Source organism: Bacillus sp. 3255 (genome assembly GCF_031456485.1).
Taxonomy (GTDB): domain Bacteria; phylum Bacillota; class Bacilli; order Paenibacillales; family NBRC-103111; genus Paenibacillus_E.
The window spans coordinates 403,699-461,369 of sequence record NZ_JAVDUS010000003.1; the positions used below are offsets into that span (position 1 = coordinate 403,699).

Here is a 57,671-nt window from a genome sequence, read left to right on the forward strand (position 1 = left end):
AGCCATTTTTAAGCTTAAGGGCAATGATTTGTATTTGTGGTAAAGTGATCGACGATTGCTGCACTTCATGAGGAGAATACTAAGGGATGATAAAAGGGTGCAGGTCAATAAGCGCCCCTCATATCTATGTACGGTGATTACATTAACGGGCAAAGCCGAGTGAAGTCAGGACGCTTTGCCGGACTATCCTTAGGGGAGCTGTGGAAGGAGCAGCCGGAATTGGAGGATACCAGTGATGCGGGATGTATTTGATGTGAAAGACTACGGGGCAAAAGGTGATGGCGATACTGTTGACACGATAGCCATTCAAAAAGCGATTGACGATTGTTTCGCAGCAGGCGGTGGATATGTTGTATTGGCGGGCGGCACGTATGTCTGTGGAACGATATTTTTGAAATCCAATGTTTACTTGCAGGTGAATCCGTCGGCAACGCTGTTAGCAAATCCAGATATCAATGATTATCCGGACGGGACGCACTATAACCGTTATGTCAATGAGAAAGACATGGATAAATGCTTTATTTATGCCGAAGATGCAACGAACATTGGCGTAATCGGAGATGGTGAAATTAACGGCAACGCCGAAAGCTTTCCGAATGAAGGCAGCATTTATCGCCCGATGATGATGAGGTTTTTACGCTGTAAGCATATTCGAGTCAAAGGCTTGCGTCTCTACAACTCGACCGCTTGGACGACGGCTTTTCTAGACAGCGAGAATATTTGGTGCGAGGACCTGGACATTCGCAATGACAGAAGGTACAACGGGGACGGGCTGGATTTTGACGGCTGCAAGAACGTCTTTGTCTCCAATTGCAAAATTCTCGGAACTGATGATAACCTTTGTTTGCAAGCAAGCAGCAAGGAATATCCAATGAAAAATGTGCACATTACGGGTTGCCACTTTACCTCCATTTGTGCAGGAATTCGTATCGGGCTTAAATCCGTAAGCGATATCTCGAATGTTACGATCCACAATTGTACGTTCGAGAACGTATGGCGTGAAGGAATTAAGATTGAATGTACAGAAGGCGGTAGCATTACCGATATCGTGGCCCAGGGCCTTGTCATGCGCAATGTTACACGGCCGATTTTTATCATTTTGAATAATCGGCTTGATGTTATCGGTTCTTCGATTGGTCTGGAAGTCATGCCCGAGATCGGTAAGATGGAGCGGATTACCCTGTCGGATGTGATTGCGACGGATGATGATGAGATGTTGAACACCCATTACCGTTTCACCGACGATATCATGGGCTGCCCTTCCTTTAACGGAATCAGGGTCGATGCCTGCGAAAGCTATCCGATTCGCGATTTAACCTTGAAGAATATAATCTATACCTTTGTTGGCGGTGTGAAAAAAGAAGACATTCCAGCAGAATATCCGAAGGTTTGGGATATGCGCTATGATCATCCGGAGAAAGTATCCGAAAATTATTACCCGACCTGGAGCCGGACGACTTTTATGGATGTCCGAAACGTGGAGCGGCTTACACTAGACGGGTTGAAGTTTCATGCCATGAAAGAAGATACGAGAGATCCGTATATCATTGAGAATTGTAAGATTGTTAAAGAAGATATTACGGTGTTTTAATAGAAGGATCAAAGAGGGACGCGATTCATGCAGCATCCCTCTTTTGGTATTTCGTAGGTTAACAGCCGGCCGACATCACGATACCCTCATGGGTCCGGGGACAGAATAGCTTTAACATGCAAAAAGTTTAGCCGCCTAATTGGGCTAAGGTTTGATCTTGCTTAGCGAACTCCTGTAATACGATAGCGTTGACTATCATAGGAACCAGTGCGATCTATAGCTACATGACCGTCACCGTTTACGGTTATGTTGATCCAATTGAATCGCCGGTATTCGTAAGTGATACCGTCATCCTTTGTTCCTTGTGTTGATTGTCTTTCATGGAAGAAAAACGTTCGAAATCTAAGAAAACAAGAGTATTTAAGAGCTAACTGATTCTCCATAGAGGGAGTTTAGTACAATCATAAGGTTCCAACAATTCTTAACTTGATGATAACGTCACGTTGGCAAGGAGATAAGATAAAAAGAGGAGGTTATTATAAAATGGATGAACAAAAGGAAACAGTCAGGTCAGTAGATCCCAAGACGGGAAAATCGACAGAAGTCAATGTTATCCTAGATCATGTTCGGAGCGGCGGAATGGCCTACACTGCAGAAGAAGTAGAAAGCAAGCATAGTGATAGCCAGAAGGACAAAAAGTGACTTATAAATAAAATGCGCATGCAATTATATTGCATGCGTTTTTTAGTGGCATCGATTGAAATCACCTACAACTAAAAAGTTATTGGTGATGCCTGATCTTATTAGCTTGGACACCGATGGAGCGACTTTTTACTGCATCGAAAAATTTCATGGACGAGGTTTTAGACCGGCATGAGTTGATAAGATTGTTATCTGTTTTGATCCCGAACTAGAGAATATATGATGGAAATCGACAAAACCATACAAATTAGACTCCTTCACGATGCATGTAAAAGCTTATATAATAATAGGAAATGAACGTTTTTGGCGAAACGAACCATTGAAAATGAAAGTTACAAGCAATGGAGGTGAACGTTCTGTATAAAATCGTAATCGTGGATGACGAAATTGAAGTTAGGGAAGGCATAAAAGAAATCATTGAATGGGAGAAGCACGGATTTGAGTGCATTGGTTGTTATCGGAATGGCAGTGAAGCCTTGGAAGGCATAGCGGAACAAAGGCCAGATCTTGTGTTGTCTGATATTTGCATGCCATTCGTAGATGGTATCGAGCTGACTAGACAGATTCATTTCAAATATCCTTATATAAAGGTCATTATCCTTACTGGTCATGATGATTTTGACTATGCGCAGAAAGCGCTTCGTCTGAAAGTACATGATTTCATTGTAAAACCGATTACGGCGAACGAGCTTCGCAGTCTGCTTGATAAAGTGAAAGAGGAGTTGGATCAGGAAGCGGAGAATCGAGAAAATCTTTCTCAGCTCAAGATGCAGCTCCATCAAAGCTTACCCTTACTAAGAGAACGCTTTCTTGAACAGTTAATCAACGGTACATTAAGAGACGTTCCCATTCACGCCAGGTTTGAATATTTCGGTATACCACTAATGCCTCCTCCTTATCTAGTGGCAGCCATTGAAATTGACGAGCTAGACGAGCTGAAAAAAGCGAAATGGCAGAACGACCCCGAGCTGTTCCGGTCCGCTGCCTATAATATTGTTCAAGAGGTGATGGAGGGAAAAGACGCGATTGTCTTTCGTACGAGAGAAGATCGGATCATCGTTGTCTTTGCTTGCGGAGCGGAAGGAGAGACCTATGAAACAGCGCTTAACTTCTCAGAGGTGATCCGCTTCTGTGTGGACAAATATTTGAAATCAACAGTTACTGTTGGTGTGGGGACGCTATGTCGAACATTCAATGAACTCCCGCATTCTTATAAATGTGCACTCTCCGCATTGGATTATCGCTTTTTGCTTGGTAAGAATAGAGTCATAAGCATTCTGGATATGGAAGGCGCAAAGAAGCCATTGCAGCTCATTGATGTCGAATGGAACCGCAAGTTCGTTACCCTGGTCAAAACGGGGACGACCACAGAGGCTCAAACACTCATTGAGCAATTAATCAGAGGCTTGAAGGCATCCTTAATGCCAATCGGCGGCTGTTATTTACAAATCCAATCCATTATTATTGCTATTGTTAATACGATTCACGAATTAGCGGGGGCTGACTTCGTTCATTTCAAAGGGCATGATATCGTTCTCCAAGATATGAACCGCTTCAAAACATTGGATGATATTGAAGCTTGGCTCAACACGATTTGTAATGAAGCCATCTCCTATATTGCAGAGCAAAGAAAAGATCAATCCAAAATGCAGGTGCTGAAAGTAGTCGAATACATTGAGAACCATTATGCGAATGAGAATCTGACGGTCGATGAGATTTGCCGCTATGTGCATTTAAGCAAAAGTTATTTCAGTACAGTATTTAAGCAGCATAAGGAATATTCCATTATGGAATTTGTCACAAGGGTTCGAATTGAAAGCGCCAAGAATTTGCTTCAACAAACCTCTCTAAAATCTTATGAAGTGGCATTAAAAGTAGGTTACAGCGATCCTCAATACTTCAGCGTGCTATTTAAAAAGCATACAGGAGCAACACCTACTGAGTTCCGGGATAAACTGCCGAGGGAGAGGGCCAAATGAGGAAGGAACGGGATGTGGGATTGTTTCTTTTTAAATTCAAAAGCATCCAATCCAGTATTTCTGTCGTCTTTTCTTGCTTAATTTTATTTTTAATTGTCATCACGAGTTTTATTTCCTATCGACTGTCTGCTGACGCGGTAGAAATGAATTCCCAGCACTACATATCGGAGATTATTCAACAAGTCAATATTAATATTCAATCCTACATAACCAATATGGAAGATATCTCTGTACTTGCCTCGACGAATAAAGATGTGAAATATTACATTACGGAGACGAGCTTTATTAGCGATGAAGAACGCAGGCCTTATGAGAAAAGAATATCTGATTTATTTCAATCAATATTAATTACCCGCAAAGATATCGCATCGATCATGGTTTTTGGTTATAACGACCGCTTTGTATCCGATCGAAGAATTACAAGCTTGAATGTAAACGCTAACATCGAGGAACAGTCTTGGTATCGACGTGCAAAGACGGAGGGCGGTAAATCGGTGATTTCGGCTCCGCATGTCCAAAATATTATTCAAAATGAGTACCGCTGGGTTGTTTCCTTAAGCCGGGAACTGAAGAGTGCGGACGGCATTACAGGCGAAGGTATTTTGTTGGTTGATCTAAATTTGAATGTGATCAATGAAATTTGTAATCATATCAATTTGGGCAAAAGAGGATATGTGTTCATTGTCGATCATGATGGTAATATCGTGTATCATCCGCAGCAGAAGCTGATTAACAGCAATCTCAAGGAGGAAATGGTTGACGAAGTCAGGCAATCCGGCAGCGGCAGCTTCATGACGGGTGAAGGGAATAAAAAACGGATCTATACGATACAGGAAACGCACTTTGGCTGGAAAATAGTCGGTGTTGCTTACGCAAGTGAGTTGATCGCCAACCAGCACAAAATCAATTTATCCTACTTCTTATGGACAATTCTAGCTTTAGTTATCGCGCTGTACCTCTCTTTCTTCCTCTCCCGCTATCTTTCACGCCCCATCAAGATGCTCCAAAGCAACATGAAGCAAGTTGAAAAAGGAGATTTTAGCATCCAATCCGAATTTCGAAGCGACAATGAGATTGGGCAATTAGGCCAAACGTTCAATGTCATGGTTAGTCGAATCAAAGAGTTGATGCATCAAATCATTCAGAACGAAGAAAGTAAACGAAAGAGTGAAATGAAGCTGCTTGAAGCGCAGATTAATCCCCATTTCTTGTATAATACATTGGATTCAATTATTTGGATGGCAGAACGTAAAAAGTACGATGAGGTGGTTCTCATGACTTCTTCGTTAGCCAAGCTGTTTCGCTCGATCATTAATAAAAATAATGAAACGGTTCCTGTCCGAGTAGAAATTGAACATATTACAAATTATTTATTGATTCAAAGATTGAGATATAAGGATAAGCTGGATTTCCAAATCGATGTTGATCCTCGAATCCTTGACGTTCATATTCCTAAGATCATTTTGCAGCCTATTGTAGAAAATGCCATTTACCATGGTATAAAAAACAAATTGGAAACAGGTCTGGTAAAGATCTCAGGTAAAGAAGATGGAGACACGATTGTCTTTGTTGTGGCGGATGATGGTGTAGGCATGGAACCGGATAAACTGAATCAGATTTTAAAGGCGAAGGATGGGATTAAGAGAGGGATTGGAGTAAGTAATGTAAATGAGCGGATCCAACTGCTGGGCAATGCGTTTGGCCTTCGTTTTCAAAGTGAGAAATGGGAAGGCACTGAAGTTACGATTGTATTGCCAAAATATGTTCAGAAAGGAGTTATAGATGGCTCTTAAAAAGCCAGTGTTTTTAGCCGTTTTTCTGGTTATTTTTTGTGGATTTTTCGTGGTATTCAGTGTAGAGATGCTGCATATTACAAATCAAAGGAAGTTTGAAATTGCTGTCGTTCTGAAAACGAACAATAGTCGCTCCGATTATTGGCAAATGGTTAGTGCAGGCGTGAAGGCGGCTGCAAAGGAATATGCCGTCAACGTGGACGTCTCAGGCCCGATTTCGGAAACGGATACAGCTGGACAAATCCGGTATTTGGAGGAAGCTCTGATGAACAAGCCTGATGCTATCGTCATTGCTGCAACCGATTACAACAAAATCGCGGGGGTTGCCCGGAAAATAAAGGAGTCTGGCGTCAAGCTTATCTTGATGGACTCACCTATTCACGGCACAGATGCGTTAAGTCTAATCGCCACCAATAATATCGAAGCGGGGAGAAAAGCCGGATTATTACTTGCTGGAGGGCAGAACGGCAATTTAATGAAAGTTATGTCGCTGAGCGGTAACGGATCTTTAGCCGAACAGGAACGCAATGAAGGATTTAAAGATGCAATTGCTAAATTTCCCGGAGTTGAATATGCAGGAAATTACGAGTTCGACGGGACCGAGGATGGCGCCTATGATCGGGTGAAAAATCTGCTAGAAGCATACCCGGATATCCAGGGCATTGCAGGGCTAAATGAAACGGCGGCTCTAGGGGCTGCTAGACTGGTGAAAGAAAAAAAGTGGCGAGATAAAATTAAAATAGTGGGGTTCGATAGTTCCATTTACGAAATTAAACTATTAGAAGAAGGATTACTACACGCGACGATTGTACAAAAGCCTTTTAACTTAGGGTATCTGGCTATTGAAACGACCGTACAGGCTCTGAACGGAATTAAAGTGAAGCCCAAGGTTGATATTGACGCCGTTGTTATTACCAAAGAAAACATGTATACCCAAGAAAATCAAGAATTGCTTTTTCCATTGGTAGAGAAGTAGCGCTTGGGCGAAAGGGGGTCTCCAATGAGAAAATTACATAAACTTAAAATGATAGCTTCAGTTACAGTCCTTCATCTCATACTTCTTGCTGGATGCACGTGGAAGGACGCGCCTCAGCCGGCTTCGGGTGTCGATGACGCGAACGCGCTAATTACCTTTGTTGCTCCTGAATATAGCTCGTCTACAAGACCCTTTTTTGAAAATCTGGTCAAAGAATTTGAGAACAAATACCCGCACATTAAGGTCGAGTTGCAAGTTATCAACTGGGATATTTTGGATAGCGCTTACAATACGATGATTAGCCGCAATCAGCCCCCGGATTTGCTTCTTACGAATATTTATGCACATTTTGCAAAAGATGGTTTGTTGAACAGTATGCAAGACATTCTTTCGCCCGAATTGCAGAAGAAGTTTTACCCTTTTCTCATAGATAGCACTAAAATGCAAGGGATTCAATATACGGCTCCTTATGCCACAACGATCAGAGAACTGTATTATAACAAAGATATTTTCAATGAAGCAGGCCTTACAGAACCGCCTAAAACATGGCGTGAACTGGAGCAAGTTGCCCGTATCATCAAGGAAACTAAACAAGTTGACGGTTTTGGGGTCGATTTGACAGATAATGAGATATGGGCATATCTCTCTTACTTTTTCTATGGCGCTGGGGGAGGGTGGATGAAGAATGGGGATTGGGCTATTAATTCTCCCGAAAATGTAGAAGGCATCACGTTTCTAAAGGAGCTCTATGAGAAAGGTTTGACGGACCCGGAGCCAGCAATTACCACACGTGATGAAAAGCAACGCATTCTCGGTAATGGCAAATTAGGTATGCTTATTTCAGGCAACTATTTTGAAGCTGTCGTCCCGCATGAATACCCTGGATTAAAATGGGCGAAAGGACCCATCCCGGTAAAAGAGGGACAGACGCCACTTATACTAGGTGTACAGGATGTATGGATATCATTTAAGACCGATCATACCAACAAGGCGGCATTGTCTAAATTCCTTGATTTTATCTATGAGGATGCTCGTTATGGAGAGTTTGTCATGAAGGAAGGGTTCCTTCCGACCATTCGCACGGTAGGCGATAAATTAGCGGCAACCGATATCTCCATGCAACAAAATCTGGAGTCGATCAAAGGTGCAAGGTTTTATCCGATCAACCATCCTGCCTGGTCAGCGGTTCTTAACGCAACCAGGAATATGGGGCAGACTGTGTTGCTTGGCCAAATGACTCCGAAGCAGGCGCTTGATCGGCTGCAGCAGATCGCCATTGATAAAAGTCACTAATCACTAATCATAGCTAGGGCAAAGGCCAGGAAATGTTTCCTGGTCTTTGTTTTGCGATGACCGAAGCGCGATAAAGACAGTATTTTTTTAACTGTTTTCAGTACTAAATTCAATGGTTGTATAGTGTGAAATTCAATAAGATAAAGGAGTGCAAACGATTAGCAATATGATCTGGCGGCAGCTTCTACACGAGTATGCTCCGCACTATTTCAGGGAGGTCATGATCATGAGGAAATCTAGAAAAGCAATGGCCATGGGTATGATGTTATCAACAGTGTTTCTCACACTAACGGGATGCGGCAGCAATACGGCAAGCAGGACGAACGGAACAGCAGCGCCGGCAGAAAGCATCAAACCAGTGGAAAGCGCTAAACCAGCTGCCAGTACAAAACCGGAGGGGACAACGCTAAAAGGTGACTTTGAAATTCAGTACTTTGTCGGCGGCTATGGCGATGCGTGGTGGAAACAAGCCATTGGCGATTTCCAAAAGCTAAACCCGGACTTGAAGATCAAAGAATCGGCCGGTCCTAAAATTAATGATCAAATGAAGCCTCGCTGGATTCAAGGTAACCCGCCTGATTTTGTTTATATTGACGGGGCCGGCTCTAATACAAGGCAAATGGTTACGGACGATCAACTGATGGATATCACAGACTGGTTGAAGGAGGCTAAGAATGCAGATGGGAAGAGGATACTGGATCTCCTGATTGCGCAACCGGAAGAGTACAAACCAGGCAAAGCTTACGCGGTTCCGCTCGTTTTCGGATCTTGGGGAACATTCTATGATAAAGCCCTATTCAAAAGTAAAGGGTGGGAAGCACCTGCTGATTTCGAAAGCTTCATGGCTTTAGGCGAAAAAATTAAGGCTGACGGAAAAATGAGCGATTATATCCATACGGGTGTTTATCCGTATTATATCAACGGTGGTTTGTTAGACCCGACAATTATTGCTATGAATAACTATGACACCTCCATCTTCAAGAAAATTAACGCCTTGGAAAAAGGGGTTTGGAAAAGTGAGCCCGTTATGAAATCGCTTGCAAAGATTGTGGAAATGAGAGATAAGGGGCTCATCGATAAAGGGTCACCTGCACTTAATCACACGGACTCTCAATCTCAATGGCTGCAGCACAAAGCCGCATTCATTCCGACGGGGATCTGGGTTGAAAGCGAGATGGCGAAGGATATTCCAGCAGGCTTTGAATTTGGTTTTTTACCTTCCATCGGCCAAGACAAAGGCGGAAAGTTCGTTGCAAACCCATACACATCTACTGTAGCCATCGCTAAGAAAGCTAAGAATCCTGAAGCGGCCAAAGCATTCATGCAATTTATTTTCACAGAAAAACAGAGCAAGGCATGGGCGGAGCTTTCCAAGGCTCCTTCGAACATCAAAGCAGATCTGGAAGGGACGAATGCACCGGCTCTGACGAAGGAAGCAGCTAAGTTCTATAACTCACCGAATACAGTCGTTGCTCCTGAAGTCGTTATCCCTGAGGAGCTGGTCACAGCAAGAAATAATGCGACGCTAGCGCTTACTAAAGGTGAAATTACACCACAGCAGTGGGCTGACCGCATGGAAGAAGCAACGGAGAAGATTCGTTCCAAAGAAAAGAAATAAGCAGCGATAAGGATTTGAATGATAATAAGGGAACTCGGCAGCCTCCCTTATTATCATTCAGAAATTTAGATTGGAGGAAAGTATGAAAGTGAGTAAGAACGTCGCAACTGGCATGAGCGATCAGAGACTAAGTGTTAAAACCGGTACTGCGAAGATCAAGCGTAATATCTTCATTCTCACCTTCACTCTCCCAACTTTGCTTCTTTATCTCGTGTTTACCGTATACCCGTTGTTCAAGGGAATCTATTTGAGTTTATTTGATTGGTCTGGCGGTTCCGAGACCTATAACTTTATTGGGTTTGGAAACTTCAAGGACATGATGCAGGACAATGTCATCTTGAAGACAGTTCGAAATGACTACATTTTACTTATCGGTAAGGTAATTGGATTCATGATTATGTCCATGTTTTTTGCCGTTGCGCTAACTCGCTTTAAAATCAGGGGTTCAGGTTTTTACCGCATTATCTTCTTTATCCCTAATGTGCTCTCGGTTGTAGTCGTCGGAGTTCTGTGGCGATATGTGTATAATCCGAACCTCGGATTCTTAAATTCCTTTATCTCTTTATTTACGGATAAACCGTATAGTTTCGCTTGGTTAGGTGATAAATGGTCGATATTTGCACTTTTGCCGCCATCCATTTGGGCAGGTATCGGTTTTACGATCATCTTGCTAATCGCCGGCATTCTGAGTATTCCATCATCGTTATTTGAATCGGCAGAGATTGACGGCGCGTCGCAGTGGCATCAATTTTGGTTGATTACCCTGCCCCTGTCATGGGAGCAAATCAAGACATCTGTGCTCTGGATTGTCATGACGACACTCAATGGATCTTTCGTTATCGTCACGATTATGACTTTCGAAGGCGGTGTGGATAATGCCACACAGGTTATGGGTTCCTATCTGTATTTGAACGCATTCAAGTTCGGCAAATTCAGTTATGCGTCAGCGATTGGCGTCCTCATTCTGGTGCTCTCTTTAATTACTACAGCAGGTCTTCAAAGGCTAATGAAGAGGGAGACCATTGAATTAACGTAGAGGAGTTTTCTTATGAATCAACGTGTAGTGAGTCCTGTCTTTCGGTGGTTTTTCAAGCTAAGTCTAATCGCTTGGTCCTTATGTGTCCTGTATCCATTGCTATGGACGATTTTCAGCTCCTTGAAGGATAATCAGCAGTTCTTCTTAGGCAAACCGTGGAGCCTGCCCAAACTTCCGCTGCTTTGGTCCAATTTCTCATTTGTTTGGGACAAATATAACTTTGGCCACAACTTCGTGAACTCACTTGTTGTAACGCTGACAAGCACGATATTTGGTGTCCTCTTATCCGCTACGACAGCCTATGTGATAGCCAGATTTACATTCCGTGGAAATGGACTGCTTTATTATTCTTATCTCTCCTATATGATGATTCCAACTTTCCTTGGCATTATTCCGTTATTCTTCTTGCTGAATGATCTTCATCTAACGAACAATTTATTTGGTCTCATGCTAGTTTATATGGTAACGGCTGTGCCTTTTGCCGTATTTGTTTTAGTAAGCTTTTTCAAATCACTGCCAAGTGAACTCGAAGAATCCGCTGCGATCGACGGCGCTTCCCATTATGGCGTTTTTTTCCGTATCATGCTTCCGCTGGCTAAGCCAGGCTTGATGTCCGTAGCTATTATTACCGTGCTTAATATTTGGAATGAATATGTTTTTGCGTTAGTGCTTATTAATGATCCAAGCAAATATACGATACCGGTTGCCATTGCAGTCATGCAAGGGGAAATGCAGTACCGAACAGAATGGGGACCTCTCTTCGCGGCTCTTCTCATTTCGATGGGTCCGACGGTTGTGTTTTATAGTGTTTTTCAAAGACAGATTACAGGAGGGATGACGGCTGGGGCATTAAAAGGGTAGAAGGTCCTCAATAGATGGATCATACGATGTAAAAAAATGAAAGAGGAGCGTGTAGAAAGTGAGAACGCTTAAAAATGCCATTGCTTTTGTTGGCGGCCTCATGGTTATGATAGCGATGCTATTCATTGCCGGCACAACGACTTATGCAGCATCGGTTGGCGACATCACGAATTTTGAGAAAACGGATGATAACACGTTTACGATCACATCCGGATCGGATCAAGTAAAAGTGATTTTTAACCGGAATGATATGGTTCGTATTTGGCTTGGGGTAGGCGGGAACTTCCAAACGCTCGCCGGCAAGAGCACAGCGACACCGAAAGAACCGATCGTGATTAAGGATGACTTCGGTCCGGTCACGACAGATTGGTCGGACGAGGGCGACTACTACAAAATCGCTACCGGCAAGTTTGTTCTGCGCGCCTATAAAAGCCCGCTCAAATTCGCGATGTATAAGAGCGATAATGCTACGGTCGTATGGCAAGAAGAGTCTCCGTTAAGCTACAGCTCATCCTCGACAACGCAGAAGCTTACAAGAGGAGTGGATGAGTATTATTACGGCGGAGGGATGCAGAACGGATTCTTCTCTCACCGCGATAAGACGATTAAGATCGCCAAAAACTTCGGCGACTGGGGAAGCGGCACGGTGTCTAATCCATCTCCGTTTTACCTCAGCACGGCTGGCTATGGTGTACTTCGCAATACATTCCAAGACGGAACCTATGATTTCGGCAGCCCTGCACAGCTGACACATAATGAAAATCGCTTTGATGCGTACTATTTCTATGGAGAGACAATGAAAGATATTTTGAACGGTTATACGGATTTAACCGGCAAACCTACGCTGATTCCAAGATGGGGAATGAGTATGGGGGATGCGGATTGTTACAACACTAGCAACACTGGCGCTAATAAACCTAATAAGCTGACGACACCGGATGTGTTGAAAGTGGCGCAAGGCTTCCGTGACAATGACATGCCGGGTGGTTGGCTGCTGCCGAACGACGGATATGGCTGCGGATATGTACAGCTTCCGGGCACGGTGGCACAGCTTCATGATTTAGGGTTTTACACCGGATTGTGGACACAAAACGGTCTCGCTAATATCGCGACAGAAGTAGGCGTAGCCGGTACTCGTTTGAATAAACTGGACGTTGCTTGGGTTGGACCTGGGTATGACTTTGCGCTAGATGCAACGAAGCAGGCACACCAAGGTGTTGAGAACAACTCGAACTCCCGCGGATTTGTTTGGTCAGTTGGCGGCTGGGCGGGAACACAGCGGTACTCGACCGTTTGGTCGGGCGATCAATCAGGGAACTGGGAATATATTCGTTTCCATATCCCATCCATGATTGGTGCCGGACTATCAGGTATGCCCTATGCAACGGGCGATGTAGACGGGATTTTTGGCGGGAGCGCAAAGACATACGTACGCGATTTGCAATGGAAAGCCTTTACGCCGATCTTAATGAGTATGTCCGGCTGGGCTTCCGTTGATAAACAGCCTTGGCGGTATGGAGAACCGTACACAAGCTATAATCGTGATATTCTGAAACTCAGACAGCGCTTAACTCCTTACTTCTACACCTATTTGAACGAGGCATATGAGTCGGGAGCACCATTCACGAGAGGGATGGTTTACGAATTTCCGAATGATCCCAATACGAAGAGCACATTGACACAGTATCAATTCATGTCAGGGGAATCGTTCTTGGTTGCGCCGGTTTACAAGGATGCCTCAGTCAGAAATGGGATCTACCTTCCGAAAGGTAAATGGATCGATTATTGGACAGGTACAGAACATTATGGGTCCAAGATGCTTGATGAGTACAATGCGCCATTGAACGTACTGCCGCTTCTCGTCAAAGCGGGTGCCATTATCCCTATGTACCCGGAATCGTTATATGACGGTCAACTGCCGCCTAATCCGATTACATACGACATCTATCCATACAAAACTTCCAGTTTCACGATGTACGAAGATGACGGTGTGACGAGAGAACATCGTTCTGGCAAGTTCGCCAAAACCATCATTACCTCAATTGCGCCTGAAACAGGAACAGGGGATCTGAAGGTGCAAGTAGATGCGAGCGTTGGGGATTACAACGGGAAATTGGCAGCACGTACAAATCAATTCCAAATTCATATGCATGCGAAACCAGCAGGTGTGACTATTGGTGGTACCGCTTACACGGAAGTAGCGACTAAAACGGAGTGGGCATCCTCGGCCAGCGGTTGGTATTTCGATGCTGCTGATAAAGGCGGCATCCTCTACATCAAAACTCCGGATATGCCAACCGATCAAGGATTCGAGTTAATCGTAACTGGTTATGAGGCAGATACGACGCCTCTTTCAGATGCGACGGTTATTACTTTGCCAGAACCGGATAATGATCCGACCAAAATCGTGCAAGCTGACATCGTGGCAACGGCTTCTAGTGCTGATACAACTGCGCCTGTTGCGAATGCACTGGATGGCAGTTTGGAGACGATCTGGAGCACCAAGCTGGATGGCAGTGCGCCACTGCCACAATCGATTACACTGAATCTCGGCACGAAGTATGCTGTGAATAAATTGAAGTATTTACCAAGGCAATACTTGGGTACGGACGGCATTATTACAGCTTATAACGTCTACACGAGCACTGATGGAACCAATTTCACGAAGGTAGCCACGGGCACATGGAGTGCGGATAAGCTGGAAAAAACAGTGACGTTCGCTACCGTGGAAGCGCAGTATGTAAAATTGGAAGCAACAGCCGGCGTGAACGGTCTGGCAGCTGCCGCTGAACTAAACGTATACCGTGACGGCTCGGTGCTTGTACCGCTGGCGATACCAAAAAATCAGATGAAAGCATCGGCATTAAGCTTCCAGTCAGGCAGTGAAGCTTCAAAAGCCATTGATGGCGATCCCAACTCTGTTTGGCATACCAAATGGGACGGTTCTGATAAGCTGCCGCAATCGATCATTATTGATCTAGGCAAAGTAAGAAACATTAGCCAATTCCGATACGCACCGCGTACGGATGCTGGCAATGGCACCATTACAGCATTTAATTTGTATGTAAGTACCGACGGAACGAATTATACGAAAATCAGTGACGGGACTTGGGTACGAAACAATGTGAAGAAATATGTGCAAATTGCGGCTGTCGACGCACGGTACGTGAAGCTGGAGGCAACAGCGGCAGTAGGAGGCTTTGTTTCCGCTTCTGAAATCGATGTATATGAAACTCCTCAAGCTCCGCCGACTTTAGGCGATATTCTTAAAGGCAAGCCTGCGGCGGCAGACAGCGTTGAGGCGGCATCCGCAGCAAGCAATGCCAACGACGGCAATATGGATACGATCTGGACGGCCAATGATACCAACACAGGTCACGTTTGGTCTGCTGATTTGGGTAAAATGTACGCGGTTCAGGGACTCGAAATTTCATTCGGACAAAGCGACCAAGTGTACAAATACAAGCTGGAAGTCCGTGAAGCGGGAAGCACCAACTGGGTTCAAGTATTGAACCGCATGAACAATACCGAAGCCGGCCAAGTGTTGAAAGATACATTCGGCAGCCAAGGGCGTTATGTGAGAATTACAATAACCGGCTTGCCTGACGCCGCTGCAAAGGCTAGCATCCGGGAAGTGAAGTTGATCGGATTGCCGATCATCGGGACAGCTCCCGTGACTGGCGTAACGCTGGATCGTTCAACGATTGCGCTGAATGTGTTCGATGCGCCGATTGCGCTGGAAGCGACGGTAATGCCGTTGAACGCGGCGAACACTTCGGTGACATGGAGTACGAGCAACCCGGCGATCGCCATGGTGGATGACAATGGCCTCGTAATACCAAAAGCAGCGGGAACGGCTACCATTACAGCGACTACAGCAGAGGGCGGATTCAAGGCAACTGTGGACGTTACGGTAACCGGACAGAGTGGGTTAGTACAGATACCGCAATCACAAATGACGGCGTCAGCTGCAAGTATCCAAGCCGGGAATGAGGCGGATAATGTGCTAGACGGAGATCTGGACACATGGTGGCACATCAAATGGTTCAACGTTGATCCCCTGCCGCAATCGATTATCTTGAATTTGGGCGGAACTTATAACATCAGCAAGCTGGATTACACGCCTCGCCAAGATGCCGGTAACGGAACAATTACAGCTTACAATGTATACGTAAGTGAAGATGGAGTCCAGTACACGAAAGTGGCGAACGGAGTATGGCAGCAAAATAAAGCGGTAAAAGAAGTGAACTTTGTTCCTGTCAATGCGGCTTTCATCAAGCTTGAAGCTACAGCAGGGGTAGGCAATTTTGCTTCTGCGTCCGAACTGAACGTGTATAAAACGGTTGAAGCTCCTTTCTTGCAAACCGTTTCGTTTGACGCAGCAAGCTATGTAGTGAATCAAGGGCAATTCACACCAGTGAAGGTGACGGCTCAATATTCAGACGGAACCGTTCAGGATGTGACCACGGCATCTTTACTGGAGTCAGGGAATACACACCTTGCTACGGTAGCTAATGGAATATTGACAGGAGTAACCCAAGGCGAGACAGTCTTAACGGCAACGTATGGCGGGAAGCAAGCAACTGCTGCCGTTGTCGTGAATGCTGTTTCTCCACAAGGCTCGTATACCACGTTAACAGGAGTCAATAGCGTACAGGGCGGACAGCCGCTGGAGATTACTTTTGGTTTGAACAGTATAACCCAGCAGGTGTACGCGGAGGACATTTCGCTGACCTACGATCCAAACAGGTTGGAATTCATTTCAGCAGAAGCGCTGATGCCGAACCTCAGCATCGTGAAAACGGTTAAAGATGTCCCAGGAGCACTTCGCTTGATTGCCGCTAGTTATGGGGCGGGTCACGCGATAACGGGCGATGCTCAGTTGATTAAGCTTATGTTTCATTCCAAGCTGACCGGTGCAGTGACTACGACGACAATCGCAGTAACGGATACAATGCTTGGGGATAATCAAGGTAATGAGTTCAAAGCATTAAATTCATCCATTAGCGTAATAGTAACACCGGTTCCTGTCGGAACTCCTGGCGATTTGAACCATGACGGGAAAGTATCGATTGGAGATCTGGGCATGATGGCTGCAAATTACGGTAAAAATACTGCAAGTTCAGATTGGGCGAGCATTAAACACTTCGATACCAACAATGACGGACAAATTGACATCATAGATCTGGCCTTTATTGCTTCGAAAATGATGGAGTAGGCAGAGAAAAAGAGACCCTTAAACGATTCGTTCAAGGGTCTCCTCTTAGGTTTTACCAAAACGATAGGGCGATATAACAAAGGAGCCGTGAACCATGCAATTTCTTAAAACGTTTAAACGCACTGTGTCTTTCGGTGTTGTTTCCCTTTTGGCTGCAAATGTGGTTAATTTCCCTTTCGGAAGCAGCAGTCATACAGCCCATGCGGCAGTCATCCCATCGCCATCGGCCATACCCTCGGTAATAAGTACCTATGTGGCAGCTGATAAATCGCAGATCTCGACCCTTGGCGAGCAAGTGCAGCTGAAGGTAATGGCGCATATGAGCAATGGAACGGAGGTAGAGCTGAAGAGGACTACCGCCTCCAATTCGACAGATCCCGAGCTCAGCAGCGTTCATTTTACTTCAACTGTTGAAGGTGTAACGATCGATGACGCAACAGGCATTTTGACGTACGATGGCTCTGCGGGTAATGTGCCTGTCGATGTAAAAGCCGATATCAAGTATTTGGATGTGAAATATTTTGAAGGCTTTGAGAACGGGAATATCGGCAGCTTTACCCACGACCCGAGTGCCACAACAACGACATCGACATCGGTAGTGGCCAAAACTGGGGCTGGCGTTCCAGCACATAGCGGCACGTATAGCGCTAATCGATCTGGACCAACGACGAATACCGTAAGAATTGATATGGGCACGGCCCTGAACGGTGTTGTTACAGCTTGGTTCTATAATGGGTCAGCCGGGGCTGCATCTCCATCAGACCAGTCTAGAAACAATATCTATGTAGGAACCAAAACCACATCTGGAGCCGTAAATGTATCGGCTGGCCTGCTACTGGGGGAACATTGGGATGGCAGCACGGGATCGGGGACGAATTTCATAACGAGACTGATGACTTCTACGTTTTCGGCTTCACCCGTCAAACGGGGTACAACGCCAGCCTGGCATGAGTTCAAATGGGATCTGACTTCGGGCACAGATGCCAAAATGTACATCGACGGAACATTGGTTGGCACGACAACGGCGGAAACGAAATACCAATACGTCGCTCTGCTCGGCAACTGGTTACCCAATAATGCGGTTACTTATTACGACGATATTAAAACTACACAGCTAAGAACGAGTCTCTCGACAACACTATCAATTCCCGTTACGACGGTTGATTTGCAAGGATTAACTGTATCTGGTGAAAGCGGATCAGCAGCCATTACAGCCGATGCAGGTACACTGCAAATGACAGCGGCCGTAAATCCTGCCGGCGCACCTCCTATGGTGGCGTGGAAAGTGGAAAATGCAGACGGTTCGCCAACGGACAACGCGGACATTTCGGCAACAGGATTATTATCTGCAAAGGGGAATGGTACTGTCAAAGTAACTGCTACTTCCACGGTTAAGCCGGAAATATCCAATAGCGCTTTAATCACGATTACTGGACAAACGATTAAAGCAACAGGCATCACGATTCAAGCGCCAGCGGGCGCTACAAGTTTTACGACCCTTGATCCTGTACCGCTTAGCGCTTCGGTCATACCGGTTGACACGGCAGATCCATCCGTTACGTGGGATGTTGTGCAAGGGGCGGATGTAGCGACGATTTCGAGCACAGGCGTTCTTACGCCAGTTAAAGCGGGCACAGTGCAAATTCAAGCCACATCGAATGATCCAAACGGCGTGAAGAGTAATACGTTGCAGCTGACATTCGATGTCAAGATGACCTCTCTAACTGTGACTGGTGCGGGCGGATCAGCAGCGATAACTTCGCGTTCGGGTCAGCTTCAAATGGGAGCGACCGCTGAGCCCGGCGGAGCGCCAACCACCAATGTAGCCTGGACGGTAGAAAATGGGACAGGAAGTGCTTCAATTAGCAGCACGGGTCTGCTGATAGCCCTTGAAAACGGTTCTGTGACCGTAAAAGCAACGGCGCAAGACGGCAGCGGTGTCGTCGGTCAAACGACTATCCACATTTCTGGTCAAGGAAGCCATACCTTCTATGTCAGCTCCTCTTCAGGCGATGACGCGAATGATGGATTAAGCGCAGCTGCACCATGGAAAACATTGAATAAAGTCAGCAGCACGACGTTTATTCCCGGCGATAAGATTTTGCTTCATGCAGGCGATTCATGGGACGGTCAATTATGGCCGAAAGGTTCAGGAGCAGAAGGCAACCCGATTATCATTGACCAATACGGCATAGGCAGCAGGCCGCTAATCAACGGGCAGGGGAATAATTTCGATCAGACGATTTACAATTCTACAACGACTTACAATACAGGGGCTGTTTTTCTGAAAAATCAGGAATACTGGGAGCTCAACAATCTGGAAGTCACGAATGATGACAATTTATTAGTCGAGAATAACGATTCTGCTGCGCTTAGAGCGGGCATCTTCTTTACCATCGATGCCAATGAAAGCGATCGGGTATACAATCACATTTATATCCGAAACTGTTATGTACACGACATTGACGGTAATAACAACGCGGGACCCAAAGAAAACGGCGGCATTATCGGTGTTGTGAAAGGAACGGCTCCAACGAGCCAGGCGACATTAGCCAGATTCAATGATGTAAAAATTGAAAATAATTCGATTCGCAAAGTCGATCGAGTGGCTATTCGCGTCGCAGCCCATACGAACTATGTAGGCGATGATTCATTCTCTACAACGGCTACATTTAAATATGGCAATTGGAACACAGGATTTTACCTTGCTCACAACACGATGGAAGATGTGGGTGGAGACGGCATTATTTTGCGTGATACCGATGGGGCTGTACTTGAATATAACTATTTAAATAAATTCGGCACGCGAGTGGCGGGCAGCAACGCCATCGCAGGAATTTGGCTGGCAGTCGCCAAGAACACGCTCATTCAGTATAACGAGGTTACGGGAGGTCCAGCTTACAACCAGGACGGGTGCGCCTTTGACTTCGACATGTACCTAATCAATACGGTGTACCAATACAACTACAGTCATGACAATCCAATGGGCTTTATGCTCCTCATGGGTACGAATGAGAACGATGTATTGCGATATAACATCAGCCAGAATGACGGCATTATTTTCAGGCATTTTTCATCTGATGAGAAGACAACAGGTTCCATTTATAACAACGTATTTTATTATGATGGCAGTAAAAGCCAAATTATGGGTTCAGGCAACACAGTGAAGCGCGGTTATAGCTTTTATAACAATATTTTCTATAACACAAGCACGGCAACACCTACAAATTGGCTAAACAACAGTTGGAGCAATGCTTTATTCAGCAATAATGTGTTCTTTGAGGCGGGAGGCGTCCATTCTGCAAATGAGCCTAGCGATGCCAATAAAGTGACAGCTGAACCAAAGTTTGTGAATCCAGGCGGCGCAGCATCAGGGTGGACAACAGCAAACGCTTACGAACTTCAACCGGATTCGCCGGCCATTAACGCAGGGTTATCGGTGAACAATAACGGCGGCAAAGATTATGCAGGTAATCCCTTGTATCAAGGATTCGCGGACATTGGAGCGTTTGAATACCAGGGAGATACAACGGGAGTTAATCATCGTCCATTGATCTCGAATGCGAAATACAGTGTAAAAATGGACCGCCCAGTAACAGGTAAACTCATTGCAAGCGACCCTGATGGGGATCAGATTCAATTCTCACTTGTGAGTAACGGATTGTTAGGCACAGTTCAACTATTAGATCGTGCTACAGGCGACTTCGTGTACACACCTAATCCGGGCGCGAAAGGGAACGATAGCTTTACTTTCCAAGCATCCGATGGTTTGCTCAGTTCTAATGTCGGAACAATAACTATAGCCATTGCGCAGTCGAACCTGCTTCAAAACGGCGGATTCGAAGAAGGCACATCCGCGCCTCCTCCTGGCTGGACTTCTTTCTATGGAACGGGAGCCACAATCGTTAGCGATCCGGCCAACGTGCATTCCGGCAGCAATGCAGTGAGGTTTATTAGTAACAATTCAGGCGCTGAACAAGTGGTAAGCGGTCTGACACCGAATACCTACTATGTGGCCAGAGGTTGGATTAAAGTAATGGATGCCGGAAATACACAAAGCATTGGCGTCAAAAATTATGGCGGCAGTCAGATTTCAAAATCCATAGACACACTGGACTACTCAGAAGGTAAAATTATTTTCAAAACTGGCGCTGCCAATACATCTGCCAACATTTATTCGTGGAAAAATACGAATGCGAGCAACGATGGAAAAGCGGCTTATCTCGACGATTTCTCTCTCTCGTTATATGAGAATCCTACAGCAGTAAGCGCAGCTGTAAACACAGTGAAAGATGCCGTGTATACAGGTAATTTATCGGTTAGCCGTTATGATGGGGATACGCTCGCGTATTCAATTGCCGTCAATGGCACAAAAGGAAGCGCAGTAATTACGAATCCGGAAACTGGAGCGTTCAGGTATACTCCGAACCCAGGCGCATCAGGAACAGATACGTTTACTTTCAAGGCAAATGACGGCATAGCTGATTCCAACACGGCAACCGTAACCATTAACATTGCGGCTTCCCCGAGGGTGCTCTCGACAGAGCTTACAGGGGGCAGTACCGTAGCGTCCGGCGAGTCTTTCAAAGTCACATTCGGGTTGAGAAACTTAGAGCAGGCGGCATTGGCGCAAGATGTCACCATAGATTATGATGGCAATGCGATGGAGTTTGTAGCTGCCAGGTCCGTGATTGAAGGCGTCTCCATCCTGGAGCCGATTACGCAATCAGCGGGCAAGCTGAGAATGATCATAGTGAGCCAAGGCACAGCCCATGCGGTTAGCGATAACGCGCAAGTTGTGGAGCTGACTTTCAAGTCCAAAGCTCTCACACAAAATACGACGGGAACCCTCTATGTGTCGAAGGCCGTACTGGGCGATGCACAAGGAGGAGAGGCGCAAGCGGCAGCTTCTGCTTACAGCGTAGCGATTATAGCTCCGATTCCTGGCATTCCTGGCGACCTCACGAACGATAGGAAAGTGACGATCGGGGATTTGGCCATCGTAGCAGCCCATTACGGCAAAGATGTTAGCAGCCCGGATTGGGAGCAGGCGAAGAAAGCAGACGTGACAGGCGATGGCATAATCGATATTAGCGACCTTGCGTTTGTTGCGGCAAAAATGACCCAATGAATAGGGAGGATAGCTTATTATGAGACATAAAATCATATTTACTGCATTAGTCAGCAATCTTTGTTGTTCCTTAGTATTGCTCAGTCCGGCTAACGCAGAGGTAGCTTCCCAATTTTCAATGAAGACCTCGGATAGCGAATCAACAGGCGAATTTACCGTTACCTTGCTAGGGGAAAATATTCAGGATTTGTATGCTTATGAAGCGAAACTTTCCTTTGATGCCAGCAAGCTCGAAGTTGTCAAAGCAAGTACCACGATAGAAGGTTTCTCCGTCTCTCCCATTGTGAAGAACAACGAAGTGACATTCGCGCATACAAAAGTGGGAAAAGCGGATGGCGAGAAGGGGAATGTCGACATCGGCTGTATTACCTTTAAAGCCAAAAAGGTGGGGTCTTCCCAAATTACATGGACCTCAATGAAAATCGTGGATCACAATTTGAAAAATCAATCCATTGCACTAAGTAAATCCACTCAATTCACTAAAATTTTCAGCGATCTTGCCGGCCACTGGGCCAAATCGGATATTATGCTGATGGTCAACAAACAGATTGTAGAAGGTATGGATGACGATCACTTCGCACCGGATACGAATGTTACAAGAGCGCAGTTTGCAACTTTAATTTCCAAAGCATTGAATCTTGAGGGAAGTGCGGGGCTCCATCCTTTTACTGATGTCGCAGCGGGTTCCTGGTATGAGGATACCGTGAAGAAGGCTTTGGCAGCAGGGTTAATCAACGGCGTTTCTGATGATGCTTTTGCCCCGGAGAAGAACATCACACGGGAAGAGATGACGGCCATGCTCTTAAGAGCAAAGGCTCATGCAACGGGCACGAAAGTGGAGGATATGACGGTAAATAACACGATCCCGTTCAGTGATGAGAGCTCAGTCAGTGAATGGGCAAAACACGTTGTTGAGCTAGCTGTCAGCACAGGCTTAATGAATGGTCGAACAGAGCAAGAATTCGCTCCGCAGGAACACGCCACTCGAGCAGAAGCAGTCGTTGTGCTTAAGCGGCTTCTAGCTGACATAAGCGTGAAATAGTCCTGTTTCTCAAAGAGATTGCGATCTACCCACCGTTCAGGTGGGGTGATTGGCAATCTTTTTTTCAATCACGACATGACGGCAGCTGACACTGATATGCTCCCCTTACGGTAGACAGGTGAAAAAATAAAACCTGTTTATTGTAAGGGGAGCTTTTTCATGGCTAAAGGAAAATATAATGCGCTAGAGAATAATCAGTGAAGTTGTAAGGAAAATAATATCCCTTATCATCCATATAAGCAGTTAGTTAAATGAAACCGATGTTACAAAAATGTAACAGCAATCTAAATAATGTTATTTGATTCGATGGTAGAGCATCTAATTTTCTTTTATTATGTTTTAAAAAGAGATTGGATGGTGCTGAGTTGGACATTTCAGAAATTAATTTATCATTGTTTAGGTTGGTTAATGACATAGGAAAAGAATATCCCTTTTTGAATCCCACATTTATTTTTATCGCTGAATATATGGTTTTTTTATTTGCAATAAGTGTTCTTATTATTTGGTTTACAAGAGACGAGGACAATAGAATTATGATTCTTTCTGCATCAATCGCTTTCATTTGTGCCTTTGCGGTAGGAAAGGTTTCAGGGGTATTTCACTCGAATTATCAACCTTTCGTTGAATTGAATGACGTTAATAAACTGATATATAAAGAAAAAGACAATTCTTTTCCAAGTGACCATACAATTTTATTCTTCTCATATTGTTTTACATTCTGGCTCTCTAAGAAAGGTTGGTCAATTTTATGGGTATTATTAGCTGTTCTAGTGGGAGTCTCCCGTATATGGGTTGGGGTTCATTATCCTTTAGATGTTTTAACAGGAATATTAATTAGCCTAACTGCTGCAACTTCTATATATTTAATATTCCCTAAACTTAATGCTACTCAGGCCACTATAAAAATTTATGAAAAATATGAAAACAAACTTCTTCTTCTGCTCAAAAGAACAATGAGAAAAAAGTCAAAAAACTTTTAGAACTCGGAGCTTGGACACAATTATGACAAGACGGCAGCTGGCATACGATCAGATACAGTTGTCCGTTGAAATAACGAGCAGAAGAATTTAATGTTAAAGTCTCGTGTTGTTGGTGATAATATCCATAACTTTAACGATCGAGGTTATGCCGATTTATGACAATGGAGAGGATCATTTTAATCGGTATATGGATATTAACGATTTTTCTGTTAATATTCACGACAAGCGAAACAAAATTAGGGAAGCATTTGTCATCTTTTCGTTTAAGCAAATGCTTACTTGGTTCTTGGGGTTTCTTGTTGTAGAGTACAAATTACTTGAATACCCTGTTCGCGAGTTTCCGTATGCGGCACGAAACAGTTTTACGTTTGAGTATTTTATCTATCCCGCAATTTGCTGTGTATTTAACTTGAAATTTCCAGAAGGTAAAGGCATGATCCGTAAACACTCTGGTATTTGTTTTTCCCAAGCTGGATGACGGCTTTGGAGGTATTGTTAGAAAAATACACTGAGCTCATTCGCTACATCACTTGGCATTGGTACTGGACTTGGGTTACGCTTTTGGTTACTTTTTTCGTGTCTCGGATGTTTTATCTAAGGTTTATCAAAAAAACAAACTAAAGAGACAAGGATCCCAATGCCCAATGCTAACGGAGTACGGTAGCAACATGAAGAACAATCAACCGCTAAATGTTCCGGCTTGCCCTTTGTTCGTTGAAGTAAGGGGATAGCTCAATTAACTGTACAGAATGCCGCGGGGATTGAGTAAATTTAAAAATCACAAATCGGACGACGAATACCAATAGAGAAGGGTAGACGTGAGAAAGAGATCCACAGAGTACGTGGCGATGACAATCAGAAGCAAAACAAACGAAGGAGCGATTGTTCAAGTGTGTTTGTGACGAAGCCCAAATAAGTGCGGAGAGTGTCTGTCATTATTCTATTGTTGGATTCTTGACACGGGGAACATTTTATTCTCTAAAGTCTTCTTCTAAAATCAAAAAAAGCGCCTGAACCATGGTGGTTTTGCGCGTTTTTTTGAGACGAATACTGTATCAGGACGGAATGTTCATAGCGGTCTGAATATTCTTTAGATCGAGTTGAATTTGCTCCGAAATATGGTAGGGATGGTATTGGCTCCGCTGCATCATGTAGTTTGTTATCTTTTCATGGGAGTCTATAGCTTCGTCGAGCTGTTTCATCAAAATTTGCTTTATTTCGGGAGTGACACATTCGGTTACGGCCATGGCATAGTTTCTGACTCCGCTCTTTGCGTTTATCAAAAAATCCATTGCAATCACGTCGTCGGTCACCGTATGAAGCCCAGTCATGTGTTCTAATAGGGTGTTCATGTTTCTATCTCCTTTAGGTTAGGTTCACTTTAGACAGCACTCCACCGAGCTCCTGAAGCTGCTGTTGTGATAATTGCACGTCTTGCTGCAAAATTTGCTTGAGCTCCGGGTCGGTTACCAGAGCTTGCATGGTTTTGGATTTGGTCATGCAAACGGTCTTAAACGCAGCCATTTCATGAACCTCCAGCAGCTCATGCAAAGCGTAATTGGAATTCATTCGGATTGTCCTCCCTGTGTTCACCCATATTCAGGGCTTTAAGATGACTTTGATGCAATTGTCCGTTTTCGTATCGAACACTTCATAGCCATGCTTGGCTTCGCTAAGCGGAATGACGTGCGTAACAATATCTCCAGGGTCTACCTGCCCCGACGTAACCAGCTCGTACATATACGGCATGTAGTGAATGACCGGGGCTTGTCCGGAACGGATATTCACGTTGCGTTGCATGATGTCGCCGAGCGGGAATCCGTTATAACGTCCGCCGTAAACCCCAGTGACTTGGATGGTCCCGCCTTTGCGAACAGCCTGAGACGCAATGATAAATGCGCTCATGGTGCCGCCTTGCAGTTTCAAACCGCTGGCTAGAAATTCGAGATCGCTCATCTTGCCGTCCATTCCTACTGCATCAATCACGACATCGGCGCCGCCTTTTGTCATTTCCTTGAGATTGTTGCCGATATTCATATCCTGTTCGAAGTTTACGATTTCAACATGGTTCGTTCGCTTCGCATGCTGTAAGCGGTAATCTACATAGTCAACGGCGATGACCCGCTTTGCTCCCTTCAGCCAGCAGAACTTCTGGGCCAGAAGTCCGACCGGACCGCAGCCGAGTACAATGACCGTATCTCCAATCTTGACACCGGCATTATCTACGCTCCAGAACGCCGTCGTCATGGCATCGGCGATCAAGCTTAGCTTTTCATCCGGTTGCTCGCAGTTTTCAGGAATCTTGAAGTGGGTGAAATTAGCAAACGGAACTCGTAAATACTCGGCTTGCCCGCCAGGATAACCACCGGTCGTTCCGGAGTAGCCGAAATATGCGCCCATATCCCCGTGTTCGTTTGAGTTGTCGCATTGGCTTTCCAACTGATTCTTACAATAAAAGCATTCTCCGCATGCAATGTTGAAAGGGATGATCACACGGTCGCCTTTCTTTACCTTTGTCACGCCAGGGCCTACTTCTTCTACGATCCCCATCGGTTCATGCCCAATGACATAGTTCTCCTGAAGGTTAGGGATCATCCCGTGAATCAGGTGAAGGTCCGAGCCGCAAATGGCGGAACTGGTGACCCTTACGATCATATCGTCCGGTTTCTCAATCTTCGGATCCGGCACCTCTTTGACCACGACATTTTTAATCCCTTGATAAGTTACCGCCTTCATGCTTTATTTCCTCCAATATGTTCATCTGGGGTCCGATCAAACATCCCTTTACGCGACGTATCATCCGGGAACAAATTCATCTGCCCGATCATCACCGTATTTTTCGCTGAAAGCTGGTCGAGTTGGTACTGTTCGTTAAGCTCGTAAGGATGGAACCATTTTTTACGAATCATGAGCTCCGTGATTTCTTGATGAAGTTCAATCCCCTGCATAAGATGATTGCGCAGCAGCGCTCTTACATCGGTAGAAGCCGTTTCGGTCAGTGCGATGGACAAATTTCGTACACCCTCTTTGGCACGAATAAGGAAGTCCATTGCAAATGTCATATCTGCCATTTCGGGCATATTTAACGAATTAATCGGGTCTAAATAATCGGTGTTCATTGGTGCTCCCCTTTAATGTGTGATAGGCGTCGGGCTATTCGGAACAGGCGCTTGGAAAGGAGCTCTTGCGTAGATTGCTTGCAGCTCAGCGATCTGTTGTGCGGATTGAATTACGTCTTTCTGCATTAACGCTTTTAGCTCTTGGTCAAAGACCAAGCCTTGCATAAGTTTTGACTTGGTGAGGCAGAGCGTTTTGAAGTTTAACGCTTCATGCAGTTCCATCGATTCGTGCGGTGCTAACGTTGGCTTATTCATTGAGAAATTATCCCCTCCTTTTTTCATCAAAGTTAGATTTTCCTACGCATCGGATCTTATACTAAAATAGATTGCCGGAAATGTGGGGTCTGGATATTCCCATGCAGTCGTAAGAATATAAACAAAAACTCAACCGCATACTTATTTCTGTAAAAGTTATTGATTTTTGATCAAGGAAGGAGGACTCACCTTGCCCAATGAAAACAAAATTGATCTAGCCACCGAGTATGCAAAAAAACCGGCAGAAGGTTCACTTAACTCGAGCGGCAATACGCTGGAGCAGCATGCATCTAACGCTGTTTCTGAGGCGCAAACGGCTTTAAATCAGGCGCTAAGATCGATAAGTGAATCTAATGCGGCAACAAATTCACAAGCTTTGGAGACGGCCCGGCAGCAATTGACCCAAGCAGAGGAATTTTTAGATCAAGCGCAAACTTCGGCAAACGCATTACGTCTGCCGGATCAACAATAAAACGGTAGCTTTGGAGTAGAAGAGAGTCTCCTTCTTTTTCGAATACACTTGGAATCAAGCTCACAATGCCATAGACACGGAGAGTCACCGATGAACGCGCTTGAGTTGCCGGATCAGAGCAGCGAATCATGATAAGCGAGAGGGAGGCCCTTAAGGGACCTCCCTCTTTCTTCTGCTTCCTAGCGGGCATAGCCCCACATTTAAGAACGTGTCGTACTAGCTGCGTTCTTTTGTTTTGCCTTTTCCACTCGTGTCATGTTTCGGAAGTAGATCACGCAGAACGCTCGAGTCATCAGGAATGTGAGGAAAATCGAAGCCCACGACCAAAACCAGTTCCAACGAACATACCGAATCAGATCGGTATATTGTACGAGCAGCACCTCACCTATCGTCAGTACAGTAGTGAATATCACGTAATAGCCGAATTGAATCCAGCCACTCCGATGGCTCGGATAATACGCGTTGAACACCGCGCATGTCATCGGATAGGCCATATATTCGTAGGTGAAGCTCGTCCGGCTAACGTCGGCAAGCTCCCTTACGGGATAGGCGAGAAGTTGGAGTTCGACCACGGCATGACCGAAAATACACGTAATATACTGTTTGAACAAAAAAGCGACCAACGCCAATCGACGCTTCTGCCGCGGGATAATGAGAATCAATAACAATGAAAGGATCCACACCGAAACGATAATGCCGTATTGCAGTAGCAAACTCATCGCTCGCTCGCCTCCTTCCTGAAAACTTTGCGGTTACTAAAGAACCAACTCGCTAGGCCGTGGATGGATAGGAAGATAATCGATAACACGATCGCCATCAAACTCCAGTGAAATTGTACATAATCCACCAAGTCGGTATATGCGGCTAGCAACCCGTCAATTAAGGTGAGCAGTGAAATCCAGACGGCAAAGTAAAAACACTTCATCAACTTATTCGAACGAGGTCTGTAGATATAATAAAGACCGCTCGCAACAGGCGTCCACACCAGTTTGAACGTGATATTCAAATCGGAAGCTTTGGGAAATTCACGCAACGGGTAGGCCACCAAATCAAAGTGAACAAGCAGCATTTCTACCGTCCATACCACAGCCTGACACGCAAGAAAGCACAACACAAATTCATGAGCTTTTGCTCTTGGAACAAGAAAATAGATGGTGATTATACACACAAACCAGACTAGCAGCAATAAATTTCGTTCGATGTCCATGGCCATAGCTTGTACATGGAAGGAGGCTCCTATGTAAGTGTATTTCTTTTAATTTATACTTTCGTGCGCGGTGATACTTAGGCAAAAAATACAACACCGTTTACTCTTTGTCCGTCCGTCATAGATACGAACTTGCGGGTTCCCGTAAAATTATTTTATTATCCAGTCAATTGAACCACATTCAGTCATATAAATAGGTGATAGCAGTTCGAACCTGTTGCTGTTGAGGAGGATTTTATACAAGTGATGTTACCGGGTGAAACGTATTTTGGTAAGCTTGAGTCGGTTTTTTTATTTTACGGAGCCATGCCTACAGGCGTGGCTGTTTCTGAAACCGGGCGTATCTTCATTTGTTTTCCGAAATGGGGAGACGACGTTAAATTTACGGTGGCTGAAATCGTTCACGACACATTACAGCCTTATCCTAGATTGGAAGCTAATGTGGTAAGCCCATCGAATATTACAACGTCCTTCATTAGTGTCCAAAGTGTCGTTGCTGATGGAAAGGGTACGCTTTGGGTACTGGATACGGGGGCTCCTAATTTCTCGGAACCCATCAAAGGGGGGGCGAAGTTAGTCGCTGTAGATTTAAATTCAAATACCATAAGAAGTGTATATACATTTACGGATGATGTTGTCCTGTCTAGCACATATCTGAATGATGTCCGATTTGATTTTCGTGTTGGTAAAGCAGGGTATGCTTATATAACGGATTCGTCTTCCCGAGGACCAGGTGCCATTATTGTCGTTGATTTAGAAACGGGCTATGCTTGGAGACGGTTAAACGGAGCAAACTCAACTTCGCCCGATCTCTTTTTCTTACCGAAAGTTGAAGGTAAAATCCTAATGAATCGAAACAAAAACGGATCTACTTCACCCTTTAGATTGGCATCCGATGGTATAGCGATTTCCCCGGACGGCAAGATGTTGTATTTTTGTCCTCTCTCCAGCCGTCATCTATACTCGATTTCAACGGAAGTCCTAAGAGATCGAACGATACCGGATATGAATTTACAATATCACGTTATGTATTGGGGAGAAAAAGGTGCATCAGATGGAATGATCACCGATGCAAAAGGAAACGTTTACGCCGGAGACTATGAAAATAATAGTATTCGAAAGATATTGCCGAATGGAATATTGGAAACCATCGCACATGATCCGAGAATTTTATGGCCGGATACTTTTTCTATTGGTCCAGATCAATACTTATATTTCATCGTGAACCAATTACATCGGCAGTCAAGATTTCATTATGGTAATGATCTGCGGGAGAAGCCTTACAGTTTACTCCGTATGAAAATAGAAGAACTATCTGCTCCTACCTTTTAATAAATATTTCACTTTCAAAGTTGACTCTATTTGCATTGAAAATGTAACTAATGACCAGGGGGGCTCAGGATTAACTTCACAATTAACTCATCCACTCCATCAATGATTTGGCATACCTATTCATATTCTTCGATCAGGAGACTCAGTTCCCATTTGACTAAGGGCAATAGAGTCCCCGACTTTATGTCTGGCGAGTGATTGAAGATGTTCAGCCTTATTCCTATCTCCGAAACCACTGAGTCTTGCATGTGCTCCTCCAGATTCGCACCATTCGATTAAACTAAACAATCCTGTAGAGCTTAAGAAATGAGCTTTGTAAAAAAGGGAGCGCCTCGATATGGACAACACATCATACCGAAGCGCTCTTACTATGAAGTTTAAGCAACTAGATACACAAAATCAACGGGTCGAACAAATTACCACCTCGCATCTTGTTGTAGGAATCGGCATGGCGAAAGAAACACATGTCGCGCAAACTACAAACTTCCGTGGAATAAAACGTCATCTCTCATTTTCCAATAGTATTGAAGGGTTTGAAAAACTGAAGCGTTGGATGAGTAGACTCACCAACCAGTTGGCAATGTTGAACCAGTAGTGCTCAGTGCTCTCCATTCCCACAACGACGTCTACAGGAATGTTAACGGGCAGGTTAGCGCCATGTAGTGCAGTAATTTATGTATAAAACTACATAAAATGTAGAGCATAATCTTATGAAATCACAAAAACGTTCTCGACGCATCCGCTTCAACATGGACGGAACTTGTGCGAACTTTGTTCATTACTCTAACCCCCTAGTACCCCTAGCATGGTCATTTTTCTTTCCAGGCTTTGGTTTCTTTTTAATGGGTCAATTTGTTCAGGGGTGGCTTTTGTTTTTTTGGGAAGTTGCTGTTAATGTTAAGGGTCACTTTAATACTGCCATTGTGTACACACTGACTGGACGTACAGAAGAGGCAACAAGGATTCTCGAACAGGATGGAAAATGGGTCGTCATTCTTTACACAACAACGTTTGTTTTTTCTCTGTGGGCGAGCTATGTGTCGGCTGTTGACACAAACCAGCTGACCTATTTAGCTCATGGGGAAAACGCTCCAATTAGAGTATTTACCATGAATGCCTTGCAGTATAACTATTTAACGAAGCGGGACCCATGGATGGCAGTCATTTGGTCGCTCTTCATGCCTGGTCTTGGAGATGTGTACAACAAACGGGTTGTCAGTGGGACGACGTACCTAATCTGGTGGATTATTATCTGTTACAAATCGCATGTAGTAGGGAGCATATACTATACTGCTATAGGTGATTTTGAAAGTGCAACTTCGATTCTTGATTCTGAATGGTTTCCGTTCCTCGCTTCGATGTGGGTCTTCGCTGCATACAATGCGTACATCCACACTGTTGAAACGAATAAGGTATTCGACAAAGAACAGGCAAATTTCCTGAGATTAAACCATCAACAAGGTGTTGACGATTTATATTGTACAGAGAAGGACTCGGTGGACATGCGTGTGATTGCTACCTTTGATCATTCCCCATATGTCGAGATGGCTCTTGTCGGATTAGAGCGGATTGGTATTAAGAAGAACCAGATTTATGCTACGTCACTTGATAAACGAAATGAAAGGCTTTCGTTCATCGACAACATTCATCGGTCCGATGGACGGGGTTTTTTGGATGTAGCAGCACTTTTGGCGGGCTTTTTAACAGCAGCTGGCGCAATTTATGGCTTCGTTCTTAAAGGTGGTCCAGTTTTATGGGGGTTAATTGGTTTTGTGGTTGGCTCTGTCGTTGGAGTTGCGTTCCAATTGCTCAAACGAAAAAAAGGATCCAAAGAAAGAACCACCCCCAAAACTGAAGTTGTTGTCATTGTAGATTGCAACAACGCACAGGGCGATGCGGTACAGAATATCTTTTGGCACAATCACGCATTTGGAATCTCAGCCTCTTCTCATCAAGATGTAGATTAATTCAAACGGTTGTCGGTTGAAGTCGGCATACTTAGGGTTCAAGAAGGCGGTTGGACACTTGTTGTATTGATACCGATCCCCCTGCTGCTCGCGGTGTTTTTAAATTCAAGCTTCATAATAGCTAAAAACTTTTTCCGCTCAACCTTGTTTATTCCGGCATTGACTTCCGCTGTAGTGGCCGGCACGATTCCTGCAGGCACTACAAAGTTGGAATAATTTCTTATGGCCCTTAATCGTATTACGATCTGAAGATAAGCTTACATTACCGATCGGTCTGGCAACATTAATAACTCCATACGGAAATAATTAAGATGCAAAACCCGAGTTCGGCAGAGCAGACCATAAATCAGATTTTGTTGGAATGGATTGACAAAGTTTAATGTTGGGTTACATCAATTGTTATAAATTCAAGTAAATAGATATAGATATTTAGTGTTTAAATTGTTGACTGGGTAACCAGAGACACAGCATAAACTCCTTAACGCAATATACTAACGCAAATAATGACCAATGCGGTCGGGGAGAGAGACGGAGAGTTGGAGGAGCATTTGTCCCCAGTTTTGAACTCGTCCTGTCCACTTGCGGGGAACGTCCATTGTGGCTAAGTGTAGCATTATAAGCAGTACTTCATCGGAAGGGAAAAAGTTTTAACGCGGTCTCCTGCCTGCCTTATAACATACATGCAGTTGCTCCGGAGTGCCTAACTTTTTCATCAATTTGTCTATAGCTTCAAGTGTATGCGGAATGTTGCCGAGGAAACGTGGCTCGCCACGTCTTGTGTCTGCAACAGAAACAGAAATTGAATCTTTTGAAACGTCTAAACCGATAAATTTTGTGTAACCTTCATAGTAGCGGCTCCTTTCGAATGTAGCTCTGCATTTGGCTTTTAGTAGAATCTACTACACATTTTTACCAAATGTAACCTACGATAAGCGAAATGGGGCCGCCTCGTTCATTATGACTAACAGGCTGCCTAGTTAAGGAACATTCGCCGTGAACCGTATCATAAGTAAGGGCAAAGATTCTCGAAAAGTCTCATAGTGAGCATGGGCTGCAGGACGGACAAGCAATCAAAGATCGTCAATTACGTGCACGATTGTCAATAATTACAGCTTTCTCAATTCTTGCAGAATATTCTCAGGATCCAACCGCTGCATAAAGTCCGGATTCACGTAAGCGGAACGGATAATGGCGGATTCGTCGATCATAAAGGTGGAAGGAATCGGCAGGATCCAGCGATTTGTCGCGTTGTATTCCGCTAGGTCCATGCCCATTTGTTTCATAATGCCCTGAATGTAATCCGGAACGTCGTAAAGGATGTTATAGAAAGCGGCCACGAGACCGTGTGTATCGCTAAGTACTTGGAAGGTCAGTTCTTCTTTTTCCTGCTGGGAAAGCGTGTTGTCCGGGCTTTGTGGGCTGACCGCAATCAACTGGCCCCCAAGCGTATCGATGTCCGGCAGAAGCTTTTGGTAGGCCTTAAGCTGACTGTTGCAGAACGGGCACCAACCGCCCCGGTAGAAAGTCAGGACAACAGGCCCTTTGGACAGTTCATCATATAGGTTAACCGTTTCTCCCAAAGCATTCTTAAGTGTAAAATCCTTTGCCTTCTGCCCCTCCTGCCGGCCGTAAACAATACCGGATTCCTGCTGCTCCCGGATCTGACGGAACATCTCTGTTTGAATCTCCAAAGGAGTATGCGCGATTAATTTCTGTTTGGCTTCTGCCAGAGTTTGAGTTAATGACATGTTTTTCTTCTCCTTTTAATTAAACTTTCTCTATGAACTGCTATAAATTAGATAGACTTGCTGGTTAATTGTCGGGTTAAAGTTCAGTTAATGATGCTTCATCGGCAGACATCTTGGCTGGCGTGATGAATGTCGCGAGCCTGTCTTGCCTACGCAAATGGATGATTTGTGCTGTCAAGCCAACGATGAGAATAACGAAGAGACTGGCTTGAGAACCGTGAAGAATTGGCGATTTCAAATCGGTGACTAAGGGGTGGCCGTTTGGAACACGGGTCAGGGTTTCGGTAACGGTCGGCAACATCAGCAGAAACGCCGTTAGGCTGAGGATGATTGTTTCGAGGTACTTGCCCGCACGCTCAAAGTCCGAAAAACGCCCGATGCCGTATCCGGCGAGGAGCAGCAGGATCGTTGCCGCCCCAATGACATAGCTGACCGACTGATGTGCGATGGGGAATACTGTGATAGCGCCGATCAGCATCGAAACGAAGTAGACGACACCGGGCTTTGACCGAGGCACAATCCGTCCGTAACGAGCAAACATATATATAGCCAGCGGAATGGCGGGCAAGCTGCTGAGCGTATGCACCCAGCCGAGTGATGTAATTCCAAACATAATTAATTGTCTCCTTCCAGTCCTTAAGGACAAGGGTGTTTTGTTTTGTTCTGTTGATAGATTGGCTCGAGCCGATACTAGCGGCTGACAGCATTTCTGATCGGGTAGGTCATGACTTAAGTTGGTAGGCCCTTAGACTGACGATGTTTAGTCGGCAAGCCCTGTAACGGCCCTTGGTGGATATGATGCGATTTGTTCGTAGATAGCGAGTTCCTCAATAGTACGTAGCCTGCTCTCAAGATGGGTTAATCTAAGATGGGCATTTTGAGTTCTTTTCATATCAAACATGACTGCAATCGCATTGCGGCTTTCATCACAAGGGAAGTACTTGCTTAACCACCTTTAGGATTTTTGCATTGAACACCTCCTTCTTTTCAATTCTGTTAAAATTCCTCCAACCAAAAGGAAGATTGCTTTGATTATAAAGGTCGGGTTGTTAAATCCTTGTTAAGTGAGCCCAGAAAGACTACATTATTTTCCTCTTATCACGGAAATGTGTGATATTCTATTGTCATAGAAGGAAGGAGTGGTGATATGCGAATTCTCATCGTTGAAGATGAGGAGGACCTTTCACTTGCATTAGCCAAGGGTTTAAAGCGTGAAGGTTATGCAGTGGACATTGCTGTTGATGGGCTAATCGGGTGGGAGTTGGCGGATACCAATGATTATGATGTGATTCTCCTCGACATCAATCTTCCGGAGCTGGACGGCGTTTCACTTTGTCAACGGATTCGCCAGTCTTCACACCATAACGATGTTTTTATCCTTATGTTGACAGCGCGCAGCCATCCAGACGAGGTGGAAGAAGGGCTCGATTCAGGTGCAGATGACTACCTCCGTAAACCCTTTGTGTTCAATGAATTGCTAGCCCGTATCCGGGCGCTACTTCGCCGGAGTTCGTCCGTGAAAAGCTCCGTCCTGCAGTTCGACCAGCTTACCCTTGATTCGAAAACGAAGGAAGTCTGGTTCGAGGATGTACTTATTCCATTGACGAGAAAAGAATTCGGTTTGCTCGAATATCTGATGCTGCATCCCTCCGAGGTAATTTCGTCTGAAAGGCTTCTGGAGCATGTTTGGGATATCCATGCGGATCCTCTTACCTCAACAGTCCGAGTTCACATCAATTCCTTGCGCAGAAAGCTCTCGCACCGTGATCCAGAGGCAGGAGAAAGGTATATTCAGACCGTTCAAGGTCATGGGTATAAATGGGCTCTGCACACAGCTGGAAGGAAAGAGGAAAACACATGAGACCATGGAATCGTATTTCACTGCGATCAAGATTGACGCTGTTTGCTATTCTTTTTTTGGCTGTAATGATTATTCTATATGCGGCTATAGAGTCTTTTTTCTCAGTTTACAGGATTGTATCAGAGATACAGGGGCGAATCATAAGCTTGCTTGTCGCTTTAGCAGGCATGGTTCTCAGTGCGCAATGGCTAGCAGTGATTATCCTGAAGCCTGTGAAACGGATGAGTGAAACAGCTGCTGGAATAACGGCAACCACCCTCCACAAACGACTAGAGATTAACCAACTTCATGATGAATTGAAGAAGCTCGGGATCGCATTCAATACGATGCTGGATGGGCTGGAAAACTCTTTTCAACAGCAGGCCCGTTTTGTTTCCGCGGCCGCGCATGAATTAAGAACACCTCTTTCCATTCTGCGCACGAATCTTGAAGTGGCCGGAGACAGCTATGGTATAGATCCAAGTGAATGGAACGATTACAGGTCGATAACGGAGCGGACGCTTTCGCGACTAGAGTCATTAACTGAGGATTTGCTGCTACTAGCTGACGGAACGTACGATCGAACGCAAAGTGAGCACAGTGTATTAGAGCTTGCCAACATTCTCACAGATGCAACTTCATTTATGGAACCGTTGGCAGTCAAATATGGGGTGACGCTTCGTCTAATGGAGCCCTGCAATGCTTTGGTTAAGGGGGAAGAAAGCTTCTTATTCCTGGTCTTTCGGAACCTTTTGGACAACGCCATCCGGTATAATCGGCCAAATGGGAACGTTACGCTGCAGGTTTTGCATGAAGATGGACGGGTTGCGGTTCGGGTTGCGGACACGGGGAAGGGAATATCCCCTTCGTCCAGAGATAAGGTTTTTGAGCGGTTTTATCGAATGGACTCGTCACGGGCACGTAGGAATGGCGGGGCTGGTCTAGGTTTGTCGATTGTCCGCCATTTGCTTGCATTTTTCCAGGGAACAGTTGAACTGGAGACGAGTTCCGAATTAGGAAGTGTATTTAAGGTCACGTTGATCCGGGGTTAAGAAGCTCGACCGATATTGATTCAACAGGATGATAGAGAAGAGTTTGTCAGTAACTGTGACTTATCTTTGTTATCATGCACTGTGACAAGATGATACTTGTTGAAGGGCGAGCTAGTAACCCCTCGTCTCGAGATGGTCACATCAGGACGTAGTTGGATCGATCAAACTGGGCCTTTCGAAGCTGTATTACGTATTGGCATATAAAGATATGGACGAACGTCAGCAGCTTCATAACCATTCATTCGAGGAAAAAAAGGTATGAACTCTTATGTGAAGTTTTTGATCGATATCCGGATATAAACTTCGCTTTGGCGTGTGTGATCAGAACCTGCTTAGGTTTCCTTGGCATAGCGTGGACCTAACGCTGCTATTGCTGCTCCTCGACGATTTGGTAGTTCCATATCTTTAAGAATAAATCAAGTGAAGAGAGGAAATGCACCCGTAAAATAACATTTAATAGGATGGGTAGGATATTAAAGTATGCTATAATATGGAAAAAAAGGAGCGATTAAATGAAGCAGAGTACAGGGATCATATGAGAGATTGATGAATTAGGGAGGATCGTCCTTCCTAAAGAATTACAGGAAATGTTTTATATCAAGGAAGGGATGCTGTTGAATATTTTCTTGACGACCAAAGGGAAACAATTATGGTAAGAAAATATAGAGCAGAGGCATGTTTATTCTGTGAAAGCACTAAGGACTTTGGCGCAGACGATCAAGAAAAAAGTCTGGAGTAGGTAAGTTCCCATGTTTGAAATAGACCATTAAAGACGAGCCATTAAGAAACTGATCAATCATTAATGATAGAGAGATTCGCATGCATCGTCCTCAACTTAGGGATAACATTGTCGGGTGACAAGAACATGGTTACATAAAAAGTCGCATGTGATGCGGCTTTTTCTTTTTATGTCCTCAAGTTCTTGTCAAGTTTAATGAGAAGAACTTGAGGACATTCCCGATTTTGACAAGAACATTATGACATTGGTGGAGGGAAAACTACAACTACAACGCAATTAATAAGTAAGTTAGGAGCAGATTATAATAAATGGAACTTGCTCCCATTAATTAAAGATGTTCAGGAACTCCTCAATAATCAATCACTAAACTATATTGTTCTTGATTATCCTTTTATATTTAAACGATAAAATGCGTAATTATATTGATATGGCTATTTATATTGATACCCCCTTGGATATTGCAATGGCTAGAAGGCTCTTAGGAAATTACAAAGAGAACACAATTGAAGATGTCCGTAATGATTTAACAAACTATTTGGAAGAAATAACAGTTAGGTTATCTGATTAAACTATCGGCGAACGATAGCTGAATAGATATACCGCGGCAGCCGGCCATGACGATCGGCTGCCTTTTCCACGCTAACGGGCAGAATAGTTCCAATATATGGTATTATAAAGTTGGTCCTTTGGACCGACAGTTTTTCGGGTTCAAGATTACGAAAACCATTAAATCTCTTTATTATCGGGTTAGGAGGAGTCCAACTGTTGATGAGATTATTGTTAGTATCAGCTTTTAGCTTCTTATTAAGTGGAACATTACTCTTTGGAATGGTGTATCTGGCAATTGCAAATTATGTTCCCCATATGACGGGATGGAGTGACCCGCCTGGTAAATTTTCCTTAGCTTTGGATGCAACCATGTTAAGGGCACCTTATGTAATTAGTATCCTGTTTATGATTATTGGTACGTTGCTTTTTGCTATTGCATTATACCAAGCATTGCTGAGAAGAAATCGAGATGAGGAGCCAATAAAGAAGGAAATCGTAATCTGATTAAGTGATTGTGTATTGAACTACCATGAAAATTAAAGTGCAGGCAGTCGAAGAAAAAGACATCACTAAATAAGACGCAGCTCGGTCTAACGGGGAACTATAGTTTAATCATATTATGAAGGCAGTTCACATGATCGAATGCCTTTATTTGTTAAAGAAACAGGCTGGAGGGGTTTGATGGGAGCTGGTCTAATAGTACGTGAATATGATCCTAGTTGGGCTCGATTATTTCAGCAGTTACGCGGTTTTGTATTGCCTGTATTACGCGATTTTGTAGTCACAATAGAGCATGTTGGCAGTACATCCGTTCCAGGTTTGGCATCGAAGCCAATTGTTGATATCGACGTGGTTGTGCCTGCGCAATCGGATGTCCTTAGGGCAATTCAACGGCTAGCTACCCTTGGTTACGTTCATGAAGGGGACTTAGGAACTACTGGACGAGAGGCTTTTATTCCACCCGCCAATGTAACTTGGCATCACCTATACGTCTGCACCATGGAAAACGCCGAGTACAAGCGGCACATCCTGTTTCGAGACTATTTAAGAAGCCATCCAGAAGATGCCAAACAATATGGTGACTTAAAGTTGGAACTAGCACAACGATTTCAGAATGACCGTATGGCTTACACGAATGCCAAAGGTGACTTTGTAAGAGAGGTACTACAACGTGCTGGTTGGAAATGATAGTTAGTTCTGCCCTGTGTTATTACGCTAAAGGACAACATAAAGTGAGCAGACCGTCGCGGCGCTGCTCATTTTTCGTTGAACTAAAGGGTAGATTTGCTTAATAGTTACCTTTTCGATATGGTACAATTTAGGGAAAGGGGGGCTTGAATTGACAGTAATCATTAATAAAAATGGCTACGAGTTTTTAGAGTGCATCTCATTGAATGAAAACTTTCCCTATACCCTTGGTAAGGCAGCATGTTACCATATTACTGCTATCCGAAAATTTATTAGTACCGGGGGTATCTTAATATATGAGCATCAACTTGCAAGATTGGATTCAGGAAGCCGATTTGGTGAGCATGCAAAAGGCAATGACTACGGGTGAATGCACTTCCGAATCCCTCGTTCTTGCATATATCGAACGCATTCATAGGTATAATCCTTTGATCAATGCCGTATTAGAGATCAATCCAGATGCGCTTGAAATCGCAAGGAATCTTGACCTTGAGCGAAATACAACAGGTAGTAGGGGGCCGCTGCACGGAATACCAATCCTGCTCAAGGATAACATCGATACGCACGACCGGATGCATACGAGCGCTGGTTCAATCGCATTAGCTGAGTCGTATGCTCCTGAAGATTCGTTCATAGCCGCAATGCTCCGCGCTGCCGGCGCTGTTCTTCTAGGTAAGGCAAATATGACCGAGTGGTCGAATTTTATGTCCAACCGTATGCCAGCTGGATACAGTTCCAGAGGCGGATATGTGTTGAATCCATATGGCCCTGGCAAGCTCTTCGTCAGCGGATCAAGTTCAGGATCGGCTGCAGCCGTAGCGGCGAACCTGGCAGCAGCAGCGATCGGAACAGAAACCGCAGGTTCGATTATTGGGCCGGCCAGCCAACATTTTCTCGTCGGAATAAAGCCTACTGTAGGGCTTGCGAGCCGCAGCGGCATTATCCCGATCTCCATAAGTCAGGATACACCAGGACCAATTTCCAGGACAATCACTGATGCAGCGATTCTACTCGGGGCAATTGTCGGGATTGACGAAAACGATAAGGCAACATGGACTAGCCCGCATCGTACTTTTCATGACTACACAACTTATCTCGACCGAGACTTTCTGCGTAAAGCTCGTATTGGGATTCCCAGACATTACTATCGGTCGTTGGATGAAGAAAGACTTTCCATCATGGAATCCGCCATTGATGTTCTGCGTGAGCAAGGTGCTACAGTTATCGATCCTGTGGACCTCCATTTGGAACAGCATCCATGGAACAATGATGTTATCTGCTACGAATTCAAAACAGGCCTGAATCGCTATTTATCGAAGTTGAACTCGGATATGCCCGTGCATTCTCTTCAAGAACTGATTGCTTATAATCAGAAACACGCTGCTTCCGCATTGAAGTTTGACCAAGACAATCTGATTCGCTCGGAACAAAATGCGCTAAACGAGACAACCTATCAACTTAAACGTCAAGAATATAACCATCCGTCTGTAACGCAAGGGATTGACTATGCACTCGATCAACACGGCTTAGATGCATTAATGTTACCCGGTGACATTGATGGCATGTACATTGCTGCCCGGTTAGGGTATCCCCTTATTACGGTGCCCGCCGGTTATTCAGCCAAAGGAACAGGTGATGCGGATGGCGATTCGACGCAGGGTCCATTTGGTGTTGTCTTTTCCGGGAGGGCTTTTAGTGAGCCCACGCTAATCAGCATCGCCTATAGTTTTGAGCAGGCAACACTTTTCCGTCGTCCGCCAGATATGGGCTAATTGATGTAATTATGTTTCCCTATGACACATTAGACTTAACAACTACGTACTGACCATGTCAGTGCATTGGACTTAACCATCGTGATTACGCTAACGGGAAACGATAGTTGAATAAAGAAACCGCGGCAGCCGGCCATTACGATCGGCTGCTGTTTCCGTGCTAACGGGCAGAATACTTACAATATGTGGTAGTATAGAATAGAGACGTTTCATATGAGGGAGGAGAGGAATTTTATGGTGAAACAACTGATTGTCGGAGATGCCACGCATGAACTGGCCACTACGCGCCGCATCTTGGAACGCTTGCCCGAGGAGCATATGACGTGGAAGCCGCACGTGAAATCTATGACGTTGGGCGGGTTGGCCACGCACCTGATCAACCTACTGAACTGGCAAGTCGCGATTTTTCAATACCCGGAGTTCGATCTCTCGACCGTGCCGCTTCGGCGGGAACCTTTGGAAAGACGCGAAGACGTGCTGGAGGAATTCGACGCGAACGTCGTCAAGCTTGAAAAGCTGTTAGGCGAATGCGACGAGAAAACGCTCGGCGAGGAATGGACCTTGCGAAACGGCGACCATATCATCCTTCGCCAACCGCGGGCTATCGCGCTTCGCACCTTCGGACTAAGCCACATGGTACACCACCGTGCGCAGCTCGGGGTTTATTTGCGGCTTCTTGATATTCCGGTGCCCGGCCTCTACGGACCCTCGGCTGACGAAGTCAAATGAATTAAGACGTGCCGAATCAGTAGATTCAGGGCGGCCCTTAAATAGTATTTAAGAAAATTATTAGGACGTTCAACTAGCGCGAAACTATAGTTCAATCACGACATGAAGGCAGCCGGCACTGATCGGTTGCCTTTATCTGTTGAAGTAACGGGCAGAATTGTACAATTTTTACATTTAAAAGGATATTCAAGATAGATAGCGAAAAGGGTACATATTAGAGCTTTCTAAATGATATGAGGTGAAAAATGTCAAATATTAAATACTCGAAAATTTGCATATTAATTTTGCTCATATTCTTATTTTTGCCAGCCTGTCTTAATAAGAATAACATTACTGCAAATGAGCAAGAGGAAGTTAAAGAAACTATTACAAAATATTTAGAAGCCGTTATCAACAAAAATTTTGAGACGGTGTATGACTTAACAGAAAGTAATCTAAAAAAGTATGATACATTAGATAATTTGAAGGAAAAACAAATGGGTATAAAGAGCCTGGAAATTAGCAATTTCAAACCGTATCACGGGCTTGATTTAAACGATAATACCCCGACCAGATTGTTCAAAGTTGAATTAAACATCACTCCAAATGATTATGGTTCTTGGAATGATGGAATAAATCCACGGTTTATTTGGGGGGTAAAAGAAGGTGGTGTATGGAAGGTATCTGGTTTTGCCGAATCCCCGTCAGGGGAAATAAAGGATTATCAAAAAGAACTTTAAGAACCTGCGTTCACTTTTCGTTAACGAACGTTGTGCTAACGGATAACTTTAGTTCACCACAACATAAACGAGGCCACCGGGTTAAATACTCGCTATGAGGTGAAATTTATTGCTTAAAACATTTAGGATATTAGGAATCATGTTTAGTTTATTTGTGGTTACCATTGCTATTTATTCCTCTGTAGCTGAGTTAGATTTAGCGAATAAATCGATTGTTTCAACATGGATGATGGTTGGTCTATGTTTTTCACTAATATTTAATGGGATATCCTCTTACCTGCCTCAGAGAAATAGAGCAGGATTATTTATGAGTGGATTTGGCGTCATAATATTAATAGTAGTCCTAGTGAAATTTCCATTTTAATTGTGAGACAAGACTCTTCCTCCGGAATTAACCATATTTTCATTGATGTATCTGTGTACGTCGCTCAACTAACGGAGAACGATAACGTAATAACCAGGGAGCAGTTCGCTAAGCGAAAGCTGCTTCCTGGTCTCGCTGCGTAATTACACTCGTAGGTATAACACCATGAAGGATCACTTCATGATATTAGGAATATGAGCGAAGGCATCCAGTCGTTAAAGGCTTACAGGCTTACCTCTAAAAGGGGAGGGCGATATGATACACTTTTTCAAAACAAAGTAAGAGTTCATTTATGTATTGGGAAATCGGTTGAAAATGCAAGCTCTTTTTGTGCTTCTAATATTGCAAGCCGCTCGGTAAGTGCTTTATGAATATTCACGTAGGCGTCACTACCTAAAACGATTCTTTTAGGCGCCGGATTCTGATCCACACTGTTGATCATAATAGTAACCATTTTGGCAGGGTCACCTAACGATGGTACTTTGGCTTCTTCAATAATACGACGAGCATAGGCGGCCGGTGAGGCTTCATAAGCCTCCATTTTGGGAGCCAGTTGAGAACTTCCATATCTGAAATTCGTGCTTGCGCTGCCTGGTTCCACAATAGTAATGCCAATATTAAAAGGTGCAAGCTCAGTCATTAGGGATTCGGCAAAGCCTTCGATGCCCCATTTGCTCGCATGATACAAAGAACTGCCTGGGAAAGCGACTTGACCGCCAACGGTAGACAACTGTATGATTCGCCCGAACCCCTGTGTCCTAAAGTAAGGAAGAGCCGCACGCACTACTTGAATTGAACCTATCAAATTTGTGTCAAGTTGATGGCGTATTTGCTCATCCGTTAATTCCTCAGCCGCACCAAATAGTCCATAACCCGCGTTGTTGACCACGACATCAATGTTGCCAAGATCATGGAATGCGCTGTGCACGACCTGGTGAATAGCTGGCGTATCCGTAACATCGAGTTTGGCAACCCATAGTGAGTCACCATATTTAGTTTTGAGATCGTTCACAACATCGACATTGCGGACGGTTCCAGCAACACGATTGCCTTGTTCGAGAAGTTGCTCCGTCAAGTGACGACCAAAACCGCTGCTTATTCCTGTAATTAGCCAAGTGCGTTGAGTCATCTAAAAACCTGCCTTCTAACAAAATTCCAGTGCTTTTCTGACTAACTGGTTAGTTATAAATTATCACTATCTAACCGGTTAGTCAACTGCTATATTTAATGATGTTGGTTCTAGTTTCAGAAAGGATGATTAAATGAGGAACACTGAAGCCACGCGTGAACGCCATCCATCTGGCATATATGTGTCGTACATGGCTGCAGAATCCGCTTTGTGTATCATGCGTAGTTTAGGAGATAAGTCAGAAACAATTGACAGTAAAGACAATACCTTTTCTCGACTGAGTCAGATTGACAGTAAAAGAACTATTATTATTCCGCTCTTATCTTGAGTGGTTTTATTATTTTGAGAGTATCGCATCCGTTAATCCAAGAACGCTGTATATCTACTATCTGGCACGCCTGCTGTTTTATTTGCGTTACCTCGCATGACGCACATTGCAGCTTCTAACATAGAGGTGTCAAGCTTTGCCTAACATCATATTCATCTGTCAGAACACTTGATTAAGCTAACGAGGAACGATAGCTGAATAGATATATACCGGGCAGCCGGCCAAGACTGTATTGTTCCAGTTTTGGACTGCTTTTTGTGATGCTCCCACAAGAATACAATTTGCAGAGCCTTATATTTCAAGGTTTTTTCACGTGCTCGTTTAGTTAATTAACGAATGTTGGCGAGACCCTATATAAAGTATGTACTATAGAACCTGCTGAACAATACCGCAGATCGTGCTTTCTATTTGTTAATTTCTTATCTAAAATATGAATATATTGCTATTCGAAGGAGGCTACAAGAGATGAATGCAGGAAGGATATTGTTTCAAGGTGATTCGATTACAGATGGGGCAAGAGGCCGCAATGATGATCTCAATCATATATTGGGGCATGGTTATCCATATCTTATCGCAAGCAAGCTTGGATATGAACTGGCGGAGAAACAGCCGCTTTTTATTAACCGGGGTATCAGCGGGAACCGGGTCCAGGATTTGTATGCACGTTGGAATGAGGATGCATTCAGTCTTAGACCCGATGTGATCAGTATACTGATTGGGGTCAATGATGCAGGAAGGATCGTAAATGGCGACCCCGGCGGTGCGACTGACCGATTTGAACGTTGTTACCGTCACCTGCTGGGGGAAACAAAAGATGTTCTTCCAGCCGCCCGCCTCATATTGTGTGAGCCATTCATACTCAAAACCGGCAGAACCGTGGAAAAATGGGAAGCGTGGCAGGAACGGATCACCCATTATCAGGACACTGTCCGGACACTCGCCAACGAGTTTCAAGCAGTCTTTGTTCCGCTGCAAGCTGTACTATACGATGCCTGCAAGAGAGCTGATGCATCGTACTGGCTCTGGGATGGAGTGCACCCGACGGCGGCGGGACACGATCTGATCGCACGGCAGTGGTTATCCGTCGTGCAGAGCAGGATTTAATTGCTGCATTAGGGTTGGATGGGGGCCTGATTTTTTTATCGCATGTGATACGGGATCGTTGTCCCAACCAGCCTAACCATGGTTGAACAAGTAGGGGGATGAACTGAATAGCTCTCGGGATTCTAAGTCCCACGGGCAGTTACGTTCGATCCCCGGCTACCGCTATTTTACGACACAGAAAAATGAGGTCGACCATAAAGATCTGGTGACCTCATAATACGAACAGGCAGTTTAGCATGGAGACTTCAACAACAGATGATTGAGAGAAGGCATATTAATTCATTTGATTTTGGATTCTTATTTCAGCTTTAGGTACTGTTCGCATCTCAATTCTTCACCTTTATGAAACAAGGTTGATGAGAGCAGTGTATTCAAAGAACTGCCCATACGTATTAGGATTGTTCGATAACAAACATACATTTTATGGAAAGTAACGCGGTTTTTTGGGTCATGCTGTACTCGGTTATTTTCGATGTGTAAGGGATTGTTGAGACTGTTCTGATTACAATAACGTCCTAAGCTCACGTTGATATTTATTCATATGCGCTAATGTCGGAATAACCCGGTTGGCCAAACGAATGCCGCCGATCCTAATGTTTCGGACTACATGGTAAGGGGCAGATAAAAGCGCATGCAGGAGGTTTATATCAGAAGGGCTTAATTGTCGGTATCTCTGATAGTAATCGATCCAACGAAGCATCTCCGTACCGTTCCAAACAAAATTTCGATGAAGAATATGGGACAAATCCTTCATTCTTGTGTGGAGAGAACTGTTATCAAAATCGATCAAGTGTAATTTTCGTCGCTTGTCTTTAATTAGATTGGGATAATTGTAATCGCCATGTACAAATGCGGAAGCCTTTTGTTCTGCATCGATGGCCTCTAAGACTTTTGGCTGATGCAAATAGCCAAGCACTTCCTCACAAAGCGCTGCTAAATGCCCTAAATTTTTGTACTGACTGAGCAGTTGTTTATATTCCGAAACTTCGTGGTTCAGTCCCGAATATCGGATTCTTGCGACCGGAGCTTCGGCTGTAGGGAATCCTTCAGCAATGGAATGGAATTTGGCCAAAGTTCGAATCCCATTCTTTAAGTCTATCTTCCTTGTAAAGACCGGTCTCTGTCCGTCTACCCAATTCGTTAACGTGTACGTAATGCCATCATGAGTCATGTAGGCGGATTGCTCCAATGTAGGATAAACCTTTTGACCACGGGTAAATCCATGCTCATCCATGCAGGATAGGATGCGGGTAATAAAACGGACCTCCTCTTCCGGGAAGGCGTAACTTTTTAAACAGTAGCTCGCGTCAGCGGTTCGAATCCTGTAAACATCTTGGATTTGAAAAGTTTCTCTGATTTTTATTCCGTACATTTGTTCTACCCTTGACCCAATGGATACCCTCATACTCACTTCCCCTTATTGTTTTGTCCATTCCTCTAATAAATCCATTGCTTTCAATCGGAGAAGCCATGTTTGTTCCATAATGTCTAGCATTTCACGGCTTCTAGGGCGATTAGGGAACCGAGTGGCCTGCCAAGCTTCCCGAGGCAATCCATACAAGGAAGAAATCAATTTACGCTCGCTCCTGTCTAAAGGATAGAGCTCTTCGTACCCTTTTAAAAACGATTGTATGAAATCGGGATTAAATTGAGTCGTGTTCATGAGGGTCTTGGCTACATCAACGTAGATGGAGCCAACCTTAACATGGTCCCAATCGATGATGAAGAGCTGGTTGTCATCAGAAATAATGACATTAGGTGAAGTAATATCATTGTGTATCAATGCGGGACGGTCCAATTCCTTCTCCAAGAGGTCTACAATCTCCGGGTTCCTTAAGTCGGTCCAGGCCCGATCCGAAATTACTTTATAGTGTTTGCCATATTTTTTGTACCATCCGCGGTTCTGTCCATTCGTTTGGATTGCCTTTGCCATTCGTCTACGAAAGAGGCGGTCTTGAATTTGCCATATTCGGATTTGTTTTGGAGTGAAAGGCCCCTTAGTGTAAAGGAAACGACTGGATGTTGTATGTAGGGTGGCAAGGGCCCGGCCAAGCTCTTCAAAATCGTTTTGGTTTTCCAAATTTCTTCCTTTTATCCAAGCAGTTATATAGAAGGGTCTTCCTTCGTTTAAAGTCCATAACTTTCCGGAATTGCTCGTGAGCCATTTGGGCATGTAACTGAAACCGCTATCCATCAAGAGTTGTATATAGTTTGCAGTTGTTTTCATTTGATGAATTGTACTCGAGCGGAGGAATAAACTCCGAAAAAAGGGCTTTATCGCGTAGGTTCCACTTTCAGTTTGTATCTGGACGATGGCGTTTTTTCGATACAAGGACGCGATTGAGTTTGAACTCAACGGGATCAGGCCGAAGTGGCGGGTGATTTTGCGAATTCTAGTTTTTGTATAGGAATTTTTCATGAAATAACCTCGCTTCATTCAAGATGGCAGAAAGAAGAAGATCAAGAGGAGAGAAGAGCTTTTAACTAGGTTATTCATGGAGGGGGAAGTATGTATGGTCTAACGTCACGAGAGCAATTGAAAACCTGCCGTTTCAGACAGCGCAGTGAACCGGATCATAAGTAACGGCAAGTTTTAATGGGGAGTAGGGATTGGGATTTAGAGGTGATAGGTGCCTCGAAATATGCGCTTGCCTTTGGTCAAATAAACAGGATTTTGAATAACTGAAGAATAGAGGATATCAGAATATGGAAGCTGTAGCAAGATCCTTTGTAAATGATGGATTAACTCCACCGCAAGCAGTTTTTGCAACTAATCTAGCAGGGGTTACTCCGATTTCCCCTGGTCAGATAAGAAGAAATCTTGAAGGCGGCGGGAGGACCTATTGGTCTGGGATTGGGTGCACTTGCTTGCGCTATTGCCATAGCCGCAGCTAACACCCTAGCTGATAATTGTAAAGATGGTTGTTGAGGAAAATCTAACCCCTAAAGGGGTAAACTATGGTTGATTGTAAGGAGATGCGGAGCTGCTTATGCGCCAGCCTCTCTATACTTATAAAATCAAGAAATATTTGTACCGGATTTTAGCAGAGGAAGGTGGTCCGCTTTGAAGAAAGTGGTCTCACGGGAGCGGCCGGAGTTCTGGGATCCCATCAAGCGAAGGAAGTCATTAAAAATATGGATTTGCGTATGAGGGCTTGTGACTGCATTAACGATCCAGAAGGGAGTATCCAATGGGAAGAATTAAGCCTGTTTCCTATGTAAAACCTATGAGCGGGGGGAGTTCCTCTCCCCATCTGATTCTTGCCGTGCCATCAATCAATCCGGGCAGTAATGTTGCATCCAGATCTGTACCATTCGCTACGGAGATAGCTGCAATAGGTCAGAAGGGGTTGGAAATCGGCGCAAAGTGGCGGTATGCGTTAGGTATTCAACGTAGGAAAGAGTCATAAGCTGATTGTCACCGTTGCGAGGACTCAAATGTTGCTTTGTGGATAAAATTCGTGGAATAACTACAACTGTATTTGGGCTTGTCGAATCGATCATGTAGACCAAGTATTTGTAACGGGAGCCACCTCAGCCTTGGCATCTTCTTGTCAGCGGATATATGTTTAAATTATGGGCTGGGAAGGAAATTGCTTCTGTTAAAGTCTTATAGTGTGCAACAGGAGGTTAAGCTTAATAGATCCAATAGTTGAAGTATGCCCATTAGAGCATTTGATTAAGGGACTCAGTAAAACAAATCAGATTAAGATAGCCGTTGCATTGGACGTAGCCAAGAATGATTTGAAAAGAAGAGGTTCAGCTATCGGGAGACGATAGTGCAAAAACAAGGGACAGATCGCCGCGATTGTAAATCGATTAATATAATTCCGAAAAGAGTGGTAAGCATGAAGACATATATCAATTGGAGATATACGATCATCATCTTTGTGATGAAAGGAGCGTGATAAATTAATAAGAAAAAGGAGCAGAACGAAATGATACAAAACAGAAAAGCAACCGATAATGACAGCAGAAGTAATTTCTGTCCAGGCTGTCGAGAAATCCATCGAAGTCTAACGACATGAAAGTACCTACAATGAAACCTTGTTAAATCAAGGTTTTTTGTACTTGTAGGGATTTTCTTGTCGTTTTTTTTTACGACATGAAAATCCCTACAAACCGTGCTAGCGACAAGAAAGTCCCTACAATAAGAGCAGTTTGCAATAAAACTTAAGCCAGAAACCCCACTAACCACGAAAATCTCAAGCGAACAGCGGAGGGGGTATTGTTGAATTGAAAATAAACGATTAGAGACTGAAGAACAAAATAATAAATTGAGCGTTAGCATTAGCGTTAAGCTAACGGGCAGGATAATTCTGGTAAACACCGAATTTACCTAACTAAACATGAGTTTATAGGGGGGAGTCCATGCAAGAAAGCGAATTGTATGTTTATCACATTGTCACTAGGAAAAAAATGAACCTTGGGCAAATAATTAGCTTTGACAAAGACACAAAAAACACTTTATATCAATTCTTTTTTGAGAAGGAACAGATGAATTCCAAAGGTGAAGATTTTATTCAAATTTTGCATGGTCATTATACAAATGACGGCTTGAAGATGGATAAAGAGAATGCAGATGTAGCTATTAGATATATGGGGCAAACAATCAGAGCAATTAGAGAAGTGATAGTTGAAATGGTTAGACTACAAGAATTTCCTGAATATCCTTCACGATTGTCTTGCTTATACGCTGCAAAGAGCTATGAAGATGCTCTGATATGGAAAGATCTTTTCGTTTCTTACCATCGAAAAGTTTTACAAATAGTTAAAATACGGGTTATTGGGAATAGCTTTGAAGGTGATGGTAATCTTTTACCCAAGGAAGATGGAATTCCTTTCTCCCGAAAAATCGAACAAGCCAGAGAATACTGGAAAGGCAATATAAATAACGAGTTTCCTGAGCTGTTGATTAACGGAACAATGGAAGTAGTAGAAATTATTGATGAGTTCTCCACCTAATTTCAGCAAAAGTGCTTCAAAAACCATTGAGCTATCGGGAGCCGTTAGCGCAATAACCAGGGAGCAGATCTCCGCGGCAGCTGCTCCCTGTTCCCATTGAAGTAACGGGCAGCATTCCTATTATGAAGAAATACGAGGTTTGAGAAATAAAAAGACTCCTTGGTATGATGTTTATGGGTCCCAGATGCTCGCCAGCTACCGGATCCAAAAACAAAACCAAGGAGACTACAAGATGAATTCTACTCAAAATGAACGCATTAATCAAATCACTTCTTCTACCTTAATTGTCGGAGTCGACATCGCAAAATTCAAACATGTGACAAGGGCCCAAGACTACCGCGGAGTTGAGCTCGGGAGGCCCATTACGTTTGAGAATAACCGAGATGGCTTTGAATTGTTTGTTAAATGGTTCCGGAAGATTGCGACGGAGCAAGGGTTCGAGGACTCCACTGTTGGCATGGAACCCACCGGCCATTACTGGCTAAATCTGGCGTATTACCTGGGCGAACAACTAGTATTATGTGCCGTAGTTAATCCGCTGCACGTAAAGAAAAGCAAAGAATTAGACGACAATTCACCGACCAAGAACGACGTCAAAGATGCCAAGGTCATCGCACAGCTTGTCAAAGATGGTAGATATGCCATACCTAATCTTCTCCACGGCAAATATGCCGAACTAAGGGAAGCGATGAAAATTCGCGATCATCTGTCGACTGACCTGCGAGTGGTGCAAGGCCGGGTTCATAATTGGTTGGATCGGTACTTTCCAGAGTTCCTCACGGTGTTTAAAGATTGGGAATGCAAGTCTACACGCCAAATGCTTAGCCTTTGTTTGTTGCCACATGAGCTGGTTGCTCATTCAGAGGAAGCTCTGTTAAGGCATCTCAGAGAGGTGGCTAAGCGAGGTCTCGGCATGGAACGTATGAGGTGTTTGAAAGCAGCTGCAAGCCGTTCTGCCGTTTTCTCAGCTAATAGTTCAAATTAGAGAGAATGAATAATATAGAAGATGCTTTACCTTAAGTGCGATGGCAGAATCCAATCAATCATTCCTACACGATTGTCCGTTTCTAATTGTTCTTATCCCCCATACCTTGTGTTGAGGGGGTGATGAAAGATGGCAAATCCAGTTTTCATTGGTTCTAATTGTCTCGCTAAAATAGGAAATCAATTTTTTTTAATAGCAGAAATTGAAGCTAAAGTACCAGGTGTTGAGATTGACCCGTTATTTGCTATTAGATCGACTGCACAACAAGCGCGCCGTCTCATACGTGCTGGTGTAATGCGCTGTAAAATTCAAAATACTACTCCGAGACCGACTCGAGGTAAAGAAGTTGAGCTGAAGGGTGTTTTATTTGCGAATGGGCAAATATTTTCTGTATTTGATATTGAAAATTCTACCGATGAAGCGGTACTTGTAAGAATCAACGTGGCTCAGGCACAGAAACTAATAAGTAAAGGGGCACGCATTATTAAAGTTATTCGGCGTCCTTTTACTTAAAAAAGTAATCCTAAGACAGGTCAAAGATTATACACGCGGCGAAGCCACTCTTGTCAAAAGTGGCTTCTTTTCTTTGATAACTTGGCTAACGGGGAACGTTAGCAACAATAACTAGGGAGCAGATCGCCGCGGGCAGCTGCTCCCTGTTCCCATTGAAGTAACGGGCAGCATAGTTCAAGATCATTCGCGGTGAACCTTATCACAAGTAGGACGAAAGTTAGGGTAGGGAGAATGGGACAAAAAGCTTGTACAGAGGGGATTATCAGCTTCCTCAACACCCTAATGACTGCGGATTACTTCGAGTTCGAAGGGGATCAAGAAGTAGTGAACACTGATATGTCGATTATGACGTCAAACAGCAGGCAGAGAAATCACTTTGTCGCAAATCGTGAGAAAAGAAGAAGGCCGTCCAGTCAAGGATGGCCGTCAAATTTGCCGTTAAAAACACTTTGCCAAGCATGGGTTTGGGATGAGGGCAAGATAAAGGAAGCTCCCTAGTGGCCTCGTTGCGCGATGGGCTTCTTTTCTTTCACGATCGACGGGCTCCGTTACGTCCCGCCAGCATCATTGTCAGGGGCAGGATGAGCGCAGTGGCGGCGGCCAGCACATACAGACAAATGTTAAACGCTTCGGGATAAGCAGAAATTGAGCCGGTATGGGCCTCAAGGGCGTTAAGCCAAGCGATGCCGATCAGGGCGATGCCGATCGTTGAGGCGATCTGTATGCTGGTTGTCATGACACCGGATGCTGAGCCGATGTCCGTTGTGCGGATTTTCGCCAAAACGATATTGGTCAGTGGCGCGGCGACGCAGCCTTGACCGATGCCGAGCACAGCTAAAGCCGGAATCCACACGCCGATATCGGAAGAAATCCCGGTCGTTCGGACCGCCCAGCTAAGCAGCAGGTAACCTGCTGTCGTCAAGATTGCACCGACGGTCAGGACATGGGCCCCAAGCTTCGCGGCGAATCGGGAAGAGAACAGCGATGCGAGGAAATAGCCCATTCCCATCGACCCGATTACAAGACCTGCTTGCAGAGCGGAGAAATGAAGTCCAAGCTGAAGCATGAAGGCGGCGACAAGGAAGAAGGCGCCCTGCGTTGACATCAACAGCAGCACAACGAGAATACCGAATGTGAACACCTTATGCCTAAAGAGGTCAACATTCATAAATGGGAGCCGGCCGTGGCGCAACAGCCGCCGTTCGTACCAGGCGAACAAAACCAGCACAGGGGCCGACAAGAGCAAACTGACGACGAGGCCGGAGGGCCATCCTTCACGCTGTCCCTGCACGAGCGGATAGACGAGCATCAGCAGGCCGGCCGCAGCGAGTGCGGCTCCAGTCCAATCCAGTCTGGCGCGATCCGGCGAGCTGGACTCCGGAATAAACGGAATCAGGGCCAATATCAGAGCCCCGAGCAGGACGCTGATCAGGAACACCGTTCTCCAATCCAGATCCCACAAATTCATGCGGAGAAGCAGCCCGCCGATGATCTGCCCGGCCGTCGCTGCGATTCCCTGGGTCGCTCCATACATGCCGAAGATCGCACCTCGACGTTCCGGAGTATAATTGGCTTGAATAAGAGATAAAACCTGCGGCATAAACAGAGCGGCGCCGACGCCTTGCAAAACGCGCGACGCAATGAGCATCGTAACGTGGCTAGATAAGCCGCATAACAGAGAAGCGATTGTGAATAAGGCCACTCCGATGAATAGCATTCTGCGGCGTCCAAACCGATCACCCAGCCGGGCGCCGATAATCAGCAGAACGGCAAACGTGAGCGTGTACCCGGTGAGAATGAATTGTACATCGGCGAAGCTGGCCCCGAGCCCTTTCTGGATCGAAGGCGTGGCTACGTTCACGATGAACGCATTCGATACTGCCATAAATACAGGCAAAAGCAGAGCCGGCAGCATAAGACGCGATCTGCGTCCATCTCCTTCGGAGACGGGATCGCGAGACCGGGCCAACTGGACGGAAGCGTCCGAAAGCGTATTGGGCATAGAAAGTTCCCCTTTCTCACTACTCGCTCGATTGACTGGAGGCGAGAGGATTTCATATAATGGATGAGACAGATCTGTCTCATTACGATAAAATGATACAGACAGATCTGTCTCATGTCAATACACCTTTTTCCAAATCCATATAGAGATGGTGGTCTGGGATGAACAAAGAATCGGCTAGAGATCGTATACTGAGGGTCGCCTCTGAATTGTTTTACATGGAGGGAATACGGGCGGTTGGTATCGATCGAATTATTAAGGAATCCGGCGTTGCCAAGGCAAGCTTCTATCGAAGTTTCGCGACGAAAGATGACCTAATGGTTGCTTACCTCGAATCTAGGGATGAACTGAAAGTAGAAAAACTGGAGAAGATGAGGCAGCTGTATCCGAGCTCCCCTAAGGAACAGCTCGGCGCCCTCATTCGCGATGTGACCGAACAGATGAGGACGCCGAATTACCGGGGGTGTCCGTTTTTGAATGCGGCGGTTGAATTTCCGGATCCTGATCACCCCGCCCACGTCAAATTGCTGGGCATTCAGCGGAGCTTCTGGTCTAGGGTTCAAGAGCTTGCAGGGGAAGGCGGGGCACGACAGCCTGAGGAGCTGACTGCGCAGCTGAGGATGTTGTATGACGGATTCGTCATGAAGAGATACTTGGATAAGTCCGATTTTGATCCGGAGTATTTCAGGAAGGCTGCAGAGTTGCTCTTGGAGAAGCAGCTCGATCCAGACTCCCATCGCGGGTAAGGGGCGATATTCATTTCGCCGCAGGCATTTCGTGTGAATCATGCGGAGGAGAAATATACCTCGAAGGGGTACGTGGGCATGACCACAAATTTTTGGATATGCATACAACCTGGAGGTGACTGGAGGCAATGCCTCCGGTTTTTCTTAAATAGAATGCTTACGCCGTTAAACCCATTACGGGGAAGCGGTCAATAAAAAATTGAAAAATCGCATGCTACATTGATAATTATGTAAGAAACCACCTCAATGCACCAATTAAATAATATTCACAATTGTAAAAAATTGTCAGGTGACAAGAACATTATCTCATTAAGTGCCGCGAAAACCGCGGCTTTTTTGTTTTATGGGATAAAGTTCTTGTCAAAATCAAATGACAAGAACTTTATCCCATTCCCGATTTTGACAAGAACTTTATCTCATTCCCGACGGAAGGTAGGGAGGAGTCTTCTCCAAATGATTAAGCTATTCCAGCTAATAGCTTGTCAATATTTAATTATTAATAGAAGGTTCATGAGGTGGTATACTTAAAAAGATGCATGGGAAAGAACCGTCCTATTAAGCACGGAAATAGATTCCATATATTTCTATTTCTTGTTGCTCACTCTAACCGGAAAGCTTCCATAGTAGTTAAAATGGCAAAAATCCAGTGGATGAGTTTATTCACACATGCAATTATTGCTACTTTAAACAGCTTTCCTTCAGCTCGTTTCTTAAGAGTCTGTGTCAAGATGCAAAAGAAGGGGCTGCAACGGCAGCCCCTTTCCTTCTTCCAGTATTTGGTTAGATTGGTCTTGTGACGTGTGACATGAACAATTTCTTTGCCGCATTTTGAATAATTTAACTGCCTAAAATCAAATGATTTTAGGCTTTTTTCATTCAAACCAGTTCATTTTTGAAGCATATTTTTGCCGTAAGCTCTAAATTTGAAGCATTTCTTTGTCTCCAGTACTGTGACTCAAAAATGTGACTCCGCTCAACTAACTGGCAGTATAACGCGATCTCAGTAAGATCTGTCAGTCTATATTTTTCAACTAATCCGAAGCTCTTAATGGCGGTTTATTAACAGTATTACTAGCCAATATACGTTTGTACATATGGAAAACCATATATACCTCTACTACAGGGGGTATTTTTAATACGACAAATCAAAGTCAGTGAATATTTTCGAAACAAAGACAACCATTAACACGTCTAAGTACTATAATTGGAATAATAAAGAATCAAATTCGTTCTTTCTTAAGTACACAGTAGAAAAAGGATGTGTTCTGGGTGCAACGGATCTGCTTAATTTTAGTCCTTATATTGAGTATATCTGGAGTACTGTTTGTCACTGGATGCAAAAATACTCCGAGCACGGCACCATCAGCAACTTATACACCCAATGGAATGACCACTCCTACACCCGTCTCCTCATCTGAGGTAATGAATCCATCAACGCCTGCTAGCGTATCTAATACTTCTGAACCTCCCGTTAAAAATGAACAAAAGGTATCTTCGTTAGCTTTAAAAACCTTGAAATAACTTTGACTAGCACAAAGGAAGGATTTCGTATTGATCACGACGAAACATTTGGATTTTATGTGATGCAAACATTACCTACGCCACGAGGTGATGCTGTTTTACATGTTGTCAGAAGGATGGATCAGAGTACAGCGAATGACGCATGGTTTCGTAAAGACCTAGTACTTATTAAACCAGAAACGAAAGAAGTTCAAATTTACACATTAATGAATGGATATACAACGGATTCATATTCTACAGATTCTATAACCCAAGTTCTCGGCTTTATAGATCAAGAACATATCATTTATGCCGCGATTCATGGAGATCAGGATACACCAACAACCTACAATATTGAAAAAATGAATGTATATAGCGGGGCAAAGGAAATACTTTTTAATAATCAGCCGGACAATGTGTCGCCTGACTTTTATATGCCGGGCTGGTTAAACGATAAAAAAGAAAAGCTTGTCATAAACAGCTTCAAGGAAGGAACTACATGGGTGGTCGATCTGTTAAATCATAATGTAGTTAAACTGGAAGAGAAGTTCAAAAATACATGGCCTCAATTTGCATTATTTCCATCACCGGACGGCAATTTATTCTGGTATCACGGAAAACTATACAACCTTCAAGGCCAATTGATCTATGCCCCGAATTCGTTGGGTAGAATTGAGCTTGGTATATACTGGAGTCCCGATAGTCGCTATACAGTTCGTCATTTTGCAAACGATGATAAACCGGAAAATTTTTTATCTGGTGGAGAAAACGACATTTTAACACCGCAAAGCCTAACCATAAATGATCGGACCGGGAAAATAGTTCAGCAGGTTGAAACAAATGACCCTAAAGTTCATCTCGAGCTAGTAGGCTGGATTTCTGAACAACAAGCCGCAGTTATTCAGTATTATGAAATCGATCGAAGCCGGCCAGTGGATGACCAAAAAACGAAGGTTAACTATAAATTAATGAACCTTTTATCGGGAGTTCAGAAGACACTGATGCCTACTAAGCTAGAGGATCTAACATCATCAACCAGAGCCAGAGTAAGAACTTATTCTTGCTGTACCGCTCCAGAAATTCCATTTTTTGTGGATACTAACAATAGTACTTTTTGGCGTTCAGAAGATCGGGCGAGTTATCTCGGTCAGTTCACTAACGGAGAACATGTATGGAATGTGGTAGAT

46 protein-coding genes and 4 pseudogenes (2 of these 50 only partly in view) are annotated in these 57,671 nt (G+C 44.4%); 36 read left to right on the forward strand and 14 right to left on the reverse strand.

All coding sequences use genetic code 11. The annotated features are described in order from the left end of the window. The 16 genes from J2X61_RS06605 to J2X61_RS06680 form a co-directional block, all read left to right on the forward strand. Nucleotides 1-43, forward strand: the 3' portion of a protein-coding gene (locus J2X61_RS06605; protein WP_310186701.1) for an AGE family epimerase/isomerase. Its footprint begins 1,145 nt before the window's first position; 43 of the gene's 1,188 nt are visible here — the last part of the coding sequence; its start codon lies off the left edge, out of view; it ends in the stop codon at nucleotides 41-43. A gap of 192 nt (nucleotides 44-235) precedes the next feature. Beyond that, on the forward strand, nucleotides 236-1,591 hold the full coding sequence (locus tag J2X61_RS06610; protein WP_310186702.1) for a glycoside hydrolase family 28 protein: 1,356 nt from the start codon (nucleotides 236-238) through the stop codon (nucleotides 1,589-1,591). A gap of 483 nt (nucleotides 1,592-2,074) precedes the next feature. Next, on the forward strand, nucleotides 2,075-2,233 hold the full coding sequence (locus tag J2X61_RS06615) for a hypothetical protein (RefSeq protein ID WP_310186703.1): 159 nt from the start codon (nucleotides 2,075-2,077) through the stop codon (nucleotides 2,231-2,233). Between the two features lie 374 nt (nucleotides 2,234-2,607). Then, nucleotides 2,608-4,212: a response regulator gene (locus J2X61_RS06620; RefSeq protein WP_310186704.1), complete on the forward strand. Its 1,605-nt coding sequence runs from the start codon at nucleotides 2,608-2,610 to the stop codon at nucleotides 4,210-4,212. Continuing rightward, the gene (locus J2X61_RS06625; RefSeq protein ID WP_310186705.1) at nucleotides 4,209-6,005 is read left to right on the forward strand and encodes a cache domain-containing sensor histidine kinase; all 1,797 of its coding nucleotides are present in this window, start codon (nucleotides 4,209-4,211) and stop codon (nucleotides 6,003-6,005) included. The genes J2X61_RS06620 and J2X61_RS06625 overlap by 4 nt, the downstream gene beginning before the upstream one ends. Beyond that, entirely contained in the window at nucleotides 5,995-6,981 is a 987-nt protein-coding gene (locus J2X61_RS06630; protein WP_310186706.1) for a substrate-binding domain-containing protein, read from the forward strand. Before J2X61_RS06625 ends, J2X61_RS06630 begins: the two co-directional genes overlap by 11 nt. Nucleotides 6,982-7,005: 24 nt before the next feature. Further along, nucleotides 7,006-8,274, forward strand: a complete 1,269-nt coding sequence (locus J2X61_RS06635; RefSeq protein WP_310186707.1) for an ABC transporter substrate-binding protein — start codon at nucleotides 7,006-7,008, stop codon at nucleotides 8,272-8,274. A 226-nt stretch (nucleotides 8,275-8,500) separates the two neighbouring features. Next, a complete protein-coding gene (locus J2X61_RS06640; protein ID WP_310186708.1) occupies nucleotides 8,501-9,892 on the forward strand; it encodes an ABC transporter substrate-binding protein in 1,392 nt (463 codons plus the stop codon). 112 nt (nucleotides 9,893-10,004) lie between these two features. Further along, the gene (locus J2X61_RS06645) at nucleotides 10,005-10,928 is read left to right on the forward strand and encodes a carbohydrate ABC transporter permease (RefSeq protein WP_310186790.1); all 924 of its coding nucleotides are present in this window, start codon (nucleotides 10,005-10,007) and stop codon (nucleotides 10,926-10,928) included. Nucleotides 10,929-10,940: 12 nt separating this feature from the next. Then, nucleotides 10,941-11,789: a carbohydrate ABC transporter permease gene (locus J2X61_RS06650; protein ID WP_310186710.1), complete on the forward strand. Its 849-nt coding sequence runs from the start codon at nucleotides 10,941-10,943 to the stop codon at nucleotides 11,787-11,789. A gap of 58 nt (nucleotides 11,790-11,847) precedes the next feature. Next, nucleotides 11,848-17,007, forward strand: a complete 5,160-nt coding sequence (locus J2X61_RS06655) for a discoidin domain-containing protein (protein WP_310186711.1) — start codon at nucleotides 11,848-11,850, stop codon at nucleotides 17,005-17,007. A 94-nt stretch (nucleotides 17,008-17,101) separates the two neighbouring features. After that, the gene (locus tag J2X61_RS06660; RefSeq protein ID WP_310186712.1) at nucleotides 17,102-22,138 is read left to right on the forward strand and encodes an Ig-like domain-containing protein; all 5,037 of its coding nucleotides are present in this window, start codon (nucleotides 17,102-17,104) and stop codon (nucleotides 22,136-22,138) included. Nucleotides 22,139-22,157: 19 nt separating this feature from the next. Beyond that, a complete protein-coding gene (locus J2X61_RS06665; protein ID WP_310186713.1) occupies nucleotides 22,158-23,180 on the forward strand; it encodes an S-layer homology domain-containing protein in 1,023 nt (340 codons plus the stop codon). Between the two features lie 365 nt (nucleotides 23,181-23,545). Next, nucleotides 23,546-24,160, forward strand: coding sequence for an undecaprenyl-diphosphatase (locus J2X61_RS06670; protein WP_310186714.1), 615 nt, complete (start codon nucleotides 23,546-23,548; stop codon nucleotides 24,158-24,160). Between the two features lie 187 nt (nucleotides 24,161-24,347). After that, nucleotides 24,348-24,638 carry a CBO0543 family protein gene (locus J2X61_RS06675; RefSeq protein WP_310186715.1) on the forward strand — a complete coding sequence of 97 codons (291 nt, stop codon included), beginning with the start codon at nucleotides 24,348-24,350 and terminating at the stop codon, nucleotides 24,636-24,638. After that, the gene (locus J2X61_RS06680) at nucleotides 24,635-24,781 is read left to right on the forward strand and encodes a hypothetical protein (protein WP_310186792.1); all 147 of its coding nucleotides are present in this window, start codon (nucleotides 24,635-24,637) and stop codon (nucleotides 24,779-24,781) included. The genes J2X61_RS06675 and J2X61_RS06680 overlap by 4 nt, the downstream gene beginning before the upstream one ends. A 434-nt stretch (nucleotides 24,782-25,215) precedes the next feature. Here J2X61_RS06680 and J2X61_RS06685 read toward each other — a convergent pair whose 3' ends face one another. The 5 genes from J2X61_RS06685 to J2X61_RS06705 are packed head-to-tail and all read right to left on the reverse strand — an operon-like array spanning nucleotide 25,216 to nucleotide 27,534. Further along, on the reverse strand, nucleotides 25,216-25,512 hold the full coding sequence (locus J2X61_RS06685; protein ID WP_310186716.1) for a spore coat protein: 297 nt from the start codon (nucleotides 25,510-25,512) through the stop codon (nucleotides 25,216-25,218). 13 nt (nucleotides 25,513-25,525) lie between these two features. After that, on the reverse strand, nucleotides 25,526-25,729 hold the full coding sequence (locus tag J2X61_RS06690) for a hypothetical protein (protein ID WP_310186717.1): 204 nt from the start codon (nucleotides 25,727-25,729) through the stop codon (nucleotides 25,526-25,528). 30 nt (nucleotides 25,730-25,759) lie between these two features. Continuing rightward, on the reverse strand, nucleotides 25,760-26,896 hold the full coding sequence (locus J2X61_RS06695; RefSeq protein WP_310186718.1) for a zinc-dependent alcohol dehydrogenase: 1,137 nt from the start codon (nucleotides 26,894-26,896) through the stop codon (nucleotides 25,760-25,762). Beyond that, a complete protein-coding gene (locus J2X61_RS06700) occupies nucleotides 26,893-27,279 on the reverse strand; it encodes a spore coat protein (protein WP_310186719.1) in 387 nt (128 codons plus the stop codon). The genes J2X61_RS06695 and J2X61_RS06700 overlap by 4 nt, the downstream gene beginning before the upstream one ends. 12 nt (nucleotides 27,280-27,291) lie before the next feature. Further along, a complete protein-coding gene (locus J2X61_RS06705) occupies nucleotides 27,292-27,534 on the reverse strand; it encodes a spore gernimation protein GerQ (RefSeq protein ID WP_310186720.1) in 243 nt (80 codons plus the stop codon). Nucleotides 27,535-27,724: 190 nt separating this feature from the next. Here J2X61_RS06705 and J2X61_RS06710 point away from each other — a divergent pair, with 190 nt between their 5' ends. Further along, entirely contained in the window at nucleotides 27,725-28,006 is a 282-nt protein-coding gene (locus tag J2X61_RS06710) for a hypothetical protein (protein WP_310186721.1), read from the forward strand. 200 nt (nucleotides 28,007-28,206) lie between these two features. On the opposite strand, the gene J2X61_RS06715 is transcribed toward J2X61_RS06710, so the two are convergent. After that, nucleotides 28,207-28,725, reverse strand: a complete 519-nt coding sequence (locus J2X61_RS06715; protein WP_310186722.1) for a CBO0543 family protein — start codon at nucleotides 28,723-28,725, stop codon at nucleotides 28,207-28,209. Next, nucleotides 28,722-29,219 carry a CBO0543 family protein gene (locus J2X61_RS06720; protein WP_310186723.1) on the reverse strand — a complete coding sequence of 166 codons (498 nt, stop codon included), beginning with the start codon at nucleotides 29,217-29,219 and terminating at the stop codon, nucleotides 28,722-28,724. The genes J2X61_RS06715 and J2X61_RS06720 overlap by 4 nt, the downstream gene beginning before the upstream one ends. A gap of 231 nt (nucleotides 29,220-29,450) precedes the next feature. On the opposite strand from J2X61_RS06720, the gene J2X61_RS06725 reads away from it, so the two are divergent. The 5 genes and pseudogenes from J2X61_RS06725 to J2X61_RS06745 form a co-directional block, all read left to right on the forward strand. Further along, complete coding sequence (locus J2X61_RS06725; protein ID WP_310186795.1) at nucleotides 29,451-30,545, forward strand: L-dopachrome tautomerase-related protein; 1,095 nt, start codon at nucleotides 29,451-29,453, stop codon at nucleotides 30,543-30,545. A 337-nt stretch (nucleotides 30,546-30,882) separates the two neighbouring features. Further along, on the forward strand, nucleotides 30,883-31,140 hold the full coding sequence (locus J2X61_RS06730; RefSeq protein ID WP_310186724.1) for a hypothetical protein: 258 nt from the start codon (nucleotides 30,883-30,885) through the stop codon (nucleotides 31,138-31,140). Between the two features lie 115 nt (nucleotides 31,141-31,255). After that, on the forward strand, nucleotides 31,256-32,512 hold the full coding sequence (locus J2X61_RS06735) for a hypothetical protein (RefSeq protein ID WP_310186725.1): 1,257 nt from the start codon (nucleotides 31,256-31,258) through the stop codon (nucleotides 32,510-32,512). 51 nt (nucleotides 32,513-32,563) lie between these two features. Further along, a pseudogene (locus tag J2X61_RS06740) lies at nucleotides 32,564-32,701 on the forward strand (arabinose transporter permease); the annotation flags it as partial. Between the two features lies 1 nt (nucleotide 32,702). Then, nucleotides 32,703-32,819 (forward strand): annotated as a pseudogene (locus tag J2X61_RS06745) (arabinose transporter permease); the annotation flags it as partial. A 184-nt stretch (nucleotides 32,820-33,003) separates the two neighbouring features. Here the strand turns inward: J2X61_RS06745 and J2X61_RS06750 are convergent. From J2X61_RS06750 to J2X61_RS06760, 3 genes and pseudogenes are all read right to left on the reverse strand, one after another. Next, nucleotides 33,004-33,159 (reverse strand): annotated as a pseudogene (locus tag J2X61_RS06750) (IS256 family transposase); the annotation flags it as partial. Nucleotides 33,160-33,618: 459 nt separating this feature from the next. Further along, nucleotides 33,619-34,260, reverse strand: coding sequence for a peroxiredoxin-like family protein (locus tag J2X61_RS06755; RefSeq protein ID WP_310186726.1), 642 nt, complete (start codon nucleotides 34,258-34,260; stop codon nucleotides 33,619-33,621). Between the two features lie 76 nt (nucleotides 34,261-34,336). After that, nucleotides 34,337-34,873, reverse strand: coding sequence for a hypothetical protein (locus tag J2X61_RS06760; RefSeq protein WP_310186727.1), 537 nt, complete (start codon nucleotides 34,871-34,873; stop codon nucleotides 34,337-34,339). 534 nt (nucleotides 34,874-35,407) lie between these two features. Here J2X61_RS06760 and J2X61_RS06765 point away from each other — a divergent pair. From J2X61_RS06765 to J2X61_RS06795, 7 genes are all read left to right on the forward strand, one after another. Further along, complete coding sequence (locus J2X61_RS06765; protein ID WP_310186728.1) at nucleotides 35,408-36,121, forward strand: response regulator transcription factor; 714 nt, start codon at nucleotides 35,408-35,410, stop codon at nucleotides 36,119-36,121. Next, complete coding sequence (locus J2X61_RS06770; protein WP_310186729.1) at nucleotides 36,118-37,152, forward strand: sensor histidine kinase; 1,035 nt, start codon at nucleotides 36,118-36,120, stop codon at nucleotides 37,150-37,152. The genes J2X61_RS06765 and J2X61_RS06770 overlap by 4 nt, the downstream gene beginning before the upstream one ends. A gap of 1,504 nt (nucleotides 37,153-38,656) precedes the next feature. Continuing rightward, complete coding sequence (locus J2X61_RS06775) at nucleotides 38,657-38,944, forward strand: hypothetical protein (protein WP_396135407.1); 288 nt, start codon at nucleotides 38,657-38,659, stop codon at nucleotides 38,942-38,944. 177 nt (nucleotides 38,945-39,121) lie between these two features. Continuing rightward, nucleotides 39,122-39,628, forward strand: a complete 507-nt coding sequence (locus tag J2X61_RS06780; protein WP_310186730.1) for a GrpB family protein — start codon at nucleotides 39,122-39,124, stop codon at nucleotides 39,626-39,628. A 296-nt stretch (nucleotides 39,629-39,924) separates the two neighbouring features. Continuing rightward, complete coding sequence (locus tag J2X61_RS06785) at nucleotides 39,925-41,400, forward strand: amidase family protein (RefSeq protein WP_310186731.1); 1,476 nt, start codon at nucleotides 39,925-39,927, stop codon at nucleotides 41,398-41,400. Nucleotides 41,401-41,634: 234 nt separating this feature from the next. Next, nucleotides 41,635-42,129 carry a DinB family protein gene (locus J2X61_RS06790; protein ID WP_310186732.1) on the forward strand — a complete coding sequence of 165 codons (495 nt, stop codon included), beginning with the start codon at nucleotides 41,635-41,637 and terminating at the stop codon, nucleotides 42,127-42,129. 245 nt (nucleotides 42,130-42,374) lie between these two features. Beyond that, the gene (locus J2X61_RS06795; protein ID WP_310186733.1) at nucleotides 42,375-42,848 is read left to right on the forward strand and encodes a hypothetical protein; all 474 of its coding nucleotides are present in this window, start codon (nucleotides 42,375-42,377) and stop codon (nucleotides 42,846-42,848) included. Between the two features lie 650 nt (nucleotides 42,849-43,498). On the opposite strand, the gene J2X61_RS06800 is transcribed toward J2X61_RS06795, so the two are convergent. Beyond that, complete coding sequence (locus J2X61_RS06800; RefSeq protein ID WP_310186734.1) at nucleotides 43,499-44,341, reverse strand: SDR family oxidoreductase; 843 nt, start codon at nucleotides 44,339-44,341, stop codon at nucleotides 43,499-43,501. Nucleotides 44,342-45,134: 793 nt separating this feature from the next. On the opposite strand from J2X61_RS06800, the gene J2X61_RS06805 reads away from it, so the two are divergent. Then, nucleotides 45,135-45,773, forward strand: a complete 639-nt coding sequence (locus J2X61_RS06805; protein ID WP_310186735.1) for an SGNH/GDSL hydrolase family protein — start codon at nucleotides 45,135-45,137, stop codon at nucleotides 45,771-45,773. A 502-nt stretch (nucleotides 45,774-46,275) separates the two neighbouring features. Here the strand turns inward: J2X61_RS06805 and J2X61_RS06810 are convergent. Beyond that, nucleotides 46,276-47,178, reverse strand: coding sequence for a phosphotransferase (locus tag J2X61_RS06810; RefSeq protein WP_310186736.1), 903 nt, complete (start codon nucleotides 47,176-47,178; stop codon nucleotides 46,276-46,278). A gap of 12 nt (nucleotides 47,179-47,190) precedes the next feature. Next, nucleotides 47,191-48,192 (reverse strand): phosphotransferase, encoded by a 1,002-nt coding sequence (locus J2X61_RS06815; RefSeq protein ID WP_310186737.1) that lies wholly within the window; start codon nucleotides 48,190-48,192, stop codon nucleotides 47,191-47,193. Nucleotides 48,193-50,144: 1,952 nt separating this feature from the next. Between J2X61_RS06815 and J2X61_RS06820 the strand changes: the two genes are divergently transcribed. The 4 genes and pseudogenes from J2X61_RS06820 (at nucleotide 50,145) to J2X61_RS06835 (ending at nucleotide 52,734) form a co-directional block, all read left to right on the forward strand. Further along, complete coding sequence (locus tag J2X61_RS06820) at nucleotides 50,145-50,738, forward strand: DUF2441 domain-containing protein (protein ID WP_310186738.1); 594 nt, start codon at nucleotides 50,145-50,147, stop codon at nucleotides 50,736-50,738. Between the two features lie 232 nt (nucleotides 50,739-50,970). Next, nucleotides 50,971-51,693: pseudogene (locus J2X61_RS06825) on the forward strand (IS110 family transposase); the annotation flags it as partial. A gap of 159 nt (nucleotides 51,694-51,852) precedes the next feature. Beyond that, nucleotides 51,853-52,236, forward strand: a complete 384-nt coding sequence (locus J2X61_RS06830; protein ID WP_274470116.1) for a hypothetical protein — start codon at nucleotides 51,853-51,855, stop codon at nucleotides 52,234-52,236. A 231-nt stretch (nucleotides 52,237-52,467) separates the two neighbouring features. Next, on the forward strand, nucleotides 52,468-52,734 hold the full coding sequence (locus J2X61_RS06835; protein WP_310186740.1) for a hypothetical protein: 267 nt from the start codon (nucleotides 52,468-52,470) through the stop codon (nucleotides 52,732-52,734). A 31-nt stretch (nucleotides 52,735-52,765) separates the two neighbouring features. Here J2X61_RS06835 and J2X61_RS06840 read toward each other — a convergent pair whose 3' ends face one another. Continuing rightward, a complete protein-coding gene (locus J2X61_RS06840; RefSeq protein WP_310186741.1) occupies nucleotides 52,766-54,238 on the reverse strand; it encodes an MFS transporter in 1,473 nt (490 codons plus the stop codon). 161 nt (nucleotides 54,239-54,399) lie between these two features. On the opposite strand from J2X61_RS06840, the gene J2X61_RS06845 reads away from it, so the two are divergent. Both J2X61_RS06845 and J2X61_RS06850 read left to right on the forward strand, forming a co-directional pair. Further along, entirely contained in the window at nucleotides 54,400-54,984 is a 585-nt protein-coding gene (locus J2X61_RS06845; protein WP_310186742.1) for a TetR/AcrR family transcriptional regulator, read from the forward strand. A gap of 1,523 nt (nucleotides 54,985-56,507) precedes the next feature. After that, nucleotides 56,508-57,671 carry the 5' portion of a hypothetical protein gene (locus J2X61_RS06850; protein WP_310186743.1) on the forward strand. The gene runs 171 nt beyond the window's last position, so the window shows 1,164 of its 1,335 coding nt (coding positions 1-1,164); its start codon is at nucleotides 56,508-56,510; its stop codon lies beyond the right edge, outside the window.

Bases quoted from the DNA above. Each gene is read 5' to 3' on its own strand.
- J2X61_RS06640 (WP_310186708.1), top strand. From the start codon at position 8,501: ATGAGGAAATCTAGAAAAGCAATGGCCATGGGTATGATGTTATCAACA.
- J2X61_RS06755 (WP_310186726.1), bottom strand. From the start codon at position 34,260: ATGTCATTAACTCAAACTCTGGCAGAAGCCAAACAGAAATTAATCGCG.
- J2X61_RS06765 (WP_310186728.1), top strand. From the start codon at position 35,408: ATGCGAATTCTCATCGTTGAAGATGAGGAGGACCTTTCACTTGCATTA.
- J2X61_RS06720 (WP_310186723.1), bottom strand. From the start codon at position 29,219: ATGGCCATGGACATCGAACGAAATTTATTGCTGCTAGTCTGGTTTGTG.
- J2X61_RS06845 (WP_310186742.1), top strand. From the start codon at position 54,400: ATGAACAAAGAATCGGCTAGAGATCGTATACTGAGGGTCGCCTCTGAA.
- J2X61_RS06760 (WP_310186727.1), bottom strand. From the start codon at position 34,873: ATGTTTGGAATTACATCACTCGGCTGGGTGCATACGCTCAGCAGCTTG.
- J2X61_RS06780 (WP_310186730.1), top strand. From the start codon at position 39,122: ATGGGAGCTGGTCTAATAGTACGTGAATATGATCCTAGTTGGGCTCGA.
- J2X61_RS06800 (WP_310186734.1), bottom strand. From the start codon at position 44,341: ATGACTCAACGCACTTGGCTAATTACAGGAATAAGCAGCGGTTTTGGT.
- J2X61_RS06770 (WP_310186729.1), top strand. From the start codon at position 36,118: ATGAGACCATGGAATCGTATTTCACTGCGATCAAGATTGACGCTGTTT.
- J2X61_RS06615 (WP_310186703.1), top strand. From the start codon at position 2,075: ATGGATGAACAAAAGGAAACAGTCAGGTCAGTAGATCCCAAGACGGGA.
- J2X61_RS06610 (WP_310186702.1), top strand. From the start codon at position 236: ATGCGGGATGTATTTGATGTGAAAGACTACGGGGCAAAAGGTGATGGC.
- J2X61_RS06810 (WP_310186736.1), bottom strand. From the start codon at position 47,178: ATGAGGGTATCCATTGGGTCAAGGGTAGAACAAATGTACGGAATAAAA.
- J2X61_RS06660 (WP_310186712.1), top strand. From the start codon at position 17,102: ATGCAATTTCTTAAAACGTTTAAACGCACTGTGTCTTTCGGTGTTGTT.
- J2X61_RS06695 (WP_310186718.1), bottom strand. From the start codon at position 26,896: ATGAAGGCGGTAACTTATCAAGGGATTAAAAATGTCGTGGTCAAAGAG.
- J2X61_RS06690 (WP_310186717.1), bottom strand. From the start codon at position 25,729: ATGAATTCCAATTACGCTTTGCATGAGCTGCTGGAGGTTCATGAAATG.
- J2X61_RS06700 (WP_310186719.1), bottom strand. From the start codon at position 27,279: ATGAACACCGATTATTTAGACCCGATTAATTCGTTAAATATGCCCGAA.
- J2X61_RS06835 (WP_310186740.1), top strand. From the start codon at position 52,468: ATGGGACAAAAAGCTTGTACAGAGGGGATTATCAGCTTCCTCAACACC.
- J2X61_RS06830 (WP_274470116.1), top strand. From the start codon at position 51,853: ATGGCAAATCCAGTTTTCATTGGTTCTAATTGTCTCGCTAAAATAGGA.
- J2X61_RS06630 (WP_310186706.1), top strand. From the start codon at position 5,995: ATGGCTCTTAAAAAGCCAGTGTTTTTAGCCGTTTTTCTGGTTATTTTT.
- J2X61_RS06820 (WP_310186738.1), top strand. From the start codon at position 50,145: ATGCAAGAAAGCGAATTGTATGTTTATCACATTGTCACTAGGAAAAAA.
- J2X61_RS06785 (WP_310186731.1), top strand. From the start codon at position 39,925: ATGAGCATCAACTTGCAAGATTGGATTCAGGAAGCCGATTTGGTGAGC.
- J2X61_RS06625 (WP_310186705.1), top strand. From the start codon at position 4,209: ATGAGGAAGGAACGGGATGTGGGATTGTTTCTTTTTAAATTCAAAAGC.
- J2X61_RS06730 (WP_310186724.1), top strand. From the start codon at position 30,883: ATGGACAACACATCATACCGAAGCGCTCTTACTATGAAGTTTAAGCAA.
- J2X61_RS06795 (WP_310186733.1), top strand. From the start codon at position 42,375: ATGTCAAATATTAAATACTCGAAAATTTGCATATTAATTTTGCTCATA.
- J2X61_RS06735 (WP_310186725.1), top strand. From the start codon at position 31,256: ATGAAATCACAAAAACGTTCTCGACGCATCCGCTTCAACATGGACGGA.
- J2X61_RS06815 (WP_310186737.1), bottom strand. From the start codon at position 48,192: ATGAAAAATTCCTATACAAAAACTAGAATTCGCAAAATCACCCGCCAC.
- J2X61_RS06680 (WP_310186792.1), top strand. From the start codon at position 24,635: ATGACGGCTTTGGAGGTATTGTTAGAAAAATACACTGAGCTCATTCGC.
- J2X61_RS06675 (WP_310186715.1), top strand. From the start codon at position 24,348: ATGGATATTAACGATTTTTCTGTTAATATTCACGACAAGCGAAACAAA.
- J2X61_RS06705 (WP_310186720.1), bottom strand. From the start codon at position 27,534: ATGAATAAGCCAACGTTAGCACCGCACGAATCGATGGAACTGCATGAA.
- J2X61_RS06840 (WP_310186741.1), bottom strand. From the start codon at position 54,238: ATGCCCAATACGCTTTCGGACGCTTCCGTCCAGTTGGCCCGGTCTCGC.
- J2X61_RS06805 (WP_310186735.1), top strand. From the start codon at position 45,135: ATGAATGCAGGAAGGATATTGTTTCAAGGTGATTCGATTACAGATGGG.
- J2X61_RS06635 (WP_310186707.1), top strand. From the start codon at position 7,006: ATGAGAAAATTACATAAACTTAAAATGATAGCTTCAGTTACAGTCCTT.
- J2X61_RS06790 (WP_310186732.1), top strand. From the start codon at position 41,635: ATGGTGAAACAACTGATTGTCGGAGATGCCACGCATGAACTGGCCACT.
- J2X61_RS06715 (WP_310186722.1), bottom strand. From the start codon at position 28,725: ATGAGTTTGCTACTGCAATACGGCATTATCGTTTCGGTGTGGATCCTT.
- J2X61_RS06685 (WP_310186716.1), bottom strand. From the start codon at position 25,512: ATGAACACCCTATTAGAACACATGACTGGGCTTCATACGGTGACCGAC.
- J2X61_RS06665 (WP_310186713.1), top strand. From the start codon at position 22,158: ATGAGACATAAAATCATATTTACTGCATTAGTCAGCAATCTTTGTTGT.
- J2X61_RS06650 (WP_310186710.1), top strand. From the start codon at position 10,941: ATGAATCAACGTGTAGTGAGTCCTGTCTTTCGGTGGTTTTTCAAGCTA.
- J2X61_RS06645 (WP_310186790.1), top strand. From the start codon at position 10,005: ATGAGCGATCAGAGACTAAGTGTTAAAACCGGTACTGCGAAGATCAAG.